The sequence below is a fragment of the Terriglobia bacterium genome (assembly GCA_020073085.1).
Taxonomy (GTDB): domain Bacteria; phylum Acidobacteriota; class Terriglobia; order JAIQFV01; family JAIQFV01; genus JAIQFV01.
Genome location: JAIQFV010000018.1, coordinates 57672 through 107088 on the forward strand (window position 1 = coordinate 57672; position 49417 = coordinate 107088).

At 56.0% G+C, this 49417-nt stretch carries 38 protein-coding genes (1 of these 38 running past the window's edge); 21 read left to right on the forward strand and 17 right to left on the reverse strand.

The window, feature by feature from the left end; genetic code table 11:
• Positions 1-439, reverse strand: the 5' portion of a protein-coding gene (locus LAO21_17240; protein MBZ5554465.1) for a maleylpyruvate isomerase family mycothiol-dependent enzyme. It extends 386 nt beyond the left edge of the window; only the first 439 of its 825 coding nucleotides appear in the window; its start codon is at positions 437-439; its stop codon lies off the left edge, out of view.
• 470 nt (positions 440-909) lie between these two features.
• Between LAO21_17240 and LAO21_17245 the strand changes: the two genes are divergently transcribed.
• From LAO21_17245 to LAO21_17260, 4 genes are all read left to right on the forward strand, one after another.
• Entirely contained in the window at positions 910-1254 is a 345-nt protein-coding gene (locus LAO21_17245) for a PadR family transcriptional regulator (GenBank protein MBZ5554466.1), read from the forward strand.
• 115 nt (positions 1255-1369) lie between these two features.
• Complete coding sequence (locus tag LAO21_17250) at positions 1370-4060, forward strand: ADOP family duplicated permease (protein MBZ5554467.1); 2691 nt, start codon at positions 1370-1372, stop codon at positions 4058-4060.
• 185 nt (positions 4061-4245) lie between these two features.
• On the forward strand, positions 4246-4488 hold the full coding sequence (locus LAO21_17255; protein MBZ5554468.1) for a permease prefix domain 1-containing protein: 243 nt from the start codon (positions 4246-4248) through the stop codon (positions 4486-4488).
• Positions 4457-5806, forward strand: coding sequence for an ABC transporter permease (locus LAO21_17260; GenBank protein MBZ5554469.1), 1350 nt, complete (start codon positions 4457-4459; stop codon positions 5804-5806). Before LAO21_17255 ends, LAO21_17260 begins: the two co-directional genes overlap by 32 nt.
• A gap of 99 nt (positions 5807-5905) precedes the next feature.
• Here LAO21_17260 and LAO21_17265 read toward each other — a convergent pair whose 3' ends face one another.
• Entirely contained in the window at positions 5906-6343 is a 438-nt protein-coding gene (locus LAO21_17265; GenBank protein ID MBZ5554470.1) for a recombinase family protein, read from the reverse strand.
• 842 nt (positions 6344-7185) lie between these two features.
• On the opposite strand from LAO21_17265, the gene LAO21_17270 reads away from it, so the two are divergent.
• The gene (locus LAO21_17270) at positions 7186-7470 is read left to right on the forward strand and encodes a hypothetical protein (GenBank protein MBZ5554471.1); all 285 of its coding nucleotides are present in this window, start codon (positions 7186-7188) and stop codon (positions 7468-7470) included.
• Between the two features lie 460 nt (positions 7471-7930).
• On the opposite strand, the gene LAO21_17275 is transcribed toward LAO21_17270, so the two are convergent.
• The 3 genes from LAO21_17275 to LAO21_17285 form a co-directional block, all read right to left on the reverse strand.
• On the reverse strand, positions 7931-10189 hold the full coding sequence (locus tag LAO21_17275) for a DUF11 domain-containing protein (protein MBZ5554472.1): 2259 nt from the start codon (positions 10187-10189) through the stop codon (positions 7931-7933).
• 217 nt (positions 10190-10406) lie between these two features.
• Positions 10407-11699 (reverse strand): nucleotide sugar dehydrogenase, encoded by a 1293-nt coding sequence (locus LAO21_17280; protein ID MBZ5554473.1) that lies wholly within the window; start codon positions 11697-11699, stop codon positions 10407-10409.
• Positions 11700-11812: 113 nt separating this feature from the next.
• The gene (locus LAO21_17285) at positions 11813-12751 is read right to left on the reverse strand and encodes a LysR family transcriptional regulator (GenBank protein MBZ5554474.1); all 939 of its coding nucleotides are present in this window, start codon (positions 12749-12751) and stop codon (positions 11813-11815) included.
• Positions 12752-12893: 142 nt separating this feature from the next.
• Between LAO21_17285 and LAO21_17290 the strand changes: the two genes are divergently transcribed.
• A complete protein-coding gene (locus LAO21_17290) occupies positions 12894-14750 on the forward strand; it encodes a 2-oxoacid:acceptor oxidoreductase subunit alpha (GenBank protein ID MBZ5554475.1) in 1857 nt (618 codons plus the stop codon).
• Between the two features lie 3 nt (positions 14751-14753).
• Positions 14754-15797, forward strand: coding sequence for a 2-oxoacid:ferredoxin oxidoreductase subunit beta (locus LAO21_17295; GenBank protein MBZ5554476.1), 1044 nt, complete (start codon positions 14754-14756; stop codon positions 15795-15797).
• Between the two features lie 151 nt (positions 15798-15948).
• On the opposite strand, the gene LAO21_17300 is transcribed toward LAO21_17295, so the two are convergent.
• From LAO21_17300 to LAO21_17335, 8 genes are all read right to left on the reverse strand, one after another.
• A complete protein-coding gene (locus LAO21_17300; protein MBZ5554477.1) occupies positions 15949-17367 on the reverse strand; it encodes a hypothetical protein in 1419 nt (472 codons plus the stop codon).
• A 29-nt stretch (positions 17368-17396) separates the two neighbouring features.
• Complete coding sequence (locus LAO21_17305; GenBank protein ID MBZ5554478.1) at positions 17397-18173, reverse strand: tetratricopeptide repeat protein; 777 nt, start codon at positions 18171-18173, stop codon at positions 17397-17399.
• 244 nt (positions 18174-18417) lie between these two features.
• Positions 18418-19188 (reverse strand): 7-cyano-7-deazaguanine synthase, encoded by a 771-nt coding sequence (locus tag LAO21_17310; protein ID MBZ5554479.1) that lies wholly within the window; start codon positions 19186-19188, stop codon positions 18418-18420.
• Between the two features lie 288 nt (positions 19189-19476).
• Positions 19477-20244, reverse strand: coding sequence for a class I SAM-dependent methyltransferase (locus LAO21_17315; protein MBZ5554480.1), 768 nt, complete (start codon positions 20242-20244; stop codon positions 19477-19479).
• Positions 20222-21415 carry a glycosyltransferase family 2 protein gene (locus LAO21_17320; GenBank protein ID MBZ5554481.1) on the reverse strand — a complete coding sequence of 398 codons (1194 nt, stop codon included), beginning with the start codon at positions 21413-21415 and terminating at the stop codon, positions 20222-20224. The genes LAO21_17315 and LAO21_17320 overlap by 23 nt, the downstream gene beginning before the upstream one ends.
• Before the next feature lie 71 nt (positions 21416-21486).
• A complete protein-coding gene (locus LAO21_17325) occupies positions 21487-21921 on the reverse strand; it encodes a hypothetical protein (protein MBZ5554482.1) in 435 nt (144 codons plus the stop codon).
• A 195-nt stretch (positions 21922-22116) separates the two neighbouring features.
• Positions 22117-23427, reverse strand: coding sequence for an amidohydrolase family protein (locus LAO21_17330; GenBank protein MBZ5554483.1), 1311 nt, complete (start codon positions 23425-23427; stop codon positions 22117-22119).
• Between the two features lie 148 nt (positions 23428-23575).
• Entirely contained in the window at positions 23576-25102 is a 1527-nt protein-coding gene (locus LAO21_17335; GenBank protein ID MBZ5554484.1) for a pyridoxal-dependent decarboxylase, read from the reverse strand.
• A gap of 360 nt (positions 25103-25462) precedes the next feature.
• Here LAO21_17335 and LAO21_17340 point away from each other — a divergent pair, with 360 nt between their 5' ends.
• From LAO21_17340 to LAO21_17360, 5 genes are all read left to right on the forward strand, one after another.
• On the forward strand, positions 25463-26887 hold the full coding sequence (locus LAO21_17340) for a TolC family protein (GenBank protein MBZ5554485.1): 1425 nt from the start codon (positions 25463-25465) through the stop codon (positions 26885-26887).
• Between the two features lie 36 nt (positions 26888-26923).
• Positions 26924-28111 carry an efflux RND transporter periplasmic adaptor subunit gene (locus LAO21_17345; protein ID MBZ5554486.1) on the forward strand — a complete coding sequence of 396 codons (1188 nt, stop codon included), beginning with the start codon at positions 26924-26926 and terminating at the stop codon, positions 28109-28111.
• A gap of 9 nt (positions 28112-28120) precedes the next feature.
• Positions 28121-31381, forward strand: coding sequence for an efflux RND transporter permease subunit (locus tag LAO21_17350; GenBank protein ID MBZ5554487.1), 3261 nt, complete (start codon positions 28121-28123; stop codon positions 31379-31381).
• Between the two features lie 64 nt (positions 31382-31445).
• Entirely contained in the window at positions 31446-31922 is a 477-nt protein-coding gene (locus tag LAO21_17355) for an OsmC family protein (protein ID MBZ5554488.1), read from the forward strand.
• A 149-nt stretch (positions 31923-32071) separates the two neighbouring features.
• A complete protein-coding gene (locus LAO21_17360) occupies positions 32072-32353 on the forward strand; it encodes a zf-HC2 domain-containing protein (GenBank protein MBZ5554489.1) in 282 nt (93 codons plus the stop codon).
• 442 nt (positions 32354-32795) lie between these two features.
• Here LAO21_17360 and LAO21_17365 read toward each other — a convergent pair whose 3' ends face one another.
• From LAO21_17365 to LAO21_17375, 3 genes are all read right to left on the reverse strand, one after another.
• Entirely contained in the window at positions 32796-33254 is a 459-nt protein-coding gene (locus LAO21_17365; GenBank protein MBZ5554490.1) for a hypothetical protein, read from the reverse strand.
• Between the two features lie 61 nt (positions 33255-33315).
• Entirely contained in the window at positions 33316-33519 is a 204-nt protein-coding gene (locus LAO21_17370) for a DUF2892 domain-containing protein (GenBank protein ID MBZ5554491.1), read from the reverse strand.
• Between the two features lie 234 nt (positions 33520-33753).
• Positions 33754-34392: a sigma-70 family RNA polymerase sigma factor gene (locus LAO21_17375; protein ID MBZ5554492.1), complete on the reverse strand. Its 639-nt coding sequence runs from the start codon at positions 34390-34392 to the stop codon at positions 33754-33756.
• Positions 34393-34670: 278 nt separating this feature from the next.
• Here LAO21_17375 and LAO21_17380 point away from each other — a divergent pair, with 278 nt between their 5' ends.
• The 4 genes from LAO21_17380 (at position 34671) to LAO21_17395 (ending at position 38213) form a co-directional block, all read left to right on the forward strand.
• Entirely contained in the window at positions 34671-35126 is a 456-nt protein-coding gene (locus tag LAO21_17380; protein MBZ5554493.1) for an OsmC family protein, read from the forward strand.
• A 25-nt stretch (positions 35127-35151) separates the two neighbouring features.
• A complete protein-coding gene (locus LAO21_17385; protein ID MBZ5554494.1) occupies positions 35152-35349 on the forward strand; it encodes a zinc ribbon domain-containing protein in 198 nt (65 codons plus the stop codon).
• A gap of 617 nt (positions 35350-35966) precedes the next feature.
• The gene (locus LAO21_17390; GenBank protein ID MBZ5554495.1) at positions 35967-37397 is read left to right on the forward strand and encodes a peptidase M18; all 1431 of its coding nucleotides are present in this window, start codon (positions 35967-35969) and stop codon (positions 37395-37397) included.
• 39 nt (positions 37398-37436) lie between these two features.
• On the forward strand, positions 37437-38213 hold the full coding sequence (locus LAO21_17395; protein MBZ5554496.1) for an SDR family oxidoreductase: 777 nt from the start codon (positions 37437-37439) through the stop codon (positions 38211-38213).
• Between the two features lie 151 nt (positions 38214-38364).
• Here the strand turns inward: LAO21_17395 and tpx are convergent, their stop codons facing one another.
• On the reverse strand, positions 38365-38910 hold the full coding sequence (gene tpx / locus LAO21_17400) for a thiol peroxidase (protein ID MBZ5554497.1): 546 nt from the start codon (positions 38908-38910) through the stop codon (positions 38365-38367).
• Between the two features lie 284 nt (positions 38911-39194).
• On the opposite strand from tpx, the gene LAO21_17405 reads away from it, so the two are divergent.
• The 5 genes from LAO21_17405 to LAO21_17425 all read left to right on the forward strand — a co-directional run.
• Positions 39195-39521 (forward strand): hypothetical protein, encoded by a 327-nt coding sequence (locus tag LAO21_17405; protein MBZ5554498.1) that lies wholly within the window; start codon positions 39195-39197, stop codon positions 39519-39521.
• A gap of 540 nt (positions 39522-40061) precedes the next feature.
• On the forward strand, positions 40062-41264 hold the full coding sequence (locus tag LAO21_17410; protein ID MBZ5554499.1) for an AAA family ATPase: 1203 nt from the start codon (positions 40062-40064) through the stop codon (positions 41262-41264).
• Between the two features lie 998 nt (positions 41265-42262).
• A complete protein-coding gene (locus tag LAO21_17415; protein ID MBZ5554500.1) occupies positions 42263-45304 on the forward strand; it encodes a hypothetical protein in 3042 nt (1013 codons plus the stop codon).
• Between the two features lie 355 nt (positions 45305-45659).
• A complete protein-coding gene (locus LAO21_17420; GenBank protein ID MBZ5554501.1) occupies positions 45660-48074 on the forward strand; it encodes an Ig-like domain repeat protein in 2415 nt (804 codons plus the stop codon).
• 1072 nt (positions 48075-49146) lie between these two features.
• The coding region (locus tag LAO21_17425; protein ID MBZ5554502.1) for a hypothetical protein at positions 49147-49417 on the forward strand (271 nt) is incomplete at its 3' end.

The window sequence follows — 49417 nt, forward strand, 5'->3', positions numbered from 1 at the left end:
GCTCGGTGAATTCGCGGGCGGTATTGAACCAGTTTGCGGACCGCTCTTCACCGGCCCAACTCACGGCGATCGGTGAGGTCGCAAATGGATCCAGCGAGGCGTGGAATTCGCTGAGTAACCCGGAGGCGACTTCGATCATGGAAATCAAAACACCGGGACTCAGCCGGCGATAAAAACTGACGCCTTCCTGATTTAAACGGTTAATGAAAGCCGCCAACTCCTCGTTCGAGGTGATTTTGGCTGTCTCGTGGAAATGCCCGTCACGGCCCATGGAGACGCCTCGAAGTGCAGTATCGAGCAGATGCGCTGTGACGTCTTTGATCTTCCACTTGGGCGCCAGGGTCTGCTTCTCCCAGTCCCCAGGGCTGAGAGAGCGAAGTAATTCGACCAGCATTCGTTCGAGCTTTGGAAACAAAGGGACGGTGACGATGGGTTTCACGGACTCCATTGGATCATTCATTCCTGCATTCTATCCTTGGATGGCGTCTTCTTTCAAATCTGCTGAGGATGAGACCATTTAGCGACAGCAAAGAGGCCGGACTTGGGGAGCATTGTGACTCGCGGTTCTGCCGCCCATCTCGCCTTGCGGGACCAAAAAGCTCCGCCTTTTCGGCTCACCCGAAACCTTTGATCCCCTTGACCCGCCGCTGAATTCAATTTCACGGGAAAGGGCGAATGCCGTCAGAACCATGAAACCATTTTCCCGAAATGCCCTCCGCCATCTCCGGTGAATGAAAAACAGTCCTGTCTCCAATCCCCTGTGGTGTGCCTCACACAACCCTCCCCGCGGGTGTACGTCGATGGGGGCCAAATGTCTTCTGGCCTACCCCAAAAATGATCTCCCCATTTTTCTATTGCTTTCCCATAGGAACGGTGGCACTCTTACTATTGGAACCCAATAGGAGGAGTATGAGCGATAAAACAGAGGTCTGGCAGGGAACCCTGGCCCTGATGATCCTGAAGACCCTCGAAGCGATGGGACCGGGGCACGGTTACGGGATTGCCCGCCGGATCGAGCAGACGAGCGGTAATCTCCTGGTGGTGAATTACGGGACCATTTATCCGAGCCTTCTGAAACTGGAGCAGGAGGGCTACATTGACTCCGAGTGGGGCATGTCGGATAACAACCGCAAGGCTAAATATTACCGCCTCACCCGGGCCGGACGTAAGCACGTGGAGAAGGAAGCGCAGGATTGGGAACAAGCGACGGCCATCCTCGCACGATTCCTGGCGCCAGGGGAGGAGCACTCTTGAGACGACGGCGCGCTGCGGAAGGAGTAAAGCGTGGGGCGGACGTCCCCGTCCGCGCCTTTTAGGAGAAGCTAGGGCAGACGAGGACGTCTGCCCCACATGACAACGAAGGAGTCTCATGAGACGACTGCGCGCCTGGCTTCTGCGACTCGGTGGTGCGTTCAACAAGGAACGGCGTGACCGGGAATTAGCCGAAGAGCTGGAAAGCCATCTCCAGATGCATATCGAGGACAACCTGCGCCGCGGGATGACCCCAGACGAAGCACGGAGGCGGGCGCTGGTCAAGTTGGGCGGCCTGGAGCAAACGAAAGAGCGTTACCGCGAACGATGGGGGCTGCCGCGGCTCGAGACGGTCTGGCAGGACGCACGCTTTGGCCTGCGAATGATGCGCAAGACTCCCGGTTTCACCGCTGTCATCGTCCTCACTCTCGCGCTCGGCATCGGGATCAACACGGGCATCTTTCAGATTTTCAACGCGCTCGCTTTACGCCCGCTGGAGTTGCCCGGGTCGCAACGGGTCCTCACTTTGTACCAAACCTTCCATCTGAATCAGGGACCGATGCATCGAAACGTCCACGGCTCAGAAAACTTATTCTCGTATTACGAATACATGGAGTACCGGAACCAGAACCACGTTTTTTCCGGTTTGCTGTCCTACGCCCCATTCGTAGAGGTGACATTGGGTGGCGAGCGATCCCGTCAGCTCCTCGGTACCCTGGCGTCGTGCAACTACTTCGACGTGCTGGGTGTGCGACCTGTGCTGGGACGGACTTTCATCGAGTCCGATTGTGCTCAAACCGGTAATGGCGCCGTTGTCGTTCTCAGTGATGAGATGTGGCGCAACGCCTTCGCCGCAGACCCGGCTGTCCTTGGAAGGACGGTTTCGCTCAACCGCGTCCCCCTGACGATCATTGGAGTCACCCCTCGTGGCTTCGAGGGAACCGAGGCGACGCCATCCACATTCTGGACACCGCTCACCATGCAGCCGGTTATTTATCCGGGCCGGGTTGAGCAGGGGGACATGCTGGCGGATGACAATTTGAGCTGGCTGCAACTGATGGGACGCGTCCGCGGCGACTTCTCAAACAAACAGGTCCTGGCTGACCTGAGGGTTATCGCGGCCCGACTGGACGGACGGCATCCCGGGTTTGACACGAAGATCGCCGTCGCGAATTCCACCCTCTTCGTCCGGCCTGAGGAGCATCACCTCATGATCGGCGGCGGGGTTGTGATTCTCTGTGCGGTGGGGCTCGTTCTACTCATCGCCTGCGCGAATGTGGCGAGTCTGCTGCTCGCTCGGGCCGCCGCGCGGCGGCGGGAGATCGCGATTCGTCTTGCCACGGGCGCCCGCCGTGGCCGCCTGGTTCGCCAGCTCCTGACCGAGAGTCTTTTGCTCGCATTGCTCGGAGGCGTGGCGGGTTCCCTCTTGGCATTCTGGTCTTTCGATAGAATATTGAAGTTCACGCTCTTGCACCTGCCCGAAGATCTCCCCACCCTCAATCTGACGATCGCCCCCGACCTCCGCGTTCTGGCCTACATTCTAGTCCTCACGTTGCTCGCGGCAATCGCGTTTGGCCTCGCGCCCGCGTTCGAAGCCTCCCGCATGGACCTGTCTACACAACTCAAGGATGAGGGCGCGGACCTACAGGGCAATCAACCTCTCGGCGCGTTGTTGCGACGTTCGCTTGTAGGATTGCAGATAGCGGTCTCAATGGTCCTTCTGCTCACTGCCGGGCTTCTGCTTCGAGGCCTCTACCGGGCGCAGACCATCGATCCCGGCTTCTCCCTCGAAAACATCACAGCGGTCTCCTCCGATCTTGCGGGTCAGGGCTACTCCGGGGAACGCGCCGCGGCTTTCAGAAGCGAGCTGATCAACCGTCTTTCCGCGCTACCGGGGGTGGAAGACGTGGCACAAGCTTCGGTTTTCCCCCTGGGCAACTCGCACCAAGTCACCCAAGGTTCCATTCCAGGCCATGAGGGAGGCCGAAGGGTTGAATTAAACGCTGTCTCCCGGAATTTCTTCGCCACCATGGCGATTCCAATCGTCCGCGGCCGGACCTTTAGCAATGCCGAGGTTCAGACCGATGCCAAGGTCGTCATCGTGACGGAAGCTGCGGCGCGGCTTTTCTGGCCGGGTGAAGACCCGGTCGGCCAACGGCTCATGATTTACAATCCCGTCTATGAAGTCATCGGCGTTGCAAAGGACGCTCAAGTCTCGCATCTCGGTGAAGCCCATCCCAACTATCTATATCTCCCCGCAGGGGGAGACAAGCTGGCACAACTCCATTTGCTGGTTCGCACTGCCGGAGCCGGCGCTTCGCTGAAAGAGATGCGCTCCGCCGTTCGAGAGCTCGATCCTCAACTCTCGGCCGATGTGGTGCGCCTCGAAGACTATCTTGAGTTCTGGCGCGCCCCGGCACGCGTGGCGGCTGGTTTTTCTGCGGCATTGGGCATGTTGGCCCTTCTGCTGGCATCCGCCGGCGTGTATGGGACGGTCAGTTTTGCTGTCAGTCGCCGCATCCGCGAAATCGGAATTCGCATGGCCCTCGGAGCGGACGGCCAGGATGTCTTGCACCTCATCCTTCGACAGGCCATGCGCCCGGTCTTAATAGGCGCCGCTGTCGGCATCACGGTGTGCGCCGGGGTGTCCTGGGTTCTTTCAAATATACTCTTTGGCCTCAGTAGTCTCGATCCTATCGCCTTTTTCGCTATACCGGCGTTTCTGCTGGCTGTGGCCTTGCTGGCAAGCTACGTTCCTGCCCGCCGAGCCTGCCGCGTGGATCCGATGGTGGCATTGAGGTACGAGTGAGGAGTGACCGGTGGCGAATGGCAAGTGATGGGATCGAATTTGGAGGTCAGAAGTCTGAGGTCAGAAGTCGGAGGTCAGAAGTAAGAAGTCAGATGCTAGGAACCAATTGGCGTTTTCCGACCTCTGACTTCTGACCTCTGACTTCAAAGGGCAGTTGACAATATCAGTTCCAGAGAGAGTCACTCATGCGACAACTACGTGCGTGGTTCCGGCGGCTGGCCGGTTTGTTCAACAAAACTCGGCGTGATCACGAGCTGGCCAGCGAACTCGAATCCCATCTACAGATGCATATCGAAGACAATCTTCGATCGGGCATGATTCCTGCGGAGGCTCGCCGGCAGGCCATCCTCCGGCTGGGTGGCATCGAGCAAGTGAAAGAGCGGTATCGGGACCGTCGTGGAAGCGCCGACTTATCCCCTCCAGCCTGACTGGCGGGTATTTGCCTACCTTACTGTGATGACCATGCTGGCCGGGTGTATCGCGGGGTGGGCACCCGCGCTCGAATCTTTGAAGGTCAATCTCCTGGCATCCTTGAGCGGTAGTGAGAGTGTGTTCGGTCCCGGGACGACACGATGGCGGGCGGGAGATATCCTGATTGCCGCACAAGCAGCCATAAGCGTCGTCCTGCTCGCAATCGCTGGACTCTTTATGCGCGCCCAATACACGATGATTAACGCGGACCCGGGATTTGAGAGCAAGCAGCTGCTCCTGGTTCCATTGGAGATGGATTCGGCGGAGTTTTCGTCGGGTTCTGCTGCCTCATTTTACCGCACCCTGGAACAACGTGTGCGAGCCATACCGGGTGTGCGAGCAATTTGCTATGCCAGTTCGCCTCCGGGTTCGAGCGGGGATGAAGCCGCTATGGAACAAGTCAAGCTCCCGGGTCAAGCGGAAGGATCTGAAAAACTCGCCGGCGTCAATTCCGTGTCACCGGATTTCTTTGAGACCTTCCGAATCCCGATCGTTGCCGGGCGGAAGTTCCGTGAATCAGACGCCGCTTCTCTGGACTCCTCCTCTGCGATCATCGCCTCTGAAACCTTGGCCCGAACATTCTGGCCGGGTGAAGACGCACTGGGCAGGGTGATCGAAGATGCCAGGGGCGGCCGGCTGCGGGTGGTGGGCATCGCACGTGATACGAGGTCCGAATTGGGCGCCCTGGATGGACCTCGCTTCTACCGTCTGTGGATACCTCAAAGCTCCGGCTACTCCTTAATGGTCCGGTTTGTGGGCGCGGCCCGTCCGTCTGCAGAGGTGGTCAGAAACGTGATCAGGGACCTGGATCACGAAATGCCGGCCTGGCCCCGGACACTTCGCTCGTTGCGGGAGGAAGTGGTTGCGAGGTTTTGGGTGGTTGCCCGAATGATTCTATTTCTTGGCGTGGTGGCCTTGGCCCTCGCGGTCATCGGCGTGTATGGCGTGGTCGCTCTTACCGTAAGCCGGCGGACGAAGGAGATCGGCATCCGCATGGCGCTGGGCGCGACCTCGGACCATATCTTTCGTCTGGTTCTCGGCTCGGGCGCCAAGCCGCTTCTCTCCGGATTAGTGGGAGGATTGATCTTGGCTCTGATCGGGGCAATGGCGATGGCCCGGGTGTTACGAGACCTGCCCGTCCCCCTTGAGGCATGGGACCCGCTGGTCTATTTGGCGATTTCAACAGCGGTGTCAGGCTCCGCGATGATGGCCTTGTTCGGGCTTGCCCAGTGGTCGAAGAAAGTCGATCCGATGGTGGCCCTGAGGTATGAATAGGAGTATAGATTGGCAAGGAACTGGAATGAAGTCAGAGTCCAAACATTTTCGAGATCGAAAATGACGATAGCCTCCAATTCGACTCGAGGAGGGATGACCTCACACCAAATCGAAGAGCCGCTGCCTGCGAACGGCCCAATCCTCGCTGGAGAGGATCCGAGGACCGACCTCAATCAATCGTGGCAGCAGATTGAAGACGGAGACAGGACTCCATTTCACGCCTTGTCGAGTGCGGAATCCCTGACCATTGAGTTCATCCGCCACCTGTGTCAGGTTCTTATCCAGGACGATTAATTCCATTGTCCGCAACAGGATCAGCTTTTCGGTCTGTTCTTCTTCGAGCGTCACACAATCGCTTCCCACTTTGAGGCCAAAGGGAACCTCACCACTCAGGACACCCGTCTCCCGCTCTTCCCTTGAGGTCTCACGCTCCCATTCAACAGCCACCAGCTTCCAGCCCGCATCCGTCTTCCGGCGTATGAGTTCCTCAGTCGGAGGAGCGGAGACGACTTCCCGGACCCGTTCGACCTTTGCCATAATCCCTCCCTGCTGTTTTGACCTGGTCTCAGACCTTCCGAGCAGAGTCTCTAAGGCCTATTGTTGAAATCCACTAGCTTGGTCAGTTGGCCCGGCCGTACAGCCCACGACGATGGACCACGTCTGCCTCGCTTCGACGAGAGTCGGGACACTGATCCTCTTAAGAATGAACACAGATTGGTCGAGCAAATTCCGTACCATTCGCATCCTGAGAAATGAGATTGAATTAATGAGGGTTAGTAGAGATTTCCAAATAGCATCTCGCCTCGCGATGTCCAATTGTGGGATTTCCACTCCCAATATCGGCCAATGGAAGGCCTCGATTGGGAATTATTAAGTAGCGACTCGTCCTGCAATATTCAGTCTGCTTTGACCAGAGCCAAACAATCACCATGGGGATTGCCTACTGCTCCATGTAGAGTGTGTGAAACCTCAGGACATCTGCTCCAATCGGTTCGGCTAGCGGCATTACTGATTGGAATGTCTACTTTGACTTTTTGGCCTTCTAGATTTAAGGCCGACTACCATCCCCCTATTTAAGGTTCTAGGGAGGGTTCTACGATCTTCAGCGTTTTCAGATAGGGGGCTCCTGCTTGGGGGAAAACGCTCTGATTGTCACCATTCTAATTGTCAAATAGAAACATGTGTTTCATAAACAAACATCAACAATAGTAGCGAATCATTAATGAACATCAAGACTGCCAATAAATAACAACAAATAAACTATAATAACATTATTATCAATACATTATACTGTTTTTTTTGGATTGGCAAAACGGTTGCTGTAGTAAGTGCGTATCGTGAGTTTGAGGGATTGGAACAAAGGAGACAGGGGAGGATATATGATGAACGAAAGGGTAGCTCAACTGCTGGTCAATGACATCATGAAGTCCTATTGGGATTCCCGGGACATCCATAAGTCCGATGATTTCGTTACCACTGAGAAATTTGTAAAAAACCTAAGCGACCTTCAACTCCAGCTCGAGTTCGCCCTCTACTTCCTCTGCGGGTACGAAAAGAAAGACATCTCCAAATTTCTTCGCAGAAACAAGACCCGAGTTGAGCGAGAAATCAGTCGGATGCAGGAAATGTACCTGTTGCTGGTCAGGCCTCGAGGGAATGCATAGTGCTTCGACGGACAGTAGGAAACCCGACTGACCCCAGGCAATTGAGGTCCCACATTTCGTATTGCAAGACAACGACTCACAGGAATTATCTGAACCGGGCCAAGAATTTGAAGTTTAAGGAGTTCTAAAAGAAGAATCCTCTCCAAAGATCCTGCCACAACATCCCTTCCACCCTACGGCCCCGCTTAGGCGGGGCCGCTGCCTTTAGGAGCTACGGCGCAGTTTTTTCATCAATAGCTTATTCCTAGTTGCGAAATTAGGGGTTCTGTTGGCGAGCTAAGGTCGGAAAAGGGCCGCGAAGATGGTTGAGGGAGTCGACGAGGGATCCTTTTCCCGTCCCCGTCTCGCACGGAAGGACACCTGGCGACCCGATTAAGCTGTCGAGTCAGATTGCTATGAATGCATCCCAGTCCTTGACTCTCTGAGATCTCTCGCCCCAGGCATGAGGGGGGGGAGTGGCCTATCGCGGATTGGATGGAACCTTTTTCCCGAAGCTCAGAGGGGTTCCATCATCGCTAAACAAATTAAGAGTCGATATAGTAGAACCGGCCGTATTGAGCAAGATGAATTCGGTGCGAAATCCGCCTCCATCTGCAATCTGCGGGAAGATGATAGGGGCGGGGGCAGCCGCATTGGCGTCTGCGATGGGAAACGTAGTCAGGAGAAAGTCACCCCGGGAATTTGTCAGGGAACGCAGGGTCAGGGCAACGAATGGAACAGGGGACGTGATATCCAGAACTCCGGTAAAACCAGCCGGAAGGGACGGGATGATTTCATTAATGAATTTCGCGTCATGACCATTACCCTTCAAATCCACAATGCCGCTTCCCAATTGAACGGCGCCGTCAGGCTGAAAGGCCGTGACTTTCACTTGAAAGGGCACACTGCTGGGTGAGGCAAGGGCCAATCCCGTGTTGTGACCTTCGGATTGATCAATGAAGATATGGGCATGCGTCGTAGGAACTGCCGGCGGAACTCCTGATTCGGTGACCAGCGTTCCCGCCGGCGTGAAGCTCACTAGGGCCTGTCCAGCCGGGGTATTCGTCCCGATCCTCGGAGTGATTTGAACCGAACCGGTATTAATAATGTCAGGCGCGCCATCGGTCGACAAGATGTAGGCTGCGAAGGGTAGAATGGAGTAGGTGAATGTCGAACTTACGCCGGGCGGATCTCCTACCCGATGTATCCCTAGCGGAGCCCCCTTGTTATCCAGGATTTGAACGGTCCCGGTTTCGGTAGCATTGGAGGGGTTCATGAGGACCACGGAGGTGGTAAATCCCCCGCCATCGGCGAGCTGCGGAAAGAAGAGGGGTCCAGCCGTTAAGGGTTTGGTCAAGTCTGCCACGGGCGTCGTTGTGAAGAGCGATTCCCCCCGCTGATTTGTGGTCTGCCTCAATGCCAGGATTGAGACCGGCTGATCGCTGAAAATCTCCAGCACCCCGAACTTAATGTCAGTTGGAAAATTCTGGGGCAAGACAAACCCTGGCGCGAATTCGCTGAGCTGGTTCATAAATTTAGCGATATGAGTCCCAGGGAGAAGTACGCCGCCCCCGAATGCCAAAAGTGCCCCGCTCGAATTGTTCAAATCAAAAAAGACGTTCGCCTGAGACGCCCCGGTGTTCACGATGGCGATCCCGGTATTGATGTCGAGCGCTCCGACGTCTGCAGTATTGGATTTGGTGGCGACCCCCAACCGATAGTCGACGAAGATTTCTGCGTCGGTGGTTGGAGGCGAAGCGGGGACACCTACCTCACTGATCACCAAGCCGTTCTGGGCAACGCTGAATACCGCGATCCCATAGGGGGCGCTCACCACGCTGGGATCCCCACCTCCATGGACCGCCTTCTCGGAACTCAAATCCAGAGTGGCGTACCCGGTATGTACAATCCGGTCCGCCCCGGTCGTGGACGCCGTACTGGCCCCCGCGGCAGGGAGAAGGAGGTCAATCTGAGAATTCCCTACCCCGGGTGGAGTCTGTGTCAGCGTGAAAACTAGGCCGGCGATCGTCAATTTGGCGGTGCGCGGTGTGGAGCCAGCGCTTGGTAACACCGTATAGCCCACCGTCCCGTTCCCCACCCCGGAGTTTCCTGAAATAATTACGACAAACGGGGAGTTGCTAACCGCTGTCCATGGACACGTCGAGGGCGTCGTCACGACCACGCTGTTGTCCCCCCCACTCGAGGTAAACGTTCTGCTGGTTGGTGTAAGCCGGGTGGGATTGGAGATGGCGACTGAAGCAGTGCTCTGATTATTACTGGGGTCAGGATCAATGAATGGATTCGGATCGCTACTTGAGGAACCGATGGAGGCATTGTTGAGCAGGACAATACCATCGGCCAAGGCACACCCCACGGTAAGAGTCAGCACAACGAGGCTCGGTCCACCCACCTGCAACGATTGATTCACGCAAATGATCGTGGTGGTGACCCCCACCGGGGGGGGTGCGCATGCCCAACCCGGAGGAGCGGACAGGGCGCGAAAAGAGGTGTTGTCCGGCATGGGAATAGTAAGAATGACGTTGGGTGCGGCCGACGGTCCCCGATTAGAGATAGAAACGACAAAATCAAAATTGGAGGCCGTGACTGCCGGATTGGATGAGACAGCGGATGAGATCAGCACATCCGCACTCGGGGCCTGTGCCATCGTAACAGTTAGACTAGTGAAATGACACAAGAGCGCAAAAACAGCCAGTTCGACCCAAGTCAGAAGACGACTCATATGCCGACAATTCTCTTTATTTTGGTTCATGTTCCTTACCTCCGACGTGTTTGACTCCGCACTGGCAGATGAGCGGATCATTCCCAGCCTGCATCCGTTCATCAGGGATTATCGGGGATAAACTGAAGAGGATACCTCCCAAAAAAATCAGTTGAATACGCGTGCTTCCCGTTCAAGTGTTTCGAGTCAAGGTCGTTCCAAACCCCGCCGGGCCCGCTCAGGCGAGAACCACTTTCGGCTCCCGGCCATGAACCCCTGCCGTGGCGTTTCGTGTGTCTACAATCCGCCGGGCGCTGGCTACGATGGCAGGGTAGTCATAGCTCGAGTGGTCTGTCGCGATCACGACGCAGTCATAGCTCGCTAAATTCTCATGAGTCAAGTCCACTGACTTCAATTTGAAGTCATACTTCCGCATCTTATGCAGGGTGGGAAAGTACGGGTCGTTGTAATCCACTTGCGCTCCGCGGTCCTGAAGCAGTTGAATGATCTTCAGTGACGGAGATTCACGCAGGTCATCGATATCCCTCTTGTAGGAAACCCCCAGGACCAGGATGCGGGAACCATTAACGCTCTGGCGATTGCGGTTGAGGGCCTCGGTGACCGACTCTACGACGTGAAACGGCATCGCGGTGTTGATTTCACCCGCCAGCTCAATAAAGCGGGTGGGAAAATCATATTCCTTGGCTTTCCAACTCAAATAGAAGGGATCGATCGGGATGCAATGTCCGCCCAGGCCCGGACCCGGATAAAACGGGGTGAATCCGAAGGGCTTCGTGGAGGCGGCACTGATCACCTCCCACAGATCGATATCCATGCGTTGGCAAAGCAGTTTCAGCTCGTTCACCAGCGCGATGTTGACACAGCGGTAGATGTTTTCCAGGAGTTTGCTCATTTCGGCCACACGGGGAGAGGAAACGACCACCACCTTCTCGAACATCTTCTCATAGACCTCTCTCACAAGAATCCGGGAGTCCTCATTGATTCCGGAAACGACCTTTGGAATCTGATGGGTTTTGAATTGCTTGTTGCCAGGATCCTCACGCTCCGGGGAGAATCCCACATAAAAATCCCTGCCAGCAGTCAATCCGCTCTTCTCCAGGATTGGCACCAGCAACTCCTCCGTGGTCCCAGGATATGTGGTGCTCTCCAGGACCACCAGTTGTCCCCGTTGTAAATGGGGAAAAATGGATTCTCCGGTTTGCACAATAAACGTCAGATCCGGCTCCATCTTTTCAGTGAGCGGTGTGGGAACGCAGATGATAATTGTCTTCACATCCTTCAGCTCGGCAAAATCAGTCGTCGCCTTGAATTTGCCGGCCTGGGTGATGGATCGGATGGATTCTTCAGGGATGTGCTTGATATAACTCTTCCCGAGGTTGAGCAACTCGATTTTGCGGGGATCGATGTCGAATCCGTGGACATCGCTCCCGCGGGTTGCAAATCCGATGACGAGCGGCAATCCCACGTAACCCAATCCGATGATGCCGATCGATGATGCATAATTAGACATGTAAGCTCCGCAAGAATAGGATCATTTTTGAGACAGGCGAAAGGCATGAACTCCACGACGGCAAGCAGATAAATTTTAGCACAAGTGCGGCGGGCGTGAGAACCGGTTAAGCGTCAGGAGGCCGCGGTTGCCGTGTGTTCTCTTCTCCCTCCGGCCCCCTTCAGTTTGTGCGCCTCCCCTGAATTCAGGATGGAGAGCAGGGCATGCATGGAGGAGGAGATAATTCGGCCTTTTCGGAAGATAATCGCCAGGGGCCTTTCAAAGGGGAAATCCATGACTCTCAGGCTCCTCAACTTCCTGTTTTTGACTTCAAGTTCCGCCACCTGCCGGGGAACCATGGAGAGGCCCAGTCCCATTTCCACCGTGCGCTTGATCAATTCGAAATTGTCATACTCCATCTGGATGTCTAACTGGACCCCCAGCCGGCGAAGAGCCTGCCGGATGGCCTTTCCGGTGGGAAGGCGTTCAGGCAGGAGCACGAACTTCTGGTTAAGGAGATCGCGGAGGTGCACATTGGAGCGTCGTGCCAGAGGATGGTGGGGCGCACAGATCAGGACGATGGAGTCGGTCACAAACGGGATGGAAGCCACTTCGGGCCGGGCGACCGGGTAAGCCACGACCCCCAGGTCGAGGTCACCCGCGGCAATGCTGGCATAGATTCTGTCTGGCAAATCGTATTCGACGTGAAGATCAATTTTGGGGTAGCGGCGGATGAATTTCTTCAGATATGAAGGCAGCACGTAAAGTCCGATGCTGGGTGAGGCCGCCACCTTCAGGCGTCCCATGGGTTTGCTCTCGCTGTCCAGCATCTCCTGGCGGGCTTCGTCCAGCCTGGAGAGGATGTCGCGGGCATAGGGCAGAAATAGCTTGCCGTTTTCCGAAAGCAGAACGCGGCGACGGCTGCGCTCAAAAAGGCGAACCCCAAGCTCCGACTCGAGCTGTTGGATGCGACGGCTGACTGCCGGCTGAGTAAGAAAATTGTTCCGCGCCGCCCGGGTAAAATTCTTAATGCGCGCCAGATCCAGGAAAAGCTTCAGTTGAGTCGTGTCCATCGGAGTTATCCAAGTTTGACATCAGTTTTATGATTTTAATTCATTTTAGGCATAGAAGCGAATAATGATATCATCTGAGGCTGGCTTCATTTAGGAAAGTTCCGCTTCACGGCGGGCCTCGAATAAATAAGGAGTGTGCGCGATGTCCAATGGAACCCTGACAGCCCCTGCCTCGGCCACCGAAGTACAGGGGGGTCCCCAGGAGATTGTCAATGACTTTTCCATCCAGGTGGCGACAGTCAACGGGTCGGGAAGTCAATCGGCCAACAGCGTTTTGATGCGCTCGATCTTTCTGATGGGGGTCCCCGTGAGCGGGAAGAACATCTTTCCCTCCAACATCGCCGGCCTGCCGACCTGGTATACGATCCGGGCCAGCCGGCACGGATACGTCGCTCGACGGCGGGAGGTCGACCTCTGTATTGCCATGAATCCCGAGACGGCCAGCGAAGATGTCAGGAACGTGCGGCCCGGGGGGGTCGCCATTTACGAAGAGGCGTTGAACCTCCCCGCCTTGCGTCAGGATATAGCGCTCTACCCGGTCCCCTTTGCAAAGCTTGCCACTCAAACCTCGCCCGAGCCCAAGCTGCGCAAATTGCTGGCCAATATGATTTACGTGGGGGTAATGGCCGAACTTCTGGGCATCGGCCGGGAGGAGGTAGTCGCAGCCATCAAGACGCAATTCAAATCCAAGGCCAAGGCCGTGGAGTTGAATGTGAAGGCGATCGATCTGGGAATCGATTATGCGCGGGCCCGGCTGGAGAAGAAAGATCCTTTTCGGGTCGCGCGGATGGACCGGACAACCGGAAAGATCATCATTGACGGCAATTCAGCGGCCGCGCTGGGTTCCATGTTCGCCGGTTGCACGGTGGTGACCTGGTATCCCATCACCCCCTCTTCCAGTCTCTGTGAAACCATGATTGAGTATTTCTCCCGGTATCGAATCGATCCGGAGACGGGAAAGGCCACCTTTGCCATAGTCCAGGCGGAGGACGAACTGGCGGCGCTCGGAATGGTGATTGGCGCAGGCTGGGCAGGGGCCCGCGCGATGACGGCCACTTCGGGGCCGGGGATTTCATTGATGGGGGAGTTTGCGGGCCTTGCTTATTTTACGGAGATTCCCGCGGTCGTTTGGGACATTGAGCGGATTGGCCCGTCAACCGGACTTCCCACCCGAACATCACAGGGGGATGTCTTGTCTGCCTTCTACCTCTCCCACGGCGACACCAAGCATATCGTTCTGTTCCCTTCTTCGGTCGAGGAGTGCTTCGAGTTTGCAGGCACTGCGTTTGATCTGGCCGAACGGTTTCAGACCATTGTTTTCGTGCTCAGCGATCTTGACCTCGGCATGAACAATTGGATGGCTCATCCCTTCGCCTATCCTACCAAGCCGCCGGATCGCGGCAAGGTCCTCACCCGCGAGGACCTCGAACGCCTCGGCCAGTTTGAGCGGTATCGCGATGTCGACGGGGATGGGGTCCCCTATCGCACCCTGCCGGGGACGCAGCATCCCCTCGCCGCCTACTTCACTCGCGGCAGCGGCCACAACGAGAAAGCCGGCTACAGTGAGCGCCCCGAGGACTACAAGAACCTCATGGATCGGCTGGTACGGAAGATGGATACGGCCCGTTCCTATGTTCCACAGCCTCTTGTGGACATCAACCCCAAGGCCAAAGTCGGACTCATCGCCTATGGGACCACGGATTGGGCCGTCGTTGAGAGCCGCGATCAACTCAGGGAAGAAGGGATAGAAAGCAGTTACCTCAGGATTCGGGCGCTTCCTTTCACCCCCGATCTGCAGGAATTCGTCGAGCGCCATGAGCGCGTTTACGTCATTGAACAAAACCGCGACGGCCAAATGGGTGACTTGATCAAGTTGAAGGTCGGCCGCCAGTGTGATCGCGTACAGAAAGTATTACATTACAGCGGTTACCCGATCGATGCCCGGACCATCACCGAGGCCGTCTCAACCGCTGAAAACAAGCTGAGGGAGGAAAAGTAAATCATGACTACGGTCAATCCTAATCTCCCATCGAAAACCAACCGCCTGGGTTTGCCGATGACAGAGTACAAGGGCCTCGACTCCACGCTGTGTGCGGGGTGCGGGCACGACGGCATTACCAGCCAGATCGTCAAGGCTTTTTATGAGTATGGCGTGGAGCCGCATCGCGTTGCCAAATTCAGTGGAATCGGTTGTTCCTCCAAGACGCCGGCCTATTTCATCGGCAACTCGCATGGCTTCAATGCCGTGCACGGCCGCATGCCGGCCGTCGCCACCGGGGCGATGCTGGCGAACCGAACCCTGATCGGCATCGGGGTTTCCGGGGATGGCGATACGGCGTCCATCGGCATAGGTCAATTCGTTCATCTTCTCCGCCGTAACATCCCCCTGATTTACATCATTGAGAACAACGGCGTCTACGGATTGACGAAGGGACAGTTTTCGGCCACCGCGGATGTGGGATCAAAGCTGAAGAACGGAATTGTCAATGAACTCCCGCCCATCGACTGCTGCGTTTTGGCGATTGAGCTGGGGTGTTCTTACGTTGCCCGGTCTTTCGCGGGGGATCCCAAACAGCTCGTGCCACTCATCAAGGGGGCGATTGCCCACAAAGGAACGGCCTTGCTCGATGTCATCAGCCCCTGTGTCACCTTTAACAACCACGAGGGCTCCACCAAGAGTTTTAAGTATGCGAAGGAGCACGAGGAACTCCTCCATGAAATCGGTTTTGTTCCCTACTTCGAGCAGATTCAAGCGGACTACCCCGAGGGGGGCGTCAAGGAGGTCGAACTGCACGATGGATCCCACATCCGTTTGCGAAAGCTGGACCGGGATTACGATCCGTCGAACAAGCCTCAGGCATTGCAGCTGATCAGGAAGGCGAATGAATCAGGTGAGTTGGTCACCGGCCTGCTTTTCTATGACCGTGAGAAGAAGGATTTCATCGAGGATCTCAACATGACGGACGACCCGCTGGCAACACTGCCGACCGATCGAGTCCGTCCCTCCCGGGAGGCCCTGGCGGAAATCAATCGGGAGTTCTCATAAGAAGATTCAAAAGAGACGAGACTCAGCCTTCAATACGGCGGGCCGCATTTCACACCCAACCGACACGGACTCCCGCTGGATCAGGGGCGCAGACGATGCCCTGTAAACCATCCGGACATTCTGCGCCCTGTCCGACTTCGGGGGTCACCACTTATCGCCGTACCTCGACCCTTTGGACGTTTTCCGATCGGTTCAAACCCGCATCCGATCCCACCAGAACAGGCTCCTGAACCACAGGTAATTCTGACCTCCGCGGGGGGCCTGCCATGAATTCCTGGAATTGTCTGAACCACTCCTGATCGACCCTGATGTCGAGGATTGATACTTCATTCTCCCCCTCCCCGTCAGAGGCGCTTTTGTGGACGAGGGGGCCCAAGGGGTCGGAGGCAAAGACCGCATTGAGATCCACCAACGGGAAACTGGTCCCATAGCCGGTGTTGACGGCCTTCAGAATTTCGTTTGCAAGAAGCGCATAGCCGGTATTCGTCGGGTGGATAAAATCGAGGGCGATAATCCCGCCGAGAAAATTGGCCGTGAGTTTTCGTCCCCCGACCACGATTCCGTTCGCTTTCACATTGTTCAGCACTCCAAAGAAATCGGCCATGGGAATTCCCAAGGTTCCAGCCGTCGACTTAATGAAGTCATTTTCCTTGAGCAAGGCCGCCCTGATCGTGGCGGCATCCGCGGCTGTGAGCACGGAACTGCGGGGCAAGGGTCCCGGAACCTGTCCGGCGAGGATGGAGGTCGCCAGGGCGATGGCCGGGGCATACACCCCGTCGCCTGCCGAGATTCCCAGAACCGGTCCGATGACGGAAAGGGGCGCCCCCGCGGTCGCCGCCACCACTTCAGCCGGAATCACCAGGGGGGAGGCGGTCACATCCGGGATGTTGGCCGTCACCACCTTGGCGCCCGCTGCCTTAATCCGCTGCATGGCGGTCAGGTAGTCCGCCGAAAAGGAGGCAAAGGGAGTAACCAAAGACACGTTGTTTGAAGTGAACGCCCCAAGGACATCGTTCCCTCCAAACCAGGCAATGACAAATGTCGGATGCAGGGCTTCGACCTGTTCAATTTCCGAGCCGGTCGTAACCGCGCCCGGCACCGCCAGCCCCGGGATCCCGAGAATCAGATCGCGCAGAATATCGCCCGGCCGATTCACCGGATCCGGAAGTTGTGGACGCTGGGTCAGCACATCATGAACTTTGAATCCCGGGATCGCCACGTTGAAGTGAAAGGAATTCCCCACCGGCGGCAGCAACAAACTCCCCACCGAGGACGACGAGGGGACGATACTCCCGCTGGGGGTGATCGTTAAGGTCGCTGGAATTCCCGGGCGGGTGATGGTGGGCAGCGGCAGGAAGGCACCCATCTGCCGTGCCACGAAAGCCGGGAAACTATTCCGCTGCCCGTCGATGGAAAGGCCTCCACTTTGGAACCCGGCCACGAAACTGTCACCCACGGCCATCACCAAAGTGGTGTCCACCCCACCACCCTGGGCGAACACGACACAAGAGTACAAAAGGACCAGAACAACAGTCAGACCGGCCTTCCCACAAGACCCTAATGGTTTCATTAGACTTCTCCTATCGAAGTTGTATTCGGCTATTCTATTGGTTTGGGAGGGTTCTGCATCAATCGAGAAAATTTCTCATCCTTGATGAGAGCAGCAAATGCCTGGTCCTTATAAAGTAGATCCGTTTCTTTAAACCCTTCTTCCATGGCTCGAGCCAGGTAGTCGATGGCGCGGTCCACATTGCCCATTTCGGCATAAATTTTCGCGAGGTAGAAGTGGTACTTGGCCCGATTGAACCCCGTGGTGCGGACCATACTTCCGGTGGCACTGATGTGTTCCATGAGGTCCGGATCCTGGTTAAAAGCGAGCTGGTACTCGGGGAACGCCTTTTCATAGTCCTCTTTGGCAAACCACGCGCTTCCCAGGTTGAAGTGCATCGTGGCCGCTTCCGGTTTCAGCTTGACCGCTTTCTTATAATACCGGATGGCCTTGCTGTACTTTTTCTCCGCAAAGGCGACTGTTCCCAGGTTATTGAGCGCCTCGGCGAAATTGGGGTCGAGCTTCACCGCCTTCTCGTAATTCTTCCGCGCCAATCCCAAATCCTGTTTGCGGTGATACGCAACACCGAGGCGGTTGTAAAGAGTGGCGTCCCGGGGTGCCAGGGCGAGACATTTCCCGTAGGTTTCAATGGCATCGTCGTATAGCTTCCTCGCCACCATCGATTCCGCCCTCTTGATCAGGTTGTCGAGTTCGGGGCTGGGTGGGCTGGTCTGCGGGGTGTCAGGCCGACTGAATCCGATGAGGACCAGAGGGGTGGACAACAAAAATAAAATCAAGAACGCAACAAACCAATGAATGCGTTTCATAGGCTCCTCACCTTTTGACGGAAGGTTAGCACAACGGGCTGTCCACGTAAATGCCCTCAGAATCATTTTACAAGACCGGGCCCGGACATCATCGGCCTGCAGTGCGGGAGAAACACAAACTCACGCCTATTGGGACAGCTGTTCCGGGCTTCCACTCCGCAATCCGAAATCCACAATCCGCCATCGAACCGAGCGATCGTTGAGATTGAAGGAGCCGCTCTGCGTAGATCCGAATGATGAGCGTCTAATACCCCATGGTCCGTTCCCATTCAGCACATTTGTTGCATTTCCCGCAAGGACGGCGGTCGCGGACGGGGGCCAGGCATGAAAACGACAGGTTTAACGGCAGGTCCAAGTGCTTGCCCACCTGGAGGACCTCCGCTTTTGACAACTTTAGGAAAGGGGTCAGTACGCTCAATGGACAATTGAGCGCTAAAGAGAGCGCTTTCTCAGCCGACCGAAAAAATCGTGGTGTCGCATCAGGAAACGGATTACCTTTGAGCGGTCCCATGGCAATCGTTTGGATCCTCTCCCGGCCACAAAAAACAGCGGCCTTCGACAATAGCAACAGATTTCTTCCCGGCAAATAAACCTGCTCGTCGCCGGACGTCCGGCCGGGGACCCGATTCCTGGGCAAGTTCTTCCGCTCAGGGCTTGTGCCCTTTTGATGAACCTCCGGCAAGGACCAGTGCGATCCGTAAACGTCCCGAACCGGCAAGTTGAGCACCGTCAGGGGATGAAGAACAGCGTGCTGAATTGTCTCGGTTCTCTTCCGAGTTCCTGGGGAGAGTCGAGAAAGGGCCTTTAAGTATTTCCTCAGCCAGTAAATCTCCGCCCTTTCCCAGCGCAATCCGCATCGGATGTACACAGGGAAAGTCTCCCGAAACTGCTGAGCCATACGCCCGAGGAGAACACAACTATCCAGTCCTCCGCTTGCCAGGACACAAACTTTTGAATGAGGAGAACTTCTCTGACCCAACGATTTTCTCAAGGATGTTTCTTCCACAGAAGTCATGGGCGGGTGCTGCTGTCGTGAAATTCGTTTAAACATCTGGGATCCGGACGATCATTCGATGAAGGATAAACCGGCTGATGGCATTTGTTGAAGCCTTTTGTAAAAAGGGTCGGGCTTTGAGCAACGGGCTGGGGAATCCTTCGAATCGATCGGAGTGTAACAGCCGCCAACGCGATGTCACCTCAACCATCCGATGCATGGCCACGTCAACGTCGCCTTCGAACCATCAATAAATCCCATCCCTTGCATCTCAACGGGGAGTGACTGCGGCCCCCGTTCCGTGCCCCTTCAGGTCCCGCGCCGCAACAACCAGAGACTCTTGATGTCTGGTGAATATCCGGCCTGCTCCGGGAACGGATTGAAATTCTCCTTGTAAATGACCTGCAAGCTGGCCCGCCGGGCGGCCTCCCGAACCCTGGCCTCCGGAAACCATCTCTCTTCGATGGCATCCAGGGTGCAAACGTAGCGTCCCTTTCGCTTCAAACATATCGCCAGATATGCGGTGGCGCGCTGGCGTCTCCGATCAATCTCATCGCAACGCATCAGGAGAAAGCGCGACTTGCGAACAACCGAAACTCCGCCCCATACTTCCTCAAAGCAACTCCGGTGATTCAGATCAAAGATGAAATGGCCTCCCGGAACGAGCGTCCGGCTTACCGCTGTAAACATGGCATCCAAATCACGCCCGGAGAGCAGATGATTGACACTGTTAAACACGGAGGTCACCAGGTCGAATCTTCGTGCCAGGACAAAGGACCTCATGTCGCCGACTATCCAATCCACGGCGACCCTTCTCTTCCCCGCCTTCTGCCGGGCCAGCTGCAGAGCGGCATGGCTCGCATCCAGGCCGGTCACTTGCAGGCCGCGCAACGCCATTCTGATCGCGAACGAACCTGTTCCACATCCGAGATCGAGCACAGACCGCAGCCGGATCCGGTGCTCACGGATGAGCCGGTCGACCCACGGGAGAATCAGGTCAGAAAATTCGGGGCCGAAGGTGCGCCAATACTCATCTGCCACGCCGGCAAAATGGTCATACCGAACTCGTCCGCTCACCTCGCCGTCCTTCCTTCAATTCCTTGAGCGAGTAATGTGTCCCGCGCCAGGTGACCCCTCCGCCCAGCAAGGTAACAAAGGCCGAGCGGAATGTGATGTAGATCATCACCAGGGCTGCCAGAGGATGGGTTGCCGCAAACAGAAGACTAACTCCTGTCCCACGGGACGAAAGGTGATACAGCGCAAATAAGGCCGCAACACTCGCTGCCGAGAGCCATCCCGACAAATGGGGCAGCCGCATCATTGCCACGAAGGGAACCACCGAAAAGAGCAGAATCCCGGCTGATGCGCCAATAGCTTTCGCCAGACTGTAGTTGAGCGCGGCAAACAAATTCTTCGTCAGGCCCTGTGCAATCCCCGTAACCCCCACCTGCCATCGGACCCGGATGGCACCGAGGCCGATGATCACTTTAACTCGAGCCCCGGCTCGCTTCATCAACCAGCATAACCGGGCATCGTCGATGACCTCGAGCGCCAATCGCCTGTGGCCTCCGGCCCATTCATAGGCCTCGCGGCGAACCAGGTTGAATGCCCCCGTCGCAAAATAGGCACCGGATTTGGGATTATTGACACGCCACGGCGCATAAGCCACAAAACTGAGCAAGCCAAACATGGCAATTACGACACGCTCCCAAAATCCGCCCAGTACCAGTCCCGGGTAAAGGGTCAGCAGGTCAATATTTTGTGCCCCCGCAAAACGTACAGCCCGTCTCAGCGCAGCGGGCTCATACACGACGTCGGCATCCGTGAACAGGAGCCACTCCACCTGCCCGGCTCGCTGTACCCCACTCCACAGGGCATGCGTCTTGCCAAGCCAGCCTGGGGGGAGCTCCCGAATCGTTTCGATTGTGAGGTTCGAAAATTCCCGCGAAAGCTTCAAAAGCACGGGGGCCGTATGGTCGGTGGAACGATCATCCACGACGATGATCTTCAAGCCAGGATAGTCCTGGGTCGCAAGACTTCGAAGGGCGGGTTCGATGGAGTGCTCCTCGTTACGGGCAGGGACAATCACTGTCAAGGAGGGCCAATTGATATTCGGCAGCGCATCGGCGGGAAGCTCTGCCAAACGCTCGATGTCACGCCCGCGCAGGAGCCAATCGAGAAGCATCCCCCACCACAGGACCAGCGGGGCAAGCAGAGCAGTCAAGAAGAGCGCGTGAAGAAAGACCAAGTAATCCTCAACCCCGGTTTGTACCGCGAATCAAGCTTACGCATCAAATCCACGGCGAGGCACCCAAAGATCTAACGACTGAAGTCGTTACTACGCTTCCGCCCGGAGTGGCGGCGATGGACATGTGGAAAGGTCTCCACGCGGTTCCAGTAGCTTCGGTCGATGAGTTCCAGGACCCGGTCCAGTGGGATTTCGGGCGTCACAGACACAGCCACCCACCCGTTACGGGCCAGCCGGGTAAAACTGTGAGGGTGGACAAAGCCCAGCCCGAGGGCAAGCTCCGCCTCCTGGTCGGGAAGCTTCATTTCAATCAGGACTGTACGGGGGCGCAAGATAAGTGTAAAGAAGACCTGTTCATCGTAACGGTAGGCAAGCCCTCCCCAGAGCTTCCCTTCACTTACTCCTGAAAGCTCGCGAAGAGTGTCCCTCAATGACTCGTGGATTTCCTCGAGTCGCTGGTGTTTTTCTCGTGCGATCGGGGATTGCGGTGTCAATCGTTTTTTCATAAGAGTACAGCGATCAGCCATCGGCAGTCAGCTATCAGCCGTCAGCAATCAGTCATCCGAGCAAAGAGAGCAATCACTTGCTTCCACCGGCTGAGTGCTTCGGCTCAGTGTTCTTTGTAGAGAGCGGTTCGCTGACCGCTGAAGGCTCCATGCATCTCACTGACAACTGAAAACTGGCAACTGACAACTGTTTCTTCACTGCTTGTAAATCTTCCCGTCTTTCATCACAAATGAAACTCTCTCCATCAGTGAAATATCAGACAGCGGGTCACCGTTAACGGCCACAATATCCGCCAACTTTCCCGTCTCGATCGAACCGATCTTGTCCTCCATATCCAGTGCCTTGGCAGCGACTGATGTTGCCGACTGAATTGCCTGCATCGGGGTCATCCCGTACTTCACCATCAAAGAGAACTCTTTGGCCTCATTCTCGCTCCAGGCGAAACCGCCGGCATCAGTTCCAAAGACGATGGTGGCCCCGGCCCTGAGCGCTCGACCGAAGGATTCGCGGGCGATATCCATCAATTTGACCCAGATCGGTGCGCCGGCCTGTGCACGCCCCTGGGCAACGTACACCCCGACATAAAGAGTGGGACAATAGAAAACGTTCTGCCGCTTCATCTGCGCCAGGATCTCATCACTTAAATAATCTCCATGCTCAATGGAGTCTACGCCGGCGTCCAGGGCATTCTTCTCTCCGGGGGTCGCCATCGCGTGGGCGGCGACTTTATGGCGTTCCCGGTGCGCCTCATCCACGATGGCTTTCATCTCCTCCGGCGTAAAGGTCGGAATGGAGGAGAGCGTCCCGTCCGGCTTGACGTAGTAGCTCCGATCGGCATACACCTTGATCCAGTCGGCGCCGTACTTGATCTGCTCGCGCACGGCCCGCCGGCACTCTTCCGGACTGTCGCAGGTTTGAACTCCCACCGGGACATGAACCTCCGGCGCATAGCCAAGTAAGGGATACGCGCCTGTCACATCCAGCGCTCTCGTGGAGACAATCAATCGGGGTCCGGGGATGAGGCCATTATTGATGGCCCGTTTGACGTCGACGTCAGAGTACCCGGCCCCTTCCGTTTCCAGGTCGCGCAGGGTTGTAAATCCATTTTCCAGAGCCGTCCGCGCATTCACCGTGGCGGTAATCGTACGATACTGGGGCGATTGTTTTAGCAACTGCTCGTCGTAATCGGCCGCCGTAATGTCGCCCTGTAACAAAAGGTGTGTGTGGGCATCGATTAATCCCGGCATCACGGTCGAATGGGAAAGATCGATGACCTGTGCGCCCGCTGGAACGGCCACACTGGTCCCAACGCTCTTAATCTTGTTCGCCTGTACCAGAATGGTCACATTCGACTGCGGTGAACTGCTCTTGCCATCAATCAGCTTCCCCGCCCGGATCGCAATCACGGGGGATTGACTTTGGGGGCAGATCAGAGAAGGACTCCCAAGGCAAACCAAGACCAGCACCCCGGAGACGACCCAAGACCGGTTGAATTTGAATGTCATAGTGCTCCTACCCTCCTTTTCAGATAATACGTCATTAGAGGAGCCGTGCTTTACGAGACTGCTCGCGACAAGGGAATTCTCGCATCGCGCCAGATTCTCCTTGGAGCGATTCCTCGAACCAAGGCTCCGCAACCAGGGGCATTCCTGGCTAAAACTTCTTCTCGCAGCGTTGACCTATTCGAACAACCTCATCGATAAGAATCTTCAAGTCCCGCTCCTCCGTGCGGTAAGAAAGAATGCAGCCCCGTAAGGCGAAGCGGCCGTTGAGGACGGCGTTTGAGAGATAAGCCTTCCCCCCGCGTTGAAGTTGAGTCACGATCGCTTCGTTCAGCCGGTTCAACCGTTGATCCAGCTTGTGCTTTTGAGCGGGGCCCCTGCGAGCATACGCCTTTCGAACCGCGATTGGGACGTATCGAAAGCAAACAATGGAGAGTTCGATCGGAGCAAGAATTTCGAGATATTCATTGGCCGTGACCAGCGACCCCAGCACCTGGGCCATGTTCAAATTCTTTTCAATGCATGCGGCGAGGAGCCGGGCGCCGTAACACCTGAACGCCATCCAGATTTTAAGGGCTCGAAAGCGCCGAGACAGTTCGATTCCGTGCTCAAAGAAGGCGAAGTCCTCGCCCGGAATTCCGGCGATCACCTTGGCGTATTCACCGCTCCCACTGAAGGTCCGATAAGCATGGCGGCGATCACGGACCAGGATACAACCCGCGTCGAGAGGTTGGTAGAGCCACTTGTGGGGATCCAGCGAGACGGAATCCGCCTTTTCGATTCCGCGAAAGCGATTCCGGATGGCTGGCACAAGGGCTGCAAATCCTCCATAGGCGCCATCCACGTGAAACCACAAACCCTCACGCCGGCAGATTCTCGCCACCCCCTCAAGATCGTCGATCGCACCCGTATTCACCGTGCCCGCACTGGCCACCACACAGAAGGGACGATGGCCCCGCCGCCTATCCTGTGCAATCTGCTTTTCCAAATCGGAGAGCTCCATCCTGAAGGCGTGATCAACCGAGACGGTGCGAACGGAGGATCTCCCTAGCCCAAGCAGCGCCGCCGACTTCGGTATCGACATGTGACCCTGTTCAGACATGTAAAGGGTCATTCGAGGATGACCCAGCGCCTGCATCCCATTCCTGGAGACATCCTTGCCTGCCTTCACCTCCCGGGCGATCGCCAGGGCCTGGAGAGTGGCCAACGACCCACCGCTCATGAACATGCCGATCGCGTCTCTGGGATACCCCAGGATCTCTTTGATCCAGTCAATCGCAAGCAATTCGGTTTCGACCGCCGAAGGGGCTGATCGCCAGGCTGTCACGTTCTGATTAATGGTGGAAGTCAGAAGGTCGGCCATCACGCCGACGGGGTTTCCGGAGGAAGACACGTACCCGAAGAATCTTGGGTGCAGGTTGTGTCGCGCATTCGCAAGGATTGTTTCACGAAATTCCCGGATCACCTCCCTGGGGGACGTGGGCCCCTGCGGCAATCGTTTTCGGATCACGCGGCGAAGGTGCTTACCATGGACTTGAGGAAACACCCGCCATTCGTTAACCGAGTTGAAATAGTCCTTCGTGACCGCCGCAGCCTCACGGAATGCGAATTTCAAATCTCCTTCGCTGAAATCAAGCGTGGGCAGTGATCCACGCTTCTTTTTCGGTTGACGTTCCAAGACGCCCACTTTCTGACGGGTGAGTGCGAATTCGGCACTTATGGAACCAGTGCCATCGCCGGCCAGCCTCGAGGGTGAAGCACCGCTGTTGAAATACGAATTGCAAATTGCTGAAGGATGCGCCTGAGAATATAAATCGAAATCTTCCAAACGTCCAGTCAAGCGAGATAGCGCCTCGGGGCCCCCGACCATGATTCACAACAGCTCGCCCTCCACCCAAGATTTTTTGAGTCGTTTTGCTTCGCGTTGAATCAATGAGGAGTGAGAGCGGTCTTCCTTCTTGGATGGCCGTCAAACCTGTCGCTGTCGTGAATGAGGCTTTCCATGGAAAAAGGGGTGCGTAGCACAAGTTATGGTTCTATGTCCGACCGCAAAGGTCATTTCAGGCAGGCTTATCAACCTCTCGTGTCTCTCACCTTCGTATTATTGACCCTGATCTTCTTGCCTGGACACAATTCGTATCCGCAGGCTGTTCCCGCCTCCTCTTCTCAGGCTTCACCCCCGCTCACATTGCGTCAAGCCGTTGAACTCGCCCTCCAGAACAATTCCTCGCTCAAGGCTGCCCATGAAGGACTTGCAATGGCCCAGCAGAAGGTGCCGCAAGCAGTGTCGCGCTATCTTCCGGAAGTCAACTTCGACGAAAGTCTTACCCGGGGCAACAACCCGGTCTACGTTTTCGGAAGCCTCCTGAACCAGCGGCAATTCGGGCCGGAGAATTTCTCCATCTCGTCGCTGAACAGGCCGGACGCACTCGACAATTTCCAAGCCAAGCTCTCAGTTCAACAGGTCCTCTACGATGCCGGGAAGATTCGGGGGGCCATCTCGCAGGCCAAACTGGGAGAGAAAATGGCACAGCAGGATGTTGAGAAGACGCGCCAGGAATTGATCTTTCGAGTGGTCAGGGCCTACACGATGCATCTGCTTGCCCGCTCAGGCCAGGAGGTGGCTGAGGACGCCGTTAAGACCGCCGAGGCCTCCAGTGAGAAGGCGGCATCGATGTATCAGTCAGGCATGATTGTTGAATCCGACCGGCTGGCGGCCCAAGTCTTCCTCGCGCGGATGCAGGAGGAACTGCTCAAAGCGAAGAACCAGGTGGCTCTTTCCAGGGCGAGTCTTAACTTTGAAATGGGACTGCCGGTCGACAATCCAATCGAAATCGCGGCGGGTTTGAACGAAGTTCGATTTGATTCGGAGCCCCAGGATTCGCTTTTCAAACAAGCCCTTGAGCGCCGCCCCGACTATGTTCAGACCGTATTGATGAAGGACATTGCCCGGAAAGGTGTGGGAATCGCGCGAGCAGAGTTCCTCCCCCAGATCGGCGTTTTTGGGTCCTGGGAGGCAGACTCTCAAAACTTTGCGGACCGGGGAGGAAACAATTGGATTGTCGGGGCGAGGCTGCACTTGAACCTCTTTCGAGGGCGCGGCGATAAAGCTCAACTGGAGGAAGCCAAGGCCAACCTGGAACGATCCATGGCGATGAACAACTTTATCTCGGCCGCGGTGAGGTTGCAGGTCAAGCAGACGGTCCTGGACCTCGACAGCACCCGCCAGCGGATTGAGGTCACCCAGTCTGCCATTGGGCAGGCGGAGGAAACTTTGCGGATTGTTCAAAACCGGTATGGAGCCGGCTTGACCACCATCACCGAACTGCTGAGAGCCCAGACAGACCTGACACAGACGCGAACGGCATATTTCCAGGCACTCTACGAACACCGCATTGCCAAGGCCAACGCCGAGCTGGCATCGGGGGTCTTGGATGTGCAGTCCCAAGTTCTCAACCAATAGACCAGGATGAAATCGTATCGAGACGGAGTTCCAGCGATGATTAACAAGATAATATGGGCGCTTCTGGGATGCACCCTCGTCGGGGGATTTTTCATACTGATCTCCTGTGGGGGCGAGATCAAATCCGGTGGAGCCAAGGTGGACCATCCGGCGGTTACCGGGGTGAAAGCCATCCCTGTTCAACCACAGACGGTCCCGGAGTACTTCGAGGGCGTCGGGACAGTGAAATCCATCAATACGAGTGTCGTTTCAAGCAAGGTCATGGCGGCAGTCCGTGAAGTCAGGGTGAAGGAAGGGGACCGGGTTCATGCCGGGCAGGTCCTGATGCTGCTCGACGATCGAGAGGGGACGGCACAGCTTTCCAAGGCGCGCGCCGGAACTTCGGAAGTTCAACAGGCCCTGGTCGAGGCCGATCAGGGGATCCGGGCAGCGGATGCGAATCGCCAGTTTGCCGCCGCTACCTACAATCGTTTCAAGGATCTATACGAGAAGAAATCGGTCAGCCCCCATGAATTTGAAGAAGTGGAATCCAAGTACAAGGGTGCGCAAGCGGCGTATCAGTCCATGCTGGCCCGCAAGGAGCAGATCCAGGCGAAGGAGAAGCAAGTGAACGCCGATACCGTCACAGCCCAGACCCTGGTGAGCTATTCCCGCATCACCGCGCCTTTGGACGGGATCGTGACGCAGAAGAATGTCGACGTCGGAACGATGGCCGCTCCAGGAGTGCCTTTGATCGTGGTGGAGGACACCTCAAACTATCGCCTTGAAGTAGCGGTGGAGGATGCAGAGATAAACAAGGTGAAATTAAACGACCCGGTTCAAGTGCAGATCGACGCCCTGGGACCCGCCACGATTCCCGGGCGGGTTGCGGAGATCGTTCCCGCCTCTGACCCCGCCACTCGCAGTAATCTGGTCAAAGTGAGCCTCACGATGGACCGGGACAAGCCGGGTCAACGGACCTCGATTCGCTCCGGATTGTATGGCAAAGCGCTGTTTGTCGTCAGTCAGAAAAAGGCGCTCCTAGTTCCCCGAAAATCGATCATCCAACAAGGCCAGCTCGAAGGGATTTTCGTGGTGGATGGATCTGATCTCGCCCATCTTCGCCTGGTCAAGACCGGTAAAGCGTATGGAGAGAGCCTCGAGGTTCTCGCGGGGCTGAAGGCTGGAGAGAAGGTGGTTGTGGAGAACGTCGGAATAGTCCGCGATGGAACTCAGTTGAGGTAGACGAAGGAAATGAAAAAGGAAATCGGGTTCGCTGGAAGGATCGCCCAGACATTCATCGAGTCCAAGCTCACCCCGCTCATCATCGCGGCTTCCATCCTGTTGGGTGTCGGCGCGGTCATCCTCCTCCCGCGGGAAGAGGAGCCACAGATCATCGTCCCCATGATTGACGTCATGGTCCAGATGCCCGGCGCCTCGGCCAAGGAGGTCGAGGAACGGATTACCAAGCCGATGGAGAAACTGATCCGCGAGGTACCGGGGGTCGAGTATGTATATTCGACCTCATCGCCGGGTGTCTCCATGGCGATCGTCCGGTTCTATGTCGGTCAGAAGGAAGAAGACAGCATTGTCCGGCTGAACCAGAAAATGTTCGCCCATTTTGATCTGATCCCTCCGGGGGCGAGCCCGCCCCTGATCAAGCCGCGGTCCATTGACGACGTTCCGGTTCTGGCGCTGACGCTTTGGAGTGAGCGGTACGATGCCTTTACTATGCGCCGCGTGGCCGCACAACTCCACGATCAAATCAAGGAGGTTCCCGATGTCTCCGAAGTGAAAATCATCGGAGGGCAACGCCGCCAACTCCGGGTGACCCTGGACCCGGCCAGGATGGCCGCCTACAATGTGGCACCCGCCCTGTTGGTTTCCGCGCTGGATCAATCCAACCGTCAACTGCAATCCGGTAGCTTCTCTTCTGGAAATCAGGAGTTTCTGGTCCAGACCGGCGGGTTTTTACATTCCTTGGAGGACGTGGAGCGTGTTGTGGTCGGGGTATCCAACAATCGCCCTGTCTACCTGCGCGACGTAGCCCGGATCGAAGATGGGCCGGAGGAAGCCGGTGATTACGTGTTTTTCGGGGCGGGACCTGCCGCCCGATCCAAAGGGATCGAATCTACGACATCCTCGCAGCCGAATCCGGCCTCTGTGGCGCCCGGATCAAATCCGGTGCCCTCATCTCCATTCCCCGCGGTCACCCTTTCGATTGCCAAGCGCAAAGGGACCAACGCCATCACGATCGCCCAGGAAGTGATCGAAAAGGTGGGTCGTCTGAAGGGCACCTTGATCCCCGAGGACATTCACATCACGACGACCCGCAACTATGGGGAGACGGCGCGAGAGAAATCGAACGAGCTTCTGTTCCACATGATGCTCGCCATCCTCTCCGTTTCTGCCCTGATTTGGTTGACGATCGGACTGCGCGAATCAGGGATCGTGGCGATTGCAATCCCTGTCACCCTGGCACTGACCCTCGCGGTCTTCTATCTTTACGGCTACACGCTCAATCGAATCACGCTTTTCGCGTTGATCTTCTCCATAGGAATTCTGGTGGATGATGCGATTGTCATCGTCGAAAACATCGTCCGTCATTACCGTCTCCCGGAGAACGAGGGCCGACCAGTCCGCGAAGTCGCCGTCGAGGCCGTCGATGAAGTCGGAAACCCCACCATTCTGGCCACGTTTACGGTGATTGCCGCCATCGTTCCCATGGCCTTCGTCAGTGGGTTGATGGGTCCTTATATGCGGCCCATTCCCATTGGCGCCTCTGCCGCCATGATTTTTTCGCTGCTGGTGGCGTTTGTCGTCACCCCCTGGGCAGGCCTGCGGCTGCTCAAGCGCCAGGGAAATCATGTCCACCACCAGGAGAGTTGGTCGACGAAATTGTACCGGCGGGTCATGTCCCGATTGATTCATGATCCGCGGCGGCGGTTCGGATTCCTGTTGACCGTTGCCGTTTTGCTGCTGGCCGCATTCTCGCTCTTTGCATTCAAGCTCGTGCGCGTCAAGATGCTTCCCTTTGACAACAAGAGCGAGTTCCAGGTGATCATTGACACGCCGGAAGGAACGACCCTTGAAGAAACCGCTGCGGTGACTCGTGAGATTGGCGACTACATTGCCACTCAGCCGGAGGTGACGGATTATGAGATGTATGCCGGCACTGCGTCGCCCTACAACTTCAACGGCCTTGTCCGTCATTACTTCCTGCGCCGGGGCCCTCACACCGCCGACATTCAGGTCAACCTCGTTTCCAAGGGGGACCGAAGCGCTCAAAGTCACGACATCGCCAAGCGACTGCGCCCCCGGATTGTCCAGATCGCAGACCACTATCACGCGCGTGTGAAAGTGGCCGAAGTCCCGCCGGGCCCGCCCGTCCTACAAACGCTGGTGGCCGAAGTGTATGGCCCGGATTACAAACGCCAGACTGAAATCGCCCGCCAGATCCGGGACATCTTCGACCGGACGCCGGGCGTGGTGGATGTGGACTGGTACATGGAGGGGGATCAGACCCAGTACCGGTTCGTCATCGACAAAGAAAAAGCCGCGTTGAACGGCGTCACTGCGGAGCAGATCGCTTCCACGCTTCGCATCGCCGTCGAGGGAATGAACGCAGGATTGCTGCACCAGCCACAGGACAAAGAAGACGTGCCCATCCAATTGCGCTTGCCGGCGGCGGAACGATCGAGCACCGACGACCTGAAATCACTAAAGGTCATGGGCTTTCAGGGTAAGCTCGTGCCGCTGGGGGAACTGGTCCATATCGAGGAAGGACTGGGTGACAAGAGCATTTATCACAAGAATCTGATGCCTGTCGTCTATGTCACCGGAGATGTGGCGGGCCAGGAGGAGAGTCCGGTTTACGCCATTTTGAAATTGAACAAGGCGATTGACCAAATGAAACTGCCGGAAGGCTACACCCTGGGGCGATACGTCGCACACCAGCCTTTCATCGCCGACAAGTACTCCCTGAAATGGGACGGGGAGTGGCATATCACCTACGAGGTGTTCCGCGACCTTGGCTTGGCGTTTGCCGCAGTTCTCGTCCTCATTTATATCCTGGTAGTCGGATGGTTCCAATCGTTCAAGACTCCCCTGGCGATCATGGCCGCCATTCCCTTCTCGCTGGTGGGAATCTTGCCGGCACACGCGCTGATGGGGGCGTTTTTTACCGCGACCTCCATGATCGGTTTCATTGCAGGGGCCGGAATCGTGGTGCGCAATTCGATCATCCTCGTGGACTTCATCGAACTTCGCCTGAATCAGGGCATGCCGCTGCGCGAGGCCGTCATCGAGGCGGGAGCTGTTCGGTTCCGGCCCATGATGCTGACGGCTGCGGCCGTCATTATTGGATCTGCCGTGATTCTGTTTGATCCCATTTTCCAGGGTCTGGCCATATCCCTCATGGCCGGCGAGGTGGCTTCCCTGCTGCTCTCCCGGATGACGGTCCCCATCGTTTACTTCCTGAGCGAAAGGAAGAAATGGGAACACGCTCAATCATGACCGGCAAGTAAAGACCTCTTCATCAAGCGGCAACACCAACGCAATTCTCGAAAGGATGAGTCTCATGGAACCTAAAAAAACATTCAAGATATTTCACTACAACACACAACTCCGCTGGAGCGGTGAACGCCGGGGAGATTTATCAAGCGAGGGGAAGCCCGGGCTCGAAATCGCCGCGCCGCCGGAGTTTAAAGGACACCCCGGCCTATGGACGCCGGAAGACCTCTTTGTCGCCGCGGTCGAAATCTGCACCATGACGACGTTTCTGGCTTTTGCCAGTCACAAGAAGTTAGGCCTCCTTCAATACGAGAGTGCCGCGGAAGGCACGCTGGAACATGTGGAGGGTAAATACCAATTCACCCGGGTGGTTGTGACTCCGCGGATCACCGTAGCCACGGCTGATGAGATTCCCCCAGCGGAGCAGTTAATCCACGAGGTCGAGGGTGCGTGTTTGATCTCCAACTCCCTTAAGACGCACGTGGAGATTCAGCCGGTCATCGTCGCGGAAGACCCGTGCTTGAAGCCGGCGGTGATCGCGTAAGGGTTATTCATGGGGAGGATGAATAGCAAGACACGCCAGACAGAATTTTCTTGTTGTTGTCTTGCTCTTTGAGGGATCCAGTATGCCTGCAGAGGCGGTCCCGTGGACTTCCGAAGGGCCAATCCGATCCGCTATTCAGGGGTGATTCTATGATGCGACATACAAAGAAAACCCGCCTGCAACAATCAACTCGCTGCAAGGACTTGCTCCGGACGGTTGCCGATTATCTTGACGGGGAGCTTCCACAGCCACTTTGTGTCGAACTCGAAACGCATATCAAGAAATGCCAAACCTGCGATTGCGTCATCGATGCCCTCAAGAAGACCCTGGCCTTGTACAAGAGGATGCCGGAGATCGAGATCCCCCCCAAAACGAGACGAGACCTTGACCACCTCCTGAAGAAGCGATGCCTGGGTCAGAGCAAGAATTAAACCTGAACCCCCTGTTGTATCCGGAAAAGGGACTGTCCCTAGGGACAGTCCCTTTTTGTTTCAGGAATGGCTCCCCCGGGGCCCGATGGAGGATTGCAGGCCAACGGCATGAATCGATTGCGGCGGGGAGACAAGCTTCCACCAGGTTGACGAGCAAGATCTGAAATTTCAAATTGGAGATCGCGGATTAAAGGGGGAAAGAGATGACGGGCAGCCACCGCGAGGAGGCCACCCCAGCCCTCTAGGCTAAAACTCACTCCCCAGAGCACAGCTCCAAGAGAATGTGGGAGCCCTTGTGGAGGATCTCTCTACTCTCGCCAGAACGGAGCTACTACATCGGGGTCCAGGTGGATTTCGAGTGAATGAAGGCATCCCGCACACCGGAATGCCTTCCTCGGAGGGATGAGACGGGGATTCTGTCGACCGCGCCATTGCAGGTCATTTATTTTTCATGCTTCCCCATGCAGGGGCATTTCATCCCTTCGCCCTGGTTCTGCGCCATCATTTGATGCATCTTCTCATCGGCCTTCTTCTGTTGAGAAGAGGCTATCAAATCCGCGACAAGTTTCACCTGCGCGTCAGTCAAACCAACATCAGTCTTCTTCTCCTTGAGAAGCGCGCTGATTTCTTCTACAGAGAGAGAGAACATGCCCGCCATTCCATTGCCCATGGCCGATATGGAGTGCTGCATTTGACCCTTCATGTGCTCACCGTGCTCGTGTGACATCTTCTCCATCATAGGGCAAGTCATCGTCTCCGAGGTTGCCGGCGAGGCCGGCTTCGGCTCAGTCTTGGACTGGGCGAAGATAAGGGTCACGATGAACATGAGTACAATTCCGATAACCACGAGAGTCTTTTTCATGTTTCTCCTTGTTGGCGTATGAGTTTTAATGCGAACCAAGCAGTTCGGGTTTTGAAATTAATTCCCTGCCAGGCAGTCTCTTCAGCCGCTTCGTTTGTTATCACTTCATTACAGGGGCCGGCTTGACTCCCAGTCTCATCAGGATCTTTTCCATCAGACACCAATGCGTGAAAGCCGACTGGATCAAGTTAACCCCTACAAAGGCCGTGAAGAGAAACCAGTACGGATTCACGAAATATCCTAGCGTGAGGCTTATCAGCACGAAGGTTCCGGCAATCGCGCGGATCCAGTTTTCCAAATGCATGCCATCTGCTCCTTTCAACACAAAATCCGAGATTCTCGACGCTTATTTACAGGATGCAGGATCCCGTTCACTCCCATAAAGGATAGATTCAAATAAGTGGAAAAAGACTCAAGGATTTTGTGTTACGACAAACGGGGCTTGATTCCAACCTTAGCATTGAGCATGATTTCGCGTCGCTCAGCCCACCTCAGAAATTCCTCCGGGATCCGGCAATGATCCTGCTCCTCCTCGCCGTCAGTCCCCCAGGACATGGGCATGAGCAGGACCTCGCATCTTGTTTTGTTCGCCCTTCCTCCCATAGTATGAGGTCAACTGTTCGCGAAGTTCCAATCGAGCACGCATCAATCTTGATTTTACTGCAAAGACCGACAACTTCAGCATGCGTGCCACCTCAGCGTTTGAAAACTCCTCCACATCGCGCAACCAGAACACGGTTCGATAGATGGGGGGCAGCCTCAGGATGGCCCGCCGCAGAATCTGTTCATTCTCCAACCGCGAATATTTTTGCTCCGGATTCTCCTCCCACCTCACCACCACTCTGGGAAGATACTCCTGGGAGCCGTCGTCGATTTCGTCAATCGGGATGGTATTCGGATGCCTACTCTTGCGAAAGCGAATCAAGGTGGCGTTGACGGCAATCCTCATCACCCACGTATAAAAACTCGCTTCCCCCCGGAACTTCCGGAGGTTTTCAAAGGCCTTCAAGAAGGTCTCTTGGAGAACGTCCTCGGCATCGTCCCGGCTCCCGGTCAAGCGATAGGCCACATTATAGATCTTGCGCTCAAAACGGTGCACGAGGACTTCAAACGCCTCGTACTTCCCCGCCTTGGCGTCCTTGACAAGTTGTGTCTCATCGACTGCTGCTTTGACCATGGGTTCCGGAGAGCATCGTATGGATGGAATCACCGAAGAGAAGTCAAATAAGCGACACCTGAGCCCGGCTCGTGGCTGGAGTATACCGCAAATGGTTTTCCATGTGGTATAAGAACCTGTCCATATGCAACCACCCTGGCATGCCATCTTCACAGAATTCCTCACTTTATTCGTCATTGAGTTGTGGAAATTTCTTGAGTCGCAGAACAGGTAATTGAATCTCTATATATTGGATGGTGGTTGGACGCGTTAGAAGGCAAGCAATTAGGAGTCCACAAATGGCGACGGAGACTTCAGTCAAATGGATCGATGGAAATCAGTTCGTCGGAATCCCCACGAGCGGCCATGGGATGGTCATTGATGCCGACCGGACCCGCAACTCGGGGATCGGCCCGATGGAGCTGTTGCTCCTAGGATTGGGGGGCTGCACCGGCACTGACGTCATTAACATCCTGCGCAAGAAACGCGAAAACGTGACCGGGCTGGAAATCAAGATTCGGGGGGAGCGCGCTCCAACCGCTCCTACCGTTTATACTGAAATCCACATCCATTACGTTGTCTATGGTGTTCAAATCAAGGAGAAGTCCGTCGAGGACGCCATTCACTTATCCGAAACAAAGTATTGCGGGGCGGCCGCAATGCTGGGGAAAACAGCCCGGATGTCGTTTGATTACGAAATCCAGCAGGGGAAGCCCGAGGCGGCCGGGACAGCCGAAGGAGCTCCGAGGGAATAAATGAACTGAGAGAGGGAATTGAATCATGCCGTTGTTCGAATATAAATGCGCCCGATGCCAACATGCCTTTGAAAAGTTAATTCTCTCTTCAGGAGTCAACAAACCCAAGTGCCCAAAGTGTCACAGCAGCAAGACGGAGCAACTATTCTCGACGTTCAGCGCAGGGAAGGAAGGTCGCAGTCAGGCAGCGGCGGGCGGCTGCGGCGGGGCACGGTTCACTTGAGCGGGTTGAGACCGGCGGTTCGCCGGCCAATCCGATAATGAAGTAGGTAAGGATCTCCCCTTCTCTACTTATGGCCTCCATTCTCATGAGGACAGAGTGTTCCTTCAGGGTAGATCTCGAACCGAGGGCTTTTAATGAGCGACTGGTGGATACTGCTATTCATCGCTGTCTGGATCTTGCTGCAGACTTACATCCTCCCCAAGCTGGGAATTCCCACTTGAGCATCAAAATCCTGCGCCACCGGGTCCCGGTGGTTAAATAAGAACCGTGCCACAGCCAGCTCCGATCGCGAAAGCCAGCGGAAAGAACCGTAACTCCTGCCCCTTCACCCTCGCTTAATGGGACTCATGGTCGAAGAACGTTCCTTTGAAAGAGGTGAACAAGGTTAAGACCTCCTGACAGAATGGTGCTCCTTTCGCTTCCCTATGGCGAACGGGAGCCCATCGAACAACCCTGCGACGATCCCCCAACTGGACGACTGGAGCTCCGGTCCAGGGGGCAATGCCCTCTCAACGAAGTGGCGTCTCCAAGAATTTTCTCCCCAGATTCTCGTCTTTCCTTTAAGATCTAAACGAAACACAGTTTCCTAAGCCAATTCAAATCGAGGCTCATCGCCCATGAAACATCCAGTCACCGTTTGTGTGATGGTCTTTCTCATGCTGGCATCCACTTCGACAACAGGTCAGGCACAAGACGCCGGCGACTGGTCTGCAAAGAAGTCAGGGTGGCAACAACTGACCGAAGCCGACCGAACTGTCATGGACTCGTTAAATGGAGACTTCAAACGGTTCCTCAACGCCTCCAAAACGGAGTTGATGGCGACGCGCGAGGCCATTCCCCGGGCGGAATCCGCGGGCTTTGAAATCTTTTCGGAACAGACATCCGTCGTCCCAGGCAAGAAGTTGATTTTTAACAACCGGGATCGAGCCCTGATCCTGGTGGTTGTCGGGCGGGAGCCTCTTGCGTCCGGGCTGCATATCATCGGCACACACATCGACTCGCCGCGGCTCGAACTCAAGGCCCGTCCGTTTGTCTCCGCCAGCGGATTTACTGTCTTCAAAACCACATATCACGGTGGAATCAAGAAGTACCAATGGGCAAACGTCCCCCTGGCCCTGGTCGGTCGGATTGATCGGAAGGACGGGACCCACGTCGATGTGTCAATCGGAGCCCAGGCCGGTGACCCAGTCTTTTTAATTCCCGACGTAGCTCCCCACGAAGACAAGGAAATGCAGGATCGAAAATACAGCGAGGTGTTTAAGGGAGAAGAAATGGACCCGATAGCAGGTTCCATTCCGGGGGATAACACGACACTGTCCGAAACGGTCAAGGGAGTTCTCAAAAAGTACCAGGTTGAGGAGGAAGATTTTGTGAGTGCAGAGCTTCAATTGGTGCCGGCCGCCTCCGCCGCTGATGTCGGCTTGGACCGGGGACTCACGGGCTCTTATGGACAGGACGACAAACTCAGCTCGTTTTGCGCCCTCCGCGCGCTGCTTGACCTCGAGGCGGTCCCGAGACACACCGCGCTCATTTATCTCTCTGACAACGAAGAGAGCGGGTCGGACAATAATACGGGGGCCAATTCCACCTTCCTCCGGGAAACGGTGGGTCGACTGCTCGAAGCCCAATCCCCCAGGTCTTTCAACGAGAACCAAGTTCGCCACGCTCTGCATGCCTCAAAGGCCATTTCAGCCGACGTTAATCTGGGCTTGAATCCGATCTTCCCTTCCACGGCCGAGGTTAGCAATACGGCGCGCCTGGGATATGGCGTCTCTATTAAGCGCTACGGGCACGGGTTTGATGCCAACTCTGAGTTCATCGGACAAATCAGGAAGATCCTCGACGAACACCACATCCCCTGGCAAACGCAAACCCCCAAAGTGGACGTCGGAACAGGGGGAACAATCGGCCAATTCCTGTCCCGGGAGGAGATTGAGGTGATCGACATGGGCGTCCCAGTCTTGTCCATGCATTCTCCCTATGAGATCTCCTCGAAAGTCGATGTGTTTAATTTCTGGCGTTTGATGAAGGCATTCCTCATGGAATGAGACAGGCATTTCACTCCTCATGGGGTACGGGAGGTATTCATGAAGCTGGTGGATCAAATCGCGTTGATCACGGGCGGAGGCAAGGGGATTGGACGCGCTGTTGCATTGGCCTTTGCTCGTGAAGGAGCATCCCTCTCCCTCTGCGGCCGGAACCGGAAACAGCTGGAAAAGGTCGCTGAGGAACTGGCGCACCCAGGAACTCAAGTAATGATCACCGGTTGCGACATTTCGAGGGAGCAGGAGGTGACTCGACTCGTGGACGCCACTGCGGAGCGGTTCGGGGGGCTAACGATCCTCATCAACAATGCCGGAGTCGCAGGGCCCACCGCTCCCGTCGCTGATGTGACTTTGGGGGATTGGAACGAAACCATAGATACCAATTTGACCGGGGCGTTCCTTTGCTCCCGGGCTGCCCTCAAGTACATGATCCCCCGTCGCCGCGGGAAGATCATCAATATTGCATCTATTGCCGGGACGATGGCCTATCCGCTGCGTGCCCCCTATTCGGTTTCCAAATGGGGAATGTTGGGACTGAGCCGGACCCTTGCGGCGGAACTTGGAGAATTTAATATCCAGGTCAATGCAATATGTCCCGGACCTGTTCGCGGGGAAAGAATGCAGAACGTCATTGAACGGCGGGCAGCAGAACTGGGACGAACCAGCGAAGAGGTCGCTCAACAATACGTTGCTTCAACAGCCCTGAAGAAATTCGTAGATCCGGAACACATTGCAGAGCAGGTCACGTTGCTGGCGTCGGCCGCAGGTGACTCGACCACAGGACAAATATTCACTATTGATTGCGGCTTCGCGCTTTAGGGCGCTTACGATCAAACACCCATACAACCGCCCTCGCCCGCCTGAGGGCCTGAGCGAGGCTGGAAGTCCACTCTCCTCCCTGCATGGAGGGGCGCCCGACCATCCCCGCTCCTTGGGATCCTGGCACTGGACAGAGGAATCGGATCGTGCCTTACGCCGGATGCCCAGCCGCCTGCGTTCCCAGCAAACCCTTGACGGCAGCAAGGGCCTTATCATAGTTAGGGTGATTGGCGACTTCGGGAACATACTCGACGTAGTGAATCGTGTCCTTGTCATCAACCACGAAGATCGCACGGCTGTCAATGTGAAGTTCCTTGATCAAGGTTCCATAGGCTTCCGAGAAAGAGCGGTCGTAGTAGTCTGAAACCACTTTGATCTTGTCAATCCCCGCTGCTCCACACCAACGTTTCTGAGCAAAAGGCAGGTCGACACTCACCGTAATGATCTCCACCATATCGCCCAGCTTTGCCGCCTCTTGGTTGAATCGTCGCGTTTGTGCATCACAGACCGGCGTGTCAAGCGACGGCACAACGCTGATCAGCCGGATCTTCCCTTTGGTGTCGTTGAGCGTGAATGGCTGAAGGTCCTGGTTGCGCATCGTGAAGCTCGGCGCCTTGTTCCCTACTTTCAGCTCCGGCCCAATCAATGTCATCGGGTTGCCCTTCATCGTCGTCCCTTTGGGTCGTTCTGTTGCCATGGAAATCTCTCCTCTCAGTGGTTTAGGTTGGAAGGCGGCGGATCCTTGCTCGTTCCACTGCAATTGCTCCGCTTGAACCAATATTAGTAAGCACAGTTGGAATTTGAGCGATCATTCTAGACCATTTCGAGGATTTTGCAAGCTCTCCCCGCAACGGGCGCCTGCAACGGGCTACTTGACAATCATTCTGTGTGCAGTTATTTTGAAGCTTCCGGGAACATTCGAGGCTCAGCGAAAGGCTGCATTGCCACCCTCCCCAGCGGCGAGGAGTCTGGAGTAAAGCTATGGCGGATTTGAAATTAAATGACGTCAGAAAGTATGCCATTGAACAGGGGGCATCGATCTTTCTGAAGTCGGCTTCTCATGACCGGGCAGCTGAGGTTTCCTGCCATGGCATTGTCCGCTGGGTCAGAACAGATCCCGAAGAGGGCTCGGAATGGTTGCTGGCCCCTGTAAGCGTCAGCTTCGACGAGATTCTCGCCGTGGCGGAAGAATTTGTGGTTCATAAACCGCAGGCCAAACCTTCGGTGTATACCCGCGAGAGATTCACAGCACTCCTCGCTCCACAGCCTGGGGCCGCAACCTCTTCGACACATGCGGAAGACGAATAGTCAGTGGCGTAGATTCACAATTTCCATCCCCTCACATCACTAGTGTCCCGGCACCCTCACATTCAGCCGAGATAATTGTTCCTCATTCATTCCTCCTGACCCGCTCAGCTCAAGCAGAAGCTTTGCACACCATCCCTTTGCCTTATGCGAGCCCATTACAAACCGTGAATTCTCGCCGAGTGAACACCCAAGGCCTTGGGTTTTTGATCCATATTGAATGAACGCCATAACGCCAGTAAGACCTGAGTGTTGTTCGACAAGAACCGCGAGGAAAGAAAATCTGAATTAGCCCTGAAACTACGCGTCGACGGACCTGTCGTTGCTCCAATGAATTATTTCCTATAACAAAATGTAACAAGTGAACTATTCTGAAACAATATTTCATCGAGTGTGAGTTGATGGGTTGTATATAAACCATTCTACTTCATACGATTAAAATTAATGAAATGCTCTGGCACAGAAGTTGCTTATTTCCAAAATGAACGACGGTGGATAGATTGACAAAACCCAAATTTGGGTCAAGGCCCAAAGGAGTCCGCCATGGAAATTCAAATCCCATCAACCCCGACCGACCAGCTGGCCGAACTGAACCCCGACCTGAGAAGCGTCCAGATCAAAGATTTTGAAGATAAGCTCCAGGACCGAGTTGTCGGCCAAGGGCGCGCAGTGAGACGGATGTCAGATCTGTTCCAGATCTACCAGGCCGGCATGAGCGTGCCGGGACGCCCGATTGGTAACCTTCTCTTTTTGGGTCCGACAGGATCGGGAAAGACCCGCCTCGTCGAAGCGGCGGCCGAGGTCCTGTTTGGCGACAGCAACGCCTATGTCAAGATCGATTGTGGAGAGTTTCAGCACAGTCATGAAATTGCCAAGCTGGTGGGATCGCCTCCGGGTTATTTGGGCCATCGCGAAACCCAACCCGTGCTGACCCAGGAAGCGCTGGATCGTTTTCACAACGACCGGATGAAAATCACCCTCGTTTTGTTTGACGAGATCGAGAAGGCGAGCGACGCCCTTTGGAAATTATTGCTTGGAATCCTCGACAAAGCCACTCTTACTCTCGGGGATAACCGTCGTGTCGATTTTTCGAAATGCATCATCGTCATGACCTCGAACTTGGGCGGCGGAGAGATCAGCCGCATGATGATGGGCACTGGTTTAGGTTTTGCCACCGCGCAACAGAAATACGACTCGCCCGAAACCGATGATTTCGTCTATCGAACGGCGCTGGAGTCGGCCAAGCGGAAGTTCTCACCTGAGTTCATGAACCGGATTGACAAGGTCATCGTGTTCCGTCCGCTAAAGGCAGAGCACCTCTCCAAGATCCTCGATATTGAGCTGAGCTATGTGCAGCAACGAATTCTGAATTCTCAATCTGAAAACAAGTTCGTCTTCCATTGTTCTGATGCTGCTCGGGAGTTTCTCCTGAAGGAGGGGACTGACCCGCAATACGGCGCCCGGCCCCTCAAGCGGACCATCGAACGACAGATCGTCTTCCCCCTGGCCAACTTGACCGCAACCAAGCAAATCGCGTTGGGGGACTTCATTCAGGTAGACTACCGTTCCAACTCCAACCGTCTTGTGTTCCTGAAGGCGCAGGAAGGCGCCATCATTCATGCGCCGGCAATCCCAACAGTCTCGGCCGAGAGCACAGCGGCCGAAGCGGGAGTGCCTGCTTCAACAAATGCCGGGGCAGAAGAAAAACCCCATATCTTCCCCTATTCGAAATTGAAGACCCAATAGACTGGGAAGGCCTTACATCAAGAATTCGGGGAGGCACAATAGGAAGGGGCAAGATCGCCGGGTTTAATCAAGCCTCTTCCCTGTCCCCCTTACTCCGTCGCCGGATCAGCAGCTCGTCCTCTCTCCCAGCCATCCCAAATCATCTCACCAGGTCGAAATCCTCGACGCCCGGCAGCCTTTTTCGTAAGAGAAGCGTCTCGAAGGGAATTCGGATCCGTTTTCCCTGCTGACAGCAAAGAAGATGCTGGGAGGGGATCCGTCCATTCTCCCATCGCATAAAGGGGACTTTATCTCGAGAGAGGTCAAGACCCGTTCCCCAAATGGACGATTTCGTGGGGCATCAGCAAAAAAAAATCGCCTCAGGGTATATTTTGGAGGCCCCATTCTCACCCTTATTGGTCGGGAGAGAAATCCACAGTCGTGGGCTCTTCCACACTCATTCTGAAACACAGTGGCATTTGAGTGAAATCCCTTGATACACTTGTCCGCCTTCCAACCCCCCGCCCATTTTCCCTCTGTAACACCCCCACATCACATTCGCCCAGGAGTTAACCAGCACAGGTCTCAATCTTCCAGAGATGCGTGATCCTGCTACGTCATTGTGAGGGTAAGTCGTTGTATTTATGACTCTAGTACAATCTCGTGCAATTCAGTGACGACGCCAGTATTGTCACCGGCCATCGCACAAGTTTCAATTTGTGAGGACTGTCTCAGACCCCCTTCATAGTCAAATTATTCCGTCAACTGCCGTTTGGCACTTAGCCTGCAAGATGGTGAGCGTACTTCCAAGCCGCCGCGAAGTATGGAAGTGCCTTTCAGGGCCACCGCCGAGGTGGATTACCTCGTCCTCTTGTGCCCTCGAAGTGTGTCTTAGCGGCTTTGAGGTGGTTGATAAGAAATACGAGAAAGAACGGGTCCATGAGGAGACGACATAGTAAGGATCATACGATAAACGCTCTCGTAAATAAGAAGACCAAAAGGACAAAAAGGAGACCTTCATGAACATCAATCGGGTAGTAAATTTAAGAAGGCGAACCAGCCTCATGGGGCATTGGGCGTCATTCACAGTGGCGCTGCTGTTACTTGCCTTCCTGGCCTCGACCGGCACGGTCATGGCCCAGGGGCCGGTTTCACCAACGCAGTTTGACATCACGGGCTTCCTCCAGGAGGCCACGCTGACCACGGCTGGTGACGCCCATTCCGGCGGTACCTTGAAGGTCAACGGCCATGTGGTGATCGTGCCCCGGGAAACGATCGTGATTCTCCCGGCCAACGCGCTGACATGGCAGGAACTGTTTGCTCAGGCTCCGGCTCCCTACACCGGCGCAGCAACGGGCATGGCGATGACTGACGTTCCAACGCCCCTCACCCAATATGAAGTCGAGGCGGTGGGCAATCGCGTGGGGGACACTTACATTGCCGGGCTCATCTTCATCTCCCAGCAGACCTTGAACAACGGTGCTGGGTTCATCAACTTCATCGACTACACTCTCGGCGAGATGCGCGTCGGCGGCGTGATCGGGTCCTCTACCACCGGCACCCGGGTGCGCCTCAACGATCCCACGGGAAAGTTCGGTCGAGCCATGACTGCGGATCAACGGTTCACGCTCGACCCGGATAACCCGACCATTAAGAGCGGAACCGGCTATCCGATGTGCTTCCCGCGTGTCACCGCGGATCCAATCGTTGCCGGCAACGCCGACGATCCTCTGTGCCCTCTGGGTAATCGACCGAGGGATCTGACAGGCGCTTTTGTCGGCAGCTTCTCCACAAACGATCCAGTCGCTGCTCCGGGCGCGTTCCCGGACGCGACCAAACAGGCGCCTTTCGAGGTCGGTGACTACGTCAGTTTCGCGGGAACGCTTGTTACCGATGCCGCCACTCCCACAACGGGTCCGTGGCCGGCCAACGGAACAGCTGGTACTTACATCTCGGCTCACACCATCACCAGCAATGTCGCCATCTTCACCATGTCGGGAACCAACCCTGTCTATGTGGAAACCGATGTGTTCCTGATCGGCACCGGAGGACTGACGGTCCTCGGCGGCACCGAGGCGACGGTCCGAACACGGTTCGAGGGAATGACCACCGACCCGACCCGTACCATCCACCTGTATGGCATCGATTTGGGTACCCTCACGGGAGCCACGACGGATCGTGACTGGGGCACCATCGGCGTTGATCCAGGCCCGCCCGCGGGCGCAGTCAGAGGGCGTTGGCGCTTCCGCCCCCCATGTGCACCCTTTGGGACCATTGTCACAAAACCTGACAAGCAATGCGTCATGAACGCGGCTAACACCTTCCTGCCGCCCACACGAGAAATGAGGGCGGTGGTCGAAGGCGCATGGGTCCCTGGGCAGACCACAACCTCGGCCAACGGGCTCATCTACGGGCAGTACCATGCCCCGATCATGTTGTACATCTTCCCGGAGAACATCCCCGGATCCCCGGTCGTACCTAATAACTTCGAGGATATTCAGTTCCTCGCCTGCGGTGGTTATACCTCCTCTGCAGGAACCCTTGTAGGACAGCTTAATCCCTGGCCCGGTGCGGCAGCACCGTCGCTCGCGGGTTGCCCGGGTTCGACCGCGGCTCCTGTCGCCAACGCCGGGGCTGCGCAAACGGTAGCTTCCGGGGCGGCTGTGTCGCTCAACGGCAGTGCCTCAACTGGGACGGCGCCCTTGACCTTCTCTTGGGTCCAAGCCGCCACAGATGTTCCGCAGGTGGCCCTTACCGGTGCCAATACCGCCACTCCGAGCTTTACGGCACCCCTTGTCGCCGCAACAACGGTATTGAACTTCACACTGACGGTGACGAATGGCGCAGGATCCTCCTCCGCCTCAACGACAGTTACTGTCAACCCAGCGCCCCCCACCGCTAACCCCATCCCGGCCCTGACCGTGGTTTCGGGTTCTGTGGCGACGCTGACGGCCACTTGCACTGATCCTCAAGGGTTGGCGTGCACCTTCAGCTGGCTTCAGACCTCCGGAACGCCAACGGTCCTCACTCCGAATCCCTTTAGCGGCGCGACCATCAGCTTCACCCTCACGCTGCCCGCGGGGACGACCACTAGCACCGTCCTCCAGTTCCAGGTGACGGCGACAAATTCCGCTGGTCTCAGCTCGGCGCCGGTGCTCACTTCGGTCACGGTCAACCCCAGCGTCACGGCCCCTGTCGCCAACGCTGGCTCGGCCCAGACGGTGGCTTCCGGTGCGCCTGTGTCACTCAATGGCAACGCCTCCACGGGAACAGCTCCTTTGACCTTCGCTTGGGTCCAGGCCGCCACAGATGTTCCGCAGGTAGCCCTTACGGGAGCGAATACTGCCACTCCAAGCTTCACGGCACCCATTGTGGCCGCGACCACAGTGCTGAACTTCACGCTTACCGTGTCGAACAGCGCCGGGTCCTCCTCCGCCTCCGTGGCGATCACGGTCAACGCGGCAACAGGTCCCACCGTCAACCCCATCGCGGCCCTGACCGTTGCGTCGGGAACGCAGGTGTCGATGACGGCGACTTGCACCGATCCTCAAGGGCTGGCCTGCACCTTCAGCTGGCTCCAAACGGGCGGAGCGCCGATAGTCCTTAACCCGAATCCCTTCAGTGGCGCGACGATCAGCTTCACCCTCACGCTGCCAGTGGGAACAATCACCAACACCGTCCTGCAGTTCCAAGTGACGGCGAAGAACTCAGTCGGTGTCAGTTCAGCGCCGGTGCTCACTTCGGTCACGGTCAAACCGCCGGCGGATGGCATCACCATCGTTACGGCAGTGTACCGGATTGGAAAGCAGCGCCTGGACCTCACCGTCACCGATACGATCGTCAGCCCGAACGTGATCCTGACCTTGCAGCCCTATATTACAAAGGGCGGAACCCTCTTTACGCCTCCAAAGGGGACGCTCACGAACAATGGCGGAGGGAACTACGTTCTTACCCTGGTGGGAGCACCTGAACCCGCCGTTCCGCCAGCAAAGCCCTTGGTGGTCACATCCAACCTGGGAGGGGCCAGCGCACCTTCGGCTCTTACCCTCATCCGTCAGTAACTTGACCTACAGTGGTCGAAGAGCAGTGTTCCTGCTCTTCGACCACACCCTTTCTCGTTGGCCTGTTTGACCCCCTCTTAAAATGACATAACGTGTTCAAAGTGTGTTAGAAACAAAGCACTTAATAAAATGCCACACATTACGTCAAGGCTATATTTAATTGAGACCTTCTAAACCCTCTATAAGAGACGGGACCCGGATGCCCTGATTGAGAATTGAAGATTGGGCGGGTGCCAGAAATGAACTGACGTGAGGGCCGATGAGAAAAGAACTCAGCACTGCAAACCTAGACGAGTATCTTGATCAAAAGAGGACTCGAAGGTCCCAAAGACAAACGCATAAAGGAGAGTTAAAAATGAGAGGCATTTTGCAAAAGATGTGTATGGTAGCGATTTTCTGTCTGGTCGCAGTCTGCGTTCAGGCCCAAACGACGTGCCCCAGTGCCCAAATGATCAGCCCCACCGACGGGTCGACGCTACCAGCAGGTGCAGTCACCTTTACGTGGTGCAACGCAGGTGCCGACTACTTCCTGACGGTAGAAAGCGTGGTTGGCGCCCATGATATTTTCTTTGGCTTCATCGGGGGTGTGGGCCCAGGCGCCGGCTTTAATACCATAACGCTTGGTCCTGCATGCGCCCCAACCTCGCCTATCACGTGCATCCCCGCGAAGGGCGAGACCATCCACGTCACGCTGGACACAGTGAGAGCTAAGACCATTATCGCGTCCGTCCAGTACACTTACACTGCGGCGAGTTCGGCTCCCGTGACCCCAGCTGTTACGAGCACCACCGTCGCCAGCCAATCGGCGACTTTCAGCAACAGTATTCAGAACGTCACCCTCGCTGCGACGGTAGCAGGAGTGAACGTGAACCAGGGGACGATCACCTTTCAGGTGATGGACGGAGCCAGCAATATCGGGACTGCGGTGACCTCCAGCACACTGACCAACGGCGCCGCCAGCGTTGTCTATGCACTGCCTGCCGGCACGGCCCCAAAGACCTATTCGATTCAAGCCAACTACTCCGGTGGCCCCAACTTTCAGTCCAGTAGCGCGACCGGAACCTTGATTGTGAATGCGGCGGCGCCGGGCGCGGCCCTGACGAGCACAGCAGTCAATGGCAAGACTATTACTTTCAGCAACAGCCTACAGAGCGTTCCGCTGACGGCTTCGATTGTTGGTCCATCTGTAAACCAGGGAACCGTCACGTTCCAAGTGATGGATGGCACCAGCAATATTGGGAGCGCTGTAACCTCGCCGACCGTGGTCAGTGGCGTGGCCAGTGTGGTTTACACACTTCCCGACGGAACTGTTCCCAAGAATTACACGATCGAGGCAACTTATTCAGGCGGGCCAAATTTCCAGGCCAGCAGCGGGACTGGGACGCTGTCCGTTTCCGGCGACCCGAGTTTGACAATGACCTTCCAACTTCCACCCGACGGCGGCTCTGCGATCTCCTCTGGAGCAGGCGCCCTGGCGGTCGATTTCGGGGAGATGAGTGCATCGACATCGACAAATCCAGTGGCTATCGCAAACTTCAGCTTTAGCAACGGAGCGTTGGTGACGGAAGCCGGTGTGCCGGCAGCGACCATCATGAAGTCGGCACGATTGTTCGTCGATTACAGCGCCGACAGAAACAGCGGATTTGCGCTAGTGAATCCGGGCAGGACCGCCATAACGATTCAAGCGGATTTGAAGGACGCCAGTGGAGTGACGGTCGCATCCACTGCAGTACCCATGGGACCGCGCAGTCATACAGCGATGTTCGTGAATCAGTTGCTGGCGACCTTGCCGAGTCCATTCCTCGGGACCGTGACTCTGACGAGCTCGAATGGCTTCGCGGCCGTGAACTTGAGCACAGCCACGAGCGGACGCAACGAGATGTTGTTCAGTGCCCTTCCCGTGGCGGACTTGGGGAACCCTTCTTCAGGATCGCGACTGATTCTGTCGCAGATTGTCGACGGCGGCGGGAATCCGACCCAGATCCTACTGATGAACCCTTCTGCAGCCGCACAGAGCATCGGGAAGGTGGAGTTGTTCGATGACAGTGGCGCACCCCTGGCTCTGGACTTTGGGGCTGCCTCGGGCCCACAGAGCGCCCTGACCTTCGCCATCTCGCCGGACGGTATGGTGAAATTCGCAACGACGGGAAAAGGTGCCCTGCGAGTGGGTTATGCGATGGTGACGGTAAGCGCAGGTCCTTTGCCGGTGGGAAATGGCGTGTTCCAGTTCAATCAGGCGTCAGGACTGGTGAGTCAAGCCGGAGTGCCTGATAGTCCGCAAACAACCTCGGCAAGGTTGTACGTAGAGGTCGCCTCTGCCCCGTTAAGCCGGAACACAGGAATCGCGATGGTCAACCGTAACGCCACGGCGTCAGTCTTGACGCTTACTTTGAACGGGCTGGACGGGACGACGCAGGGGGCAACATTGACCCTTGGGCCAAACGAGCACGTCGCAAAGTTCATCACTGAGCTATTCCCCAGCTTACCTGCAGACTATCGTGGGGTGCTGAACATTGCCAGCACACAGCCCTCCAGCTTCTTGACATTGCGGCTGACGACCAACGAGCGTGCCGAGTCCATCTATTCGACGCTACCGGTCGCGGATCTGAACCGTCCTTCCCAGGGAATCCAGATTCTGCCACAAATCGTCAACGGGGGCGGATACAAAACTCAAACGATCGTACTGAGTACGTCAAACGGACCAGGAGAGGTGTACATCAACTTCTTCAACGAGGCTGGAAGCAGTGTCCCGTTGGCGACGCTCCAATAGTGAGGACTGCGAGAGCAGGCAGTGGACCATTGGCTCGACCACCTATGGAGTGTGAGAGGTTGCGTCGAGCGTCGAATTAAGTCCACTGAAGTATTACGAAGCGAGCCAGGCCCCCGAGAATTACGTCGGGGGCCGGCGAGCATCGCGGCAGCCTCCGAATGCATGGATGGCCCACCTTTTACCCTGACTCGAATCCAAGATCCCTCACCCGAATAAGACTCAAACCAGAACCTTACGCCTGAAGCACGGGAGACCTCTTATCTTTCCGCGGATTTCTCGTGAGCGGTCTTGCCTGCTAAGTCTCAGACTTGAATGGTGATCATGGGAGCAACATTGCCCCTTTGGATAGTTTCCTTTGGGGGCCACTAAAAAAAATCTTCTTGGGGTATATCTATTCAGGGCTGAGGATACCCTATAGGGTCGGAGGAAAAACTCAAAGGACGGCGAGGTGTGCCGGACCATTATAGAACACAATGGGCTCAGCATAGATTTAAGCTGAAACATGCGGCTTTGTGTGGTCAGAGTGGAGCGTGCAGTTTTTAACCCGCTCGAACGATGATCTAATTCCATGCGGCCATACTGTGAGTGTCCTTGACGCAGCAAGGGAGGCCTTTCTCCTGCTGACGATGTAAGTAATTGTATTCATGGGCTTCAGATCATCCGCAGCCCCCCCTCTTTCCACGCCATTCTGTCCACGACTCGAAGGAACACAACTTAAACCGAGACTCCTTCTCACCTAAGTCTACCCCTGCCTCACAAATATCAACCAACTTGGCACGCTGTTTGCTATATCGTTTTGTGTACATTGGATGAATCGCGTATTGAGGTGAAGACCGAGACCGACCCTCCGATCCCACTGAAGTAAGTAACATGAATTCAAGCGCCTTGGTCATGGGGGGATGTGTGCTTATACACTGTAAGGATCCTTCCGGCCGGTCGAATCGATTAGGAATTTGTAATGACGGATTTCAAGCTGGTTCAAACCTCGGGTCCCCCGTCAAATCCCATGCACTGATTCAACTTCAGATTTTGATTGGAACAGAGAAGAACGGTAGGACCACTGGAGGTAAGTATGGAGAGGGTAGCCAATAAGATCACGGGGACGGCGACAGCCTGGAAATCCACGTTTGGTAAACGCCTTGCCGGCAGTTTATTCGTAGCACTCACATTAGCCTTCTTAATTCAACCCGGGTGGGCACAGCCAGGAAGATTCGGGCCGGATCCGCCACCACCTCCGGGTTCGCTCCGGAACTTTCCAGTTCCTTTGCCCGCCAACCTGTCCAACTATGTGGTCGACCGGCAGGCCGCCATCGTGCTCGGCAAGGCCCTGTTCTGGGACCATC

Coding starts and splice junctions, on each gene's coding strand:
- LAO21_17245 (MBZ5554466.1), top strand. CDS start 910: ATGAGCGATAAAACAGAGGTCTGGCAGGGAACCCTGGCCCTGATGATC.
- LAO21_17250 (MBZ5554467.1), top strand. CDS start 1,370: ATGAGACGACTGCGCGCCTGGCTTCTGCGACTCGGTGGTGCGTTCAAC.
- LAO21_17255 (MBZ5554468.1), top strand. CDS start 4,246: ATGCGACAACTACGTGCGTGGTTCCGGCGGCTGGCCGGTTTGTTCAAC.
- LAO21_17265 (MBZ5554470.1), bottom strand. CDS start 6,343: ATGGCAAAGGTCGAACGGGTCCGGGAAGTCGTCTCCGCTCCTCCGACT.
- LAO21_17270 (MBZ5554471.1), top strand. CDS start 7,186: ATGATGAACGAAAGGGTAGCTCAACTGCTGGTCAATGACATCATGAAG.
- LAO21_17275 (MBZ5554472.1), bottom strand. CDS start 10,189: ATGAGTCGTCTTCTGACTTGGGTCGAACTGGCTGTTTTTGCGCTCTTG.
- LAO21_17280 (MBZ5554473.1), bottom strand. CDS start 11,699: ATGTCTAATTATGCATCATCGATCGGCATCATCGGATTGGGTTACGTG.
- LAO21_17285 (MBZ5554474.1), bottom strand. CDS start 12,751: ATGGACACGACTCAACTGAAGCTTTTCCTGGATCTGGCGCGCATTAAG.
- LAO21_17290 (MBZ5554475.1), top strand. CDS start 12,894: ATGTCCAATGGAACCCTGACAGCCCCTGCCTCGGCCACCGAAGTACAG.
- LAO21_17295 (MBZ5554476.1), top strand. CDS start 14,754: ATGACTACGGTCAATCCTAATCTCCCATCGAAAACCAACCGCCTGGGT.
- LAO21_17300 (MBZ5554477.1), bottom strand. CDS start 17,367: ATGAAACCATTAGGGTCTTGTGGGAAGGCCGGTCTGACTGTTGTTCTG.
- LAO21_17305 (MBZ5554478.1), bottom strand. CDS start 18,173: ATGAAACGCATTCATTGGTTTGTTGCGTTCTTGATTTTATTTTTGTTG.
- LAO21_17310 (MBZ5554479.1), bottom strand. CDS start 19,188: ATGACTTCTGTGGAAGAAACATCCTTGAGAAAATCGTTGGGTCAGAGA.
- LAO21_17325 (MBZ5554482.1), bottom strand. CDS start 21,921: ATGAAAAAACGATTGACACCGCAATCCCCGATCGCACGAGAAAAACAC.
- LAO21_17330 (MBZ5554483.1), bottom strand. CDS start 23,427: ATGACATTCAAATTCAACCGGTCTTGGGTCGTCTCCGGGGTGCTGGTC.
- LAO21_17340 (MBZ5554485.1), top strand. CDS start 25,463: ATGTCCGACCGCAAAGGTCATTTCAGGCAGGCTTATCAACCTCTCGTG.
- LAO21_17345 (MBZ5554486.1), top strand. CDS start 26,924: ATGATTAACAAGATAATATGGGCGCTTCTGGGATGCACCCTCGTCGGG.
- LAO21_17350 (MBZ5554487.1), top strand. CDS start 28,121: ATGAAAAAGGAAATCGGGTTCGCTGGAAGGATCGCCCAGACATTCATC.
- LAO21_17355 (MBZ5554488.1), top strand. CDS start 31,446: ATGGAACCTAAAAAAACATTCAAGATATTTCACTACAACACACAACTC.
- LAO21_17360 (MBZ5554489.1), top strand. CDS start 32,072: ATGATGCGACATACAAAGAAAACCCGCCTGCAACAATCAACTCGCTGC.
- LAO21_17370 (MBZ5554491.1), bottom strand. CDS start 33,519: ATGCATTTGGAAAACTGGATCCGCGCGATTGCCGGAACCTTCGTGCTG.
- LAO21_17375 (MBZ5554492.1), bottom strand. CDS start 34,392: ATGGTCAAAGCAGCAGTCGATGAGACACAACTTGTCAAGGACGCCAAG.
- LAO21_17380 (MBZ5554493.1), top strand. CDS start 34,671: ATGGCGACGGAGACTTCAGTCAAATGGATCGATGGAAATCAGTTCGTC.
- LAO21_17385 (MBZ5554494.1), top strand. CDS start 35,152: ATGCCGTTGTTCGAATATAAATGCGCCCGATGCCAACATGCCTTTGAA.
- LAO21_17390 (MBZ5554495.1), top strand. CDS start 35,967: ATGAAACATCCAGTCACCGTTTGTGTGATGGTCTTTCTCATGCTGGCA.
- LAO21_17395 (MBZ5554496.1), top strand. CDS start 37,437: ATGAAGCTGGTGGATCAAATCGCGTTGATCACGGGCGGAGGCAAGGGG.
- tpx (MBZ5554497.1), bottom strand. CDS start 38,910: ATGGCAACAGAACGACCCAAAGGGACGACGATGAAGGGCAACCCGATG.
- LAO21_17405 (MBZ5554498.1), top strand. CDS start 39,195: ATGGCGGATTTGAAATTAAATGACGTCAGAAAGTATGCCATTGAACAG.
- LAO21_17410 (MBZ5554499.1), top strand. CDS start 40,062: ATGGAAATTCAAATCCCATCAACCCCGACCGACCAGCTGGCCGAACTG.
- LAO21_17415 (MBZ5554500.1), top strand. CDS start 42,263: ATGAACATCAATCGGGTAGTAAATTTAAGAAGGCGAACCAGCCTCATG.
- LAO21_17420 (MBZ5554501.1), top strand. CDS start 45,660: ATGAGAGGCATTTTGCAAAAGATGTGTATGGTAGCGATTTTCTGTCTG.